The following is a 56,428-nucleotide window of genomic DNA, read 5'->3' as shown; positions in this document are numbered from 1 at the left end:
AGGCAAAAACCAGAAAGCCTGCAAACGGAACAGCCGTCCCCGCAGGCATCAGCCCAAACAGCGCACTGGCAACTGCTCCGAACAGGTACTGCATTGTTCCTGCCAGTGCAGAGGCCGAACCTGCACGTTCGGACTGTTCGGACAGAATGCCAACCATGGAATTGGGTCCAATGATGCCTGTTGGCGCCATTGTGATGATCAGGGCAATGATGAGCGGCCATAGAAAGAACGATCGAAGCTGACCACCAGATGTCAGATCCACCGCGGAAATCACGGCCAACGCCAGAAACAGGACACTTCCTGTCAAGCTGATCCCCAAGGCGCTGAACAGCATGTGAGAAGTACTGACCTTCCCCACGACCAGACCGTTGATAGCAGAGGCACCGATCATGCAGACGGCAAACAGCCCGAACAGCATGCCGTAATGAAACGGTGACATACCAAATCGCTCTTCAAACAGAGCGGGCGCCCCAGTCAGATACGTGAAGGTCACGAAACCCAGAAAGCTCCAGACAAGCCCGTTCGTAATGAAACTGCGAGTCCGCAGAATGTAGATATACCGCTCGATGATAGAGAGCGGCATCATGTCGCGCCGGTCCTGCTTGGCGAGCGTCTCCGGGAAGACGGTCAGCAGCATGACGGTACAGACGGCACCATAAAGCGCAGTCGCCCAGAAAATGGATCGCCAGTCCACGAACTTCAGCGCGAATCCCCCCAGCATCGGGGCCAGAATCGGTACAACACCCTGCACCACGATCAGGCGGGACATCAGCTTTGATGCCGTATCGCCTTCCGTCAGATCCCGAAGGCACGCATTGGGTACCACCAGCCCGGCAGACGCCATCAGCGCCGAGAAGACGCGCCAGATGCACATCACCGTCATGTTCGGAGCCAGCGCACAGCCAACCTCGCCGATCGTATATCCGATCATGCCAATCAGAAGCGGCATCCGACGACCAAAGCGGTCCGAAATCGGGCCAATGCTGATCTGACCGATGGCCAGACCGATGACCCAGGCCGCCATCGTGATACTGCCCGACCCTGGCGCGGCGTGAAGCTGGCGTTCCATCTCGGGAAGGGCAGGCAGGTAAATATCCGTCGAGACCGGGCCGACCGCCGTAAAGATGCCCAGCATAAGCGGCAGCCATCCTGGGATGGTGTCTCCACGCCGGAACGCCATGCTCTGTTCTGTCATTCGTTTCTGCCTGTGAAAAAGCAATGGTCAGAAGAAAGGAGAGAGTGTCCGTTCCTCGCGAACGGAATGAACTGTTGATCGTTCAGAATTCTTTGGGTTCTGAACGTTTATTCATCTGCCTGACGCAGGAGCATGGCTCCCAGAACGCCAGAAACCACAAACAGTCCGCCCGCAAGGCCAAGCTGGACCACATGACCAATCCGGGTTCCCGCCCCGATTAGAACGAACACGAGGTTCTGGGGCAGCCCCCCGAGAAGGGTCGCAAATGCGAAGGCCGTGACTGGAAGTTCAAAAAGTCCCGCCGCCATAGACACCAACAATGCAGAGCCAACAGGCATGAGCCGCAACGTCAGGACTGCGCGGAACGGTTTGTGATGAAGAATTCTGGCCAGCGCTGCATAATTCTTTTGCAGTCGGTCATGCAACCTCTGCCGGAATTTTATGGGAGCCAAAGCCCGCGCCCAGCCATAAGCCGCGATAGCCCCCAGCATATAGGCCAGAGAGCAAAGCCCCAGACCGCCCCAAACGCCGAACGCCAGACCTGCCGCAATGCAAAGAGCCTGCCTCGGCAGACCAAAAGCGGAATAGGGTACGGCCAGCAGCAGGAACCAGAACGACGCATACGGCGTCTCGTGCCAGTGGGGCGCGTTCTCCAGAAGGTGATGGATAACTGGCAGACGCTGCAACAGGGCCACGAATACCAGCATGGCGCCGATTGTCAGGGCAGCGCGCCAGGGCACGAGATCACGGAACGTCCGGCGCAGTTCTGGATCGGGAGGGGAAGAAATCGGGCTACCCATTTCAGCCGGATACCAGCGGAAACAGCTCACGGCTATGGCGATGCCGGATTTTGAAAACGAATCTCTTGTAGATATATCTTAAGATACTATATCGTACGACATATCGAATGAAGGAAAACAGAATGTTTAGATATGATACCCATCGCGCAGAGCGCGGTTTCTCCAGGTTCTCCCGGGGCTTTGGCTTCGGTGGACACAAGCATCGCAGGGACGGAAAAGTCCGTGGCGAAACAACAGGACATGACGAAGAAAAAATGCGCGATCACCCGGAGTCCGGTGAAGAACGCTTCCGCTGGGGACACGAAGGCCGACGCTTCGGCGGCCGGGGTGGTGAAAGTCGGGGCGGCCGTGGCTTTTTCGGCGGCCGCGGCCCCCGTGGCGGTGCGGGCCGTTTTGGCGGCGGCTTTGGTGACGACGCTTTCGGTCGCGGTCGCAAGCTAACTGCGGAAGAACTCCAGATTGTCATTGAAGCCCTGCTGCATGACCAGCCTGCCCATGGTTACGAGCTGATCCGGCGCCTCGAAGAGCACTCAGGCGGCTTTTACAAGCCAAGCCCTGGCGTCATTTACCCCTCCCTCACCTATCTTGAGGAAGCTGGCCTGACAGCCGTTACGCAGGAGGGCAATCGCAAGCTCTACAGTCTGACGGATGAAGGCCGCGCGCATTACGAAGCCAATCGGGAACAGGCGACTCGCATTCTCGAAATTCTGGCGCGGATCGGTGCGCGAATGTCAGAAGTGCGCGACGCATTCAGTGGTGTGAATGACCTCGATCCGAGTCTGGGTCAGGATTTCCATGAAGCGCGTCTGGCTCTGAAAATGGCTCTGAAGTCCCGCCGTGGGGCGAATGCGGACGAACTGCGCCGCGTCGTGGGGATCCTGCGTCGGGCTGCAGACGAAATCAGCGGCAAAGCCAACGAAGAAAAGCCTTCAGAAGACTGAAGCCCTTCGTCTGCCCGGTGACATGTCTTAAAGGAGTGGTCATGATTGTTCAGGACCACCCCTACTTCTGCAACATGCCGGACGACATGCAGTACTACCGGCCGGATGTCTTTCCACCTGGCTTTATTGAAAAATCCATGGTGTTCGCGTTGCCGGACCGGCTGAAGAAATTCCGGCGCAATCTCTGGCACGTCCGCCGCAACCCCGGAGAGGATGCGGTCTACATGCCGCTTTTCCGGGTGGACTGCATTCTCAAAACAGATCCGCCGCCTTTGGGCTTGCAGGGTCCGTTGGATGTGTATCCGTTCTACACACGCACCACGAAAACCCGCAGCCGTGAACTGGATTATTATGTCCTGTTCATTTTCCGCGAAAAACTCTCATTTATGCGGTGTCAGGAACTGGTCGAAAAAGGTTGAACTTTTCCACTCTTGAAGGATGTGGGCGGGCGGCTCATTGATGACGCGCGCCCACCGGCGCTTCATTCTTTTGGAAACGGATCCAGACTCATGCCCAAATCCCTGTACGCCACGATGAAAGCCCTTCCCGGCTGCCGTGAGAAAGTCCGTGACCTTCTCGTCGGTCTGGCCGCGGACGTCCGGGCAGAGCCGGGATGCGAGCGATTTGTCGTTCACACACTGGCAGACGATCCCGACTTCTTTCACGTCGAGGAAACCTACCGCGACGAAGACGCTTTCAAGGCCCATATGGGGACCGAGCACGGCCGCGTCTTCAATCAGGTCATCAAGACGCTGGTTGAAGGCGGCGGCTCGACGGTCGTGTTCCTTGATACCGTGATCTGAAAGCAGTTTTCAGATCAGGCCCTTCGCGCGGATCAGCGCGAAGGCTGCCAGAGACACCATGCATTTCAGTTCGCCACGGGCGATCAGGGCTTCGAACTCCGCCAGTGTCATATCCTGCGTCGTGATGTCCTGCTCGGTCTCTTCAAGCTCGGTCTCCCCACGGGTAAGATTGCGCGCCAGAAAGACGTGCCCTTTCTGGTTGGAATAGCCTGCGCCCTGATACATCGTGCCCGCGTGGATCATCTCGCCAGCACGCAGGCCGGTTTCTTCCCGGAGCTCACCCAGAGCCAGTTCCACAGGATCGACGTTCTCTTTCGTCTCCCACATGCCCATGGGGAGTTCGAGCAAACGCTCCCCGACCGGATAGCGGAACTGCTGGATCAGCGTGATGCGGCCATCAGCGTGCATGGGCAGAATCACGACGAACTCTCCCCGCTCAACAATGCCGTACAAGCCTTTTTTGCCGTTGGGGTGAATGATGATGTCTTCACGCACAGCCGTCCATGGATTGCTGTAGGCAAGACGGGTCGAAACGGTCTGGAATCCGGCTGCGGTACGGGCGTCTTCAATGCTCATGAGGCTGATCCGATCTTGTTTCGTTCCTGGTGATCGGCGACACTGTAGGGATGGAGTCCCGCCGGATCGTGCATATCGACATGGACGCTTTTTACGCGTCTGTCGAACAGCGAGATAACCCGTCCTTACGAGGTCGCCCCCTTGCGGTAGGCCGCGGAGAGGCACGCGGTGTTGTCGCGGCCGCCAGCTACGAGGCGCGCCCTTTTGGCGTGCGCTCAGCCATGCCGTCTCTGAAAGCCAAGCGACTCTGCCCCGACCTTGTCTTCGTGCCCGGCCGTTTTGATGTGTACCGCGCTGTCTCTGCGCAGATTCATGACATCTTCGCGCGCTATACGCCCCTGATCCAGCCACTGTCCCTGGATGAAGCCTATCTGGATTTGACAGATTATCTTGGCGCCTATGGTTCAGCCACGCTGGTGGCCGAAAGAATCCGGGCAGACATCCGCAAGGAAACCGGACTGACGGCTTCGGCGGGCGTGTCCTATAACCGATTTTTGGCCAAACTGGCCTCCGACTACCGAAAACCTGATGGGCTCTTTGTTATTACGCCGGGCATGGGGCCGAACTTTGTAGCGGGGCTGACGGTCGACCAGTTTCATGGAATCGGGCCGGCCACAGCGCAAAAAATGCGAGCATTGGGGATTGAAACCGGTGCTGACCTTCGGAAGTTAGATCTTCCGACCCTGATGCGGCACTTCGGCAAATCTGCACCATTCTATCATGGTATTTCCCGGGGCATTGATGAGCGACCCGTCGTCGTAAACCGCGAGCGCAAATCGCTTGGAACAGAACAGACCTATCTGAGTGATCTGCAAAAGAAAGACGAGGCCAAAGCAGCTCTGGGTCTGATCGCTACAAAACTCTGGCTTCAGGTTCAGCGAAAGCAACTCACAGGTCGGACCGTCACCCTTAAGGTCAAATACGCCAATTTTCGGCAGATTACCCGTGCACGAACCCTTCCCTCTCCCATAACGTCCGAAGCATGTCTGAGCGAAACCGGGCACTCCCTGTTTGCACCCCTTTTCCCTCTTCAGACAGGTGTCCGGCTATTGGGGCTCACTCTTTCGGGCCTTTCTGGCTCGGCGGCCACGGAGAGCACACCTGCTCCACAAATGCAGCTTCTGTTTGACCATCCCTCAGAGGAACCTCCTAAAAATCCTGAGACTTTTCGCTCACTTTCCCTGTTTTGAACGTTGTTACGCCGAGGTCAGGGGCAAAATGCGCCTGCTGGCTGTTCTGACAGGAGTTGAAAATTCATGGTTCCGTTCCGTTTGCCTGCTCTCCTCTCCGCTGGCGCTCTGGCCACCGTTGCGGCTTTGTCTTTAGGGGGATGTGCCTCTGGCACTTCGGCAGCTCAAAACCCGGAAACCCAGGCCGCCGCAACTGCTGCTGCTACGGCGGCGGCCCAGACCACCGCATCGCGACTGACAGACGGCCTCACAGGTGCGCTGGGTCTACCTAACCTGTCTTCAACCTCGTCCAGCAATCTTGCCGGTGTTCTGAATTACTGCGTCACAAACAACCTGACATCTGGCAGTGCTGCCTCGGGCCTTTTGTCCACGGTCAGCCAGCAGCAGGGCATAACGAACAGTTCTGCCTATAGTGCAGGCCAACAGGGTATCCTTCAGGCGATCAGCAACCAGACCAATACCTCACAGCAGTACTCTCTGTCGTCTCTTGCCGAACCCCTTCGTCAGAAAGTCTGTTCTGCGGTTTCCAGCCGTCTGCAAAGCATGCTTTAAGGCGCGCATCCTGCGGGCAAAGAGGCTCGCAGGATCACATAATGTTGTTTTTTGGACCTGAGGGGTCCATTCACCGTGACGAATGGTCCAGACTGTCTTATGTCTGAAGTGACGTAACCATTTGGTTACTTAATAGAATAGGAGATTGAAGACATGACTGCGGAAGAAACGCCGGTGAGTTCACCGACGAAGCGAGTTCTTACCGTCGTCCTCTTCAACCTTCTGGTCTACATCGTCATCGGGCTTCCCAATGCCGTTCTGACGATCTTCGTCCATCATACCCTTGGCTACAGTACAGCAATCGCGGGTATGGCGTTTTCCCTGCAATATCTGGCGACATTCGCTGCCCGACCCTCGGCCGGACGGCTGGTGGATAATATAGGCCCCAAACCGGTTGTTCTTGGCGGTCTGATCACCTGTTTCGTTTCCGGTTTGCTCATGTTTGGAGCGGGATGGGCAAGGGAGATTCCAGCCCTGTCTCTCGGTATCCTCCTCCTCAGCCGCCTGTTTCTCGGCTGGGCCGAAAGCTGGGCCGCGACTGGCGTGATTGTCTGGAATATTCGCCGCGCCGGGGCCGAAAATACAGCCATTGCCATCTCCTGGAACGGTATTTGTTCCTATGGTGGCATTGCCCTTGGAGCCCCGATTGGTGCCAAGTTGTCGCTGCTACCAGCTCCATATGGCGGGATTGTCTCGGTTGGCATTTTGTCTGCCATTCTGCCGCTCATCGGTCTGGCATTGATTGGCTTTTATAAAGGCGTGAAGCCAGTTGCCACGAATGACAAGCCTCTTCCCTTCAGTCACGCACTTCGACTGGTTCTGCCACATGGTATGGCTCTCGCAGCGGGATCTATCGGATTCGGGGCCATTTCCTCCTTCCTCGCGCTTTATTATGCAGTCCTTCACTGGGAGGGGGCAGCAACGGCCCTGTCCGTCTTCGGCATCGTCTTTGTCGTCATCCGATTCTTCTTTGCCTCGCAGATTGCCCGGCGCGGTGGTGTGTTTGTCGCGATTGTCTCACTATTGATTGAGGCGGCGGGGCTGGCCTGTCTGGCCATTTTCCCGTCTCAGGGAGCAGCGCTTATCGGCGCTGCACTGACGGGCGCCGGCTTCTCGCTGCTCTTTCCGGCGCTAGGTGTTCTGGCCGTTAACAGCGCAGGACCGCAGAACCGGGGTGCCGCTCTGGGGGCCTATTCGATCTTCATTGATCTGGCGATTGCGTGTTCAGGTCTTGTGCTCGGGCAGGTCATCGAGTTTGCTGGCTACAAGACCATGTTCGGCACGACTGCGGTGTGCTGTCTGGTCGGTGTGCTCATCAGCCGTTCGCTCGGGCGGAAGCCTGCCGTCTGAGCGTTCTGCCCGCTTGTCTACAGGATCTGCCTTTCATGACCATCCGTTCCTGCGCTGTTTTCTGCGGCTCCCGCTTTGGCAACTCCCCTGTTTATGCCGAAGGTGCATCCGAACTCGGGAAAGCGTTGGCTCAGAATGGGATCAAGCTGATTTACGGCGGCGGTCATGTCGGTCTGATGGGAACGGTTGCTGATGCTGCGCTGACTGCGGGCGGCGAAGTCATCGGTGTTATTCCCGGCTTCCTGCATGACCGGGAAGTGATGCATAAGGGCGTCACAGCGCTTGAAGTGACCCCAAACATGCACAGCCGCAAAGCCCGCATGTTCGAGTTGTCTGACGCGTATGCCATCATTCCAGGCGGATTCGGCACGTTCGATGAACTGATGGAAATCCTGACCTGGAAGCAGCTCGGCCTGCATCAGGACCCGATCTACATCGTCAATATCGGTGGCTGGGCCAAGTCTCTCGTCCGCACCCTGACTGATGCTGTCGAACAGGGTTTTGCCTCCGCGAACACGCTTTCCCTTTTCACCGTTGTGGAAGACGTTTCTGAACTGATGAGCCATCTGCGCGAAAACGTCCCCGCTTGAAAGATCAGACTGTCAGCGTCTTTTCGAGGGCGCTGACAATCTTTTCCAGCAGCATACGGTCTGCGTCATGAAAGCGGTTCTTGATCGGACTATCGATATCCAGAACCCCAATAAGTGCACCATCCTTCAAAACCGGAATGACGATTTCGGATTCTGAAGCCGCGTCGCAGGCGATATGGCCGGGAAACGCATGAACGTCTGGGACGACAAGCGTGGTCTTCTGTGCGGCGACCGTCCCGCAGACGCCTTTTCCCAACGGGATACGCGTGCAGGCCAGCCGTCCCTGAAAAGGACCGAGCACAAGCTGGTCTTCCTTCCACAGATAGAAGCCGGACCAGTTGATGTCCGGCAGCGCTTCGAACAACAAAGCCGCGATATTGGCCATGTTGGCAATCATGTCCGGTTCCGAAGATACGACAGATTCCACTGTTGGCAGAAGATCCTCCGTGGTCAGACGATGGATGGGCGCACTCACACTAATCTCTCCTGAAAAAGGGGATTGGACCATAGAGCCGTTGCGCTGATCCGTCATGATGGTCACACTCGGAAAAGCGCATCAGAATTCAGGAGAAGACCATGACCAGACGCCTCTATGGAATTTCGCTCTCCGGTCATGTGCATCGTGTCAGACTCTTTCTGTCGATCCTGAAGCTGGACTACACGTTCGTTGAAGCAAGCATGCACTCTCCGGAAGTTCTCCGCCTCAACCCGCTTGGACAAATTCCTGTTTTTGAAGATGGAGAGATCATCCTTACGGATAGCAACGCTATTCTTGTCTATCTGGCGAAGACCTATGCGCCTGGCAGTCACTGGCTTCCGGAAGACCCGCTGGGTGCCGCTCATGTCCAGAAATGGTTCTCGATCGCCGCTGGAGAACTGCGCTACGGCCCGGCAATGGCAAGAGCAGCAACGATCTGGAAACGCCCTGAAGAGATTGGTCCGGCTCAGACCAAGGCTGAGAAGCTCCTTCCTTTCATGGAAGGAGAACTCACCAGGCATTCTTATCTGGCAGGGAATCAACCAACACTCGCCGATCTGGCCTGTTATGCTTACACGGCCCGCGCACCCGAGGGAGGGATTTCTCTCCGGCCTTATCCAAATATCCGCAAATGGCTTGACGGTGTGGAAGCGCTTCCGGGATTCGTTTCGATGCCGCATGTATCAGAGGCACCATTTGAGTAGTATTGGTTTTCAGATTGCTCTCTCGACATGGAGAGAATTATTAGAAAAAATTCATATTCAATAAAAAGAGTTTCCTCATCACTTCATCTTCTTAAAAGGGATGGGCCTTTCGTTCGGAAGAACCATCATGAAACTGACTTCGGAAACTCTGGCTCATCTTCCAGAGACCATTCTTACCTCCCCTTATGATCGCCAGAAGGTGACTGCGGGGATTGCGCACCTCAGTGTCGGCAATTTCCATCGCGCGCATCAGGCCGTCTATACAGATCGCGCATTGGCTCTTCCCGGTCAGGAGAACTGGGGCATCGTCGGCATTGGCCTGATGGACGTGCCCTCCGAGGTGCAGAAAGCCGAAGCTCTACAAGCTCAAAGCGGACTTTACACGCTCCGTGAATGTCCGGCAGGCCGACCGGATGTGGTGCGGGTCGTGAAGTCACTTGTGGAATATATTCACGCCCCCGCAGATCGTGCCGCAGCACTGAAGCGCCTGACCGATCCCGCCATCCGCATTGTCACCATGACGATCACGGAAGGCGGTTACTACATGGATGAGGCCGGTCACTTCATGACCGATCATCCCGCCATTGCCGCTGATCTCAAGCGCGATGTGCCGGAAAGTGTCTTCGGTCTTCTGACAGAGGCTCTACGCCTCCGCCGCGAAGCGGGTGTGAATGCGTTCACGATCCTGTCCTGTGACAATGTTCCGTCCAACGGTGAAATCGCCCGCCGCGCCGTTCTGTCCTTTGCCCGGCTGAAAGACGACGAACTGGCAGACTGGATTTCCCGGAATGTCGCGTTCCCGTCCTGCATGGTGGACCGCATCACACCGGCTGTCGGCCCGGCAGACATCGAGCGCCTTAATCGGGAAAGCGGTATTGAAGACCGTGCCCCTCTCTTCTGCGAAGACTTCATCCAGTGGGTCGTGGAAGACAAGTTCCCCGAGGGCCGGCCAGCATGGGAAAATGTTGGCGTCCTTTTCACGGATAACGTCGAGCCTTACGAGCAGGTTAAGCTCCGAATGCTCAACGCCTCCCATTCCATGCTGGCCCTCCCGGCCGTACTGATGGGATATCGCTTCGTCAGTGAAGCCATGGAGGACGAGAATCTCTTCCGCCTGTTACAGCAGTTCCTCGGTTTTGATTCTGAACCACAACTCAACGCACCTCCGGGAATGAGCCTGCCGGAATATGGCGCTCTGCTGCTCCAGCGTTTCCGCAACAAGGCCGTTAGCGACCAGCTTCTGCGGATTGCCTCGGACAGCACATCCAAATTACCGGTCTTTGTACGCCCGACAGCAGAAACAGTCGTGCAGGACAATGGCGATATGCGCCGCATTGCCTTCCTGCTGGCCTGCTACTGCACTTACCTCGGTGGCTTTGATGACAAGGGGACGGAATTCCCGGTTACGGAGCCTCGTCTCAGCAAGGAAGACCGTGCGCTGGCGGGCTCTTCGGACCCTGCCAAGGCACTTGATATGAGTGTCTTCGCGGGCTGGGGTCTGACTGACAATCCAGAGTTCGTGCGCCTTTTTGTTGAAATGCGCATCAGCCTTCAGGATCGTCGAACCGCAGAGACGCTGGTAGACGTTATTTCTCCACGCTGAGCAGACCATGACCTGCTGTCTGACCACGGGGCCGCAGGTCATGATTTTCCAAGTTATTTTCCGAGCCAGGATTGCCGCATGATTATCAAAACTGACGAAACAGTCGATCTTCAGACGCCAACTGGTTCCATGCGGGTTCATGTGTTCCGCCCCGTTCAGGACGGGCGCTTCCCGGCTGTCATCCTGTATTCGGAAATTTATCAGGTCACCGCACCCATTGAACGGCTGGGCGCAATAATCGCGGGTCAGGGCTATATCGTTGCCATTCCTGAAGTTTATCATGAGTATGAACCCGCTGGGACGGCCCTTGCCTATGACAAGGAAGGGACAGACCGGGGCAATGACCTGAAATATACCAAGCCGGTTTCTGCTTTCGATAGCGATACGGCAGCAATCATTGCATGGTTACAGACAAACCCTCTTTGCACCGGGTCAATCGGGGCTTTCGGAGTATGCCTTGGAGGCCACTTGGCCTACCGTGCCGCGCTGCATCCTGACGTACGCGCTACGGCCTGCTTCTACGCAACAGACCTGCACTCTGCGACGCTTGGCGCCGGAAAGTCCGATGATTCTCTGGCTCGCGCCGCGGACATCAAGGGCGAACTGATGATGGTCTGGGGGCAATCTGACCCTCATGTTCCTTATGCAGGCCGACGCATAATCCGAGACCGGCTGGAAGAAGTTGGGGCAGACCTAGAATGGCATGAAGTCAACGGACAGCATGCCTTCCTGCGGGACGGCGCTCCCCGCTTTGACGCTGCCTTGTTTTTACAGGCCATGAACTGGACAAATGCCCTGTTCCAGCGGGCTCTGACACGCGGATAAAACGGAAAAAGGGGCGTCCGCTTTCGGAAGCCCCCTTTTCTTAGAACTCTTCGTAAACTGCCGGGTCCTGATTCTTCAGACGTCCGTCCGGACGGGCGAGTGTGGCAATGATTGCCATATCCTCGTCCGTTAAAGTGAAGTCAAAAATCGACATGTTTTCGATCTGCCGCTCAGGCGTTGCAGACTTTGGGATCGGCACCGACCCAAGCTGATGATGCCAGCGCAGGATGACCTGACCGACACCCTTTCCAACCCTCTTCGCAATCTTTTCCAAAAATGGATTGGTCAGCAGATCACTGGCTCGTCCCAAAGGACTCCAGGCCTGCGTCAGGATCCCATGATCCTGGTTCCATTTCCGCATTTCATCCTGCGGGAAATACGGATGAAGTTCGATCTGGTTGATGGAAGGCAGCACGCCCGTTTCGGCTTCAAGCCGTTCCAGATGCTCCGGCAGGAAGTTGCACACGGCAATAGAGCGGATCTGACCACGCTTTTTGGCCTCAATCAGGGCTTTCCACGCTTCCACATATTTGCCCTGCTTCGGGTTTGGCCAGTGGATGTAATACAGGTCGTAATAGTCGAGTTGCGCGCGATACAGGGACTCTTCGATGGTCGCCAGGGCCTCGTCATATGCATGGTGTCGGCCAGGTAGCTTTGAGGCGATCCGCAGATCCTTGCGATCCCGCCCACTATCCCGTGCAGCACGACCGACAGCCCCTTCGTTTTCATAGTTGAACGCACTGTCAAGCGCGTCATAGCCAACGCTCAGGGCACTTTTCATCGCCTCAACACCGGCTGCACCATTCAGCTTGTATGTTCCAAACGTGATGGCCGGAAACGTCGTGCCGTCGTTCAGGGTAAGCGTCGGGATTGTCACGTTTCATTCCTTTTGAGACGCCACATTCCGAGCCGGGACACTTTCCACCAGGGGTGCCTTTACCTTTGGCCGTCGTCGAATGTGGGATGAATAACGATCTGGTTACAGATACTACGCATGACCAGCGGAAGGCGTTTCATCATGAAAGGTGTTTGCTGCGCTACGAAACCACGTCGAACACAAAAAAAGGCCGCTCCCAACCAGGAACGGCCTTCTTTCAAAACCATGCAGACAAAGTGTTAGTCCGAAACACGCTCGATATCGGCGCCACAGGCGGCAAGCTTTCGATCCACACCTTCATAGCCGCGATCCAGATGATAGATACGGCTGAGCTGGGTCTCCCCTTCTGCCGCCAGACCTGCGAGGATCAGAGAGAAAGACGCCCGCAGATCGGTTGCCATGACCGGCGCACCTGACAGCTTTTCCACACCACGGATAATGGCTGAACGGCCATGCGGATTGATCCGCGCACCCATACGGTTCAATTCAGGAACGTGCATGAAGCGGTTTTCAAAAATCGTTTCCGTAATCATGGACGCGCCTTCAGCCACAGACAGCATGGCCATGAACTGGGCCTGCATATCCGTCGGGAAGCCAGGATACGGCTCGGTCATGATATCCACGCCCTGAAGACGGCCCGTGCGACGTACCCGCAGACCGCGCTCCTCTTCCGTCACGTCCACACCGGTTTCTTCCAGCGTGCGGATAACAGCACCAAGATCATCGGCGCGGCCACCAACGAGCAGCAGATCGCCTCCCGTGATGCCTGCAGCACAGGCATAGGTGCCGCACTCAATACGGTCTGGCATGACGGCATAGTTTGCACCGTGAAGCGCTTCAACACCTTCAATGATCAGCGTACCCGAACCGGAGCCCGTGATCTTTGCACCCATCGCGTTCAGGCAGTTCACCAGATCGGTAATTTCCGGTTCCCGCGCAGCATTCACGATCTCTGTGCGGCCCTTGGCCAGCGTGGAGGCCATGAGCAGGTTTTCGGTCGCACCCACACTGGCAAACGGCAGAACGATCCGGTCGCCTTTGAGACCGTTCGGAGCACTGGCATTGATATAGCCGTTCTCCAGACGAATCTCGGCACCCAGCGTCTCAAGCCCCTTGAGATGCATGTCCACAGGGCGCGTTCCGATGGCGCAACCGCCCGGCAGGGAGACCTTGGCTTCACGCGCACGGGCCAGCAGCGGACCAAGCACGAGAATGGAGGCCCGCATCTTGGAGACAACGTCATAAGGCGCTTCGACAGACGCGATTTCGCCGCCGATGGAGAGCGTACGTGGCCCGGCGTCGTCAACGGCAATGCCCAGACGCGTCAGCAGGTCGCGCATCGTCTTGATGTCGGCAATCTGCGGCACGTTGGACAGCACGAGACGCTCGGCCGTCAGCAGGCCAGCAACCATGAGTTTCAGGCCGGAGTTCTTTGCACCGCCGATCTCGATTTCGCCGACAAGGCGACGACCGCCGCGAATGATGAAACGATCCATGACTATGCGCTCCTTACAGGCGAGGCGTCGTTACGCCGGACTGGCGCATGTATTTACCGGCACGATCCGCGTAGCTGACTTCACAGGGGCTTGCGCCCTGAAAGAACAGAAACTGGCAGATGCCTTCATTGGCGTAGATGCGGGCCGGCAGCGGCGTGGTGTTGCTGATCTCGATGGTGACTTGCCCCTCCCACTCCGGCTCCAGCGGCGTGACGTTCACGATGATGCCACAGCGGGCATAGGTGGACTTGCCGAGGCAGACAACCAGCGTGTCCCGCGGGATACGGAAGTATTCCACCGTATGCGCCAGCGCGAAACTGTTCGGGGGAATCGTGATGTCTCCCGTCCGCGTTACGAAACTGTTCGCTGCAAAATTCTTCGGGTCCACGATGGCGCTGTCGACATCGGTGAAGATTTTAAAGTCTTCAGCAACGCGCGCATCATACCCATAGGAGGACAAACCATAGGAAATAACGCCTTCCCGTTTCTGGTTCTCCACAAACGGTTCGATCATGCCGTGCTCTTTGGCCATCTGGCGGATCCAGGTATCAGGCATGATCGGCATGGACGCATTAACTCCTACGCGTGGGGACCGGTCTGCTCTAGCGATAGCAGCCCGATCACGCAATGTGTCGGTTCAGCCATTTTCCGTGAGGTGCTGTTGCTTTCTGACAAGCCAGCGCGGCCTCATTTCACTGGCGAGAACACCACACACGATGAGAGCCGCACCCAGAAGTGTAGTACCGGGCAGATGATCCCCTGCAATCCAGCCAACAAGACCGCCCCAGACAGGCTCACCAGCATAGATGATTGCTGCTTTTGAAGCCGGAACAGATTTCTGCGCCCAGTTCATGACAAGCTGCACCAGAGCACTCAGACTCCCCAGAACTGCGGCACACACAACCCAGATCCACGAGAAAGCGGGAACATGCTCTCCCATGACCGGCATGAGCAGCAGAGCAAACAGCCCTCCCCCCACAAGCTGGCAGACCGTGATTCGCCGACTGTCCACGCCTTGGGCAAACAGACTGATCAGGACAATTTCCAGGGCGATGGCACAGGCAGCCAGTACGGTCAGGAGATCACCATGTGTAAAAGTCAGACTCAGAGCCGCAGGGCCAGCCAAGGCAACAAGCCCTCCGAAAGCAAGAATGATGCCCAGCCAGCTCATGATGTGAGGCGGTTTACGCAGAAGCGCCCACTGAAAGAGTGGCACCAGAGGCACATACAACGCCGTAATAAAGGCAGAACGGCTGCTGCTGAGATGTTGAAGACCAGCACTCTGGAGCACATAACCGATTGAAAGTGCGATCCCGATGACAAGCCCCGAACGGACCTCCTTTCGGGTCAGACCAGCCATCTTCTTTCCTGCCAGACACGCCACCATCGCAGCAGCCATCAGGAAGCGCACCCCCACAAAAAACAGCGGTCCGCTATGCTGCATCGCCAGATGAAGCACAAGGAACGTTCCACCCCAAAGGGCTGTGACACCCGTCAGAGCCAGTTCCTGCGGGGTTGGGGTCGGCAAACGGCGTGTCACTCTGGTTTCAGCTTTCTGAAGGCGTCGGTGGCGTTTCCGGGCGGAGACGCTGTTGCTGTTTGCGACGCAGCAGGTTGGCGCGCAGGGCTTTTGCCTCTCGTTCCGCACGAGCATCCCGGGCGGCCTTGGCTTTGTCTGTCAGGTGAACAGGTTGTTTGTCGGTTTCAGGGCTGTCAGGTGTCATGTGTTCTGTCCATCGAAAGACGCTCGAAGGTGCGTTCCAAGCAACTCGTCATATACACCGAGCGTCGCAGACTGCATCTGCTGGATCGTATAATTCTGCAAAGCATGCTGTCGGGCATTCTCTGCAAGGTAAGCCCGTGTCTCATCGTCCATCGACAACGTGGCAGCGAGTGCTTCTGCAAGGGCTTGAGGGATGTTCGGCGGTACCACAAGACCGGTCTGACCGGGAAGAACCGTTTCCATCATAGCCCCCTGCGCCGTTCCGATCACAGGCTTTCCCATCATCTGTGCTTCGACCAAAGTGCGCCCAAAGGGTTCTGGCCGCAAGGAAGGCGCGACCACAACCGTTGCCAGCGCACAGGCTGCGGGCATGTCCTGACAGGTTCCGACAAACCGGACATGCTCTTCCAGTCCGAGTGCCTTCACACGGTTTCCAAGCGAGTGTGCAAATTTTCGATCCGTCTCCGGTCCGGCCAGAACACAGATCCAGGGTTCAGGCACCATCTGCTTTAGAAGCGCCAGTGCCTCGACCAGAACACGCTGCCCCTTCCACGCCGTCAGACGGGCAGGCATCAGAATGACATGTGCGCCATAGGGGATGGTCCAGGCTTCAGCGAGTTTCTGAATTCGCTCTCCTGAAATGGCAGCCGGGTCAAAAAGAAGTGGATCGGCGCCGCGCGGAATGGTCCGAAGACGATCTGCTTCAACGCCGTACTGCCCAGACAGACGCCCCGCAATATACTGCGAGATTGCAATCACTCTTGTGCCGCGTGCCAATACTGAATTGTAGAGTTTTTTGCCCCACCATCCAGCCTCGTGAACGCCATGCCATGTTGTCACGAAAGGGATCTTCTCCCGACGACAGGCAAGCCATGCCGACCATGCCGGAATACGGGACCGGGCATGCACCAGATCGACCTTCTGCTCCCGGATCAGTTTCTGAAGATCACGGGCTCGCCGGCGAACCGAGAATGGCGACTTCGATTTGAGATCCAGCGGTACATGCATGGCGCCTGCATGGCGAAGCTGCACCAGGAGAGGGCCTGTTTTTGAAGCAACGATGGCTTTTCCGCCTGCCTGCGTAATCGCTGCGGCAATTTCAATCGCACCCCGTTCCAAGCCACCCGTGGTAAGAGCTGGCAAAACTTGCAGAATAACGGGAGAGCGGATCGTCATGATGGGGCGGAAAACCATTCTGAACGTGAGACGCAGACGAAGCCCTCATGTCAGACCGCCACTCAGGGAAAACAGCCAGAAACGACAAAAGGAGACTTCCCTGCATGGCTAGCACGAAAGTCTCCTTCTGACGATGGAGTGTGGCGGATGTGCACAACACATCTGCCACAGGGTCATGTTACTGTTTTACGGCATCCGGCAGCGCGTAAACCACGAGCTGGTCAGAAACCGGTGTCATCATGAAGTGGTGTCCACCAGCCATGATGGCAACATACTGATGCCCGTTGGCTTCATACGTCATCGGGTTGGCCTGACCACCACCTGGCAGAACTGCACTCCACACGACCTTGCCAGTGTGTTCGTCGATCGCACGGATCTGATTATCCGTTGCCGCAGCGATGAACACCAGGCCGCCAGCCGTCACGACCGAACCACCATTGTTCGGTGTCCCGATTTCCCATGGCAGACCCGTCGGCAGACCCCAAGGACCGTTAGCACGAGCCGTACCAAGCGGATGCTGCCAGAGCACCTTCTGACCGTGCTTCATGTCGATAGCTGTGATCATGCCGTAGGGCGGACGGTTGCACATCATGCCCGTATACTGATCCCAGAACGGCGTCACGACGATACCGTAAGGCGTTCCGTCCATGGCACCGTTACCTTCGGCACCGCCGCCACCCGGCTTGAAGTTGGGGTCGTCGATCGGCATCAGGCCGAGTTTGTCAGCCTTCTTGCGGTCCACGAGCTGGTCATACATCGGGGTGATGTTCCAGTTCGCGATCAGAATGCCCGACTGCGGATCATAGGACATGGAGCCCCAGTCACTGCCACCGTTGTAACCCGGATATTCGATCCATGGCTTGTCGATGCTTGGCGGCGTGAACTCACCCACATAATTCGCACGACGGAACTTGATGCGGCAGTAGAGCTGGTCGATGGGGGACATACCCCACATGTCCGTCTCTTTCAGGTCCGGTACGCGAAGTGCTGGCATCCCAACGGACCAGGGCTGCGTTGGTGTGCGCGGATCACCCGGAATAACGCCGGGAGACGGAGCCGGACGTTCTTCAACGGGCAGGATCGGCTTGCCGGTCCGGCGATCAAGAACGAAGGTCTGGCCACGCTTCGTCGGCATGATGAGAGCAGGAACCTGCTGACCATCCGGGCCGGGCATATCCATCAGGGTTGCCTGAGAACCAATATCGTAGTCCCAGACGTCCTTATGGGCTGTCTGGAAGACCCACTTCTCTTCACCCGTCTTGACGTCGATCGCCACGACTGCGGAAGAAACGCGGTTCTCGTTGTCACTCCGCAGGGCGCTATAATAGTCAGCCGCAGAGTTACCCGTTGGAACGTAAACGAGACCCAAGGCATTGTCGCCTGTGAGAGCAGCCCAGGAGTTTGGCGTTCCACGGCTATAGTGGCGGTTACCAGTCGGCTGGCTATGATCGGTCGGGTTATTGACGTCCCAAGCCCAGACGAATTTTCCGCTTTCAGCATCGTAACCACGGATCACACCAGACGGCGCCCAGCGACGCTGACCATCCAGCACTTCGTGGTTCACAACAGCAACGCCGTTGATGATCGGAGGAGGAGCCGTCATGGAGACGAAACCCGGTACGGATTCGCCCAGCCCCTGCATCAGGTTGACCTGACCGTTATGCCCGAAGTTGGGGCAGAAATCGCCGGTCTCCGCATCCACCGCAATCAGACGCATATCCAGCGTGCCTTCGATGAGGCGATTGTGACAGGGCTGCCCTTCTGGCACGACGGAAGACGTGAAGTACGTCACCCCCTTACAGGCGGCCGTATAGGGAATGGAGTGGTATTTGACATCCACGTTCCGACGCCAGATCTGCTTTCCCGTGACCGGATCAAGCTTCATGATGTCATTCATGGCTGAACACATGTAGAGGCCGTCACCAACCTTGATCGGTGTGGTTTCAGCTGCCCATTTGTTCACCTGTCCAGGACGCGGATAGCTTCCGGTGTGGTAGGTGAAGGCAACCTTCAGCTTGCCTGCATTTTCAGGTGTGATTTCTGAAAGCGGGGAATAACGCGTCTGGTTATCATCACGCCCATAGGCCACCCAGTCTTCACGTGCCGGATTGGCGCTCTGCTGCGGAGCCATGGCCGGAATCTGAGACGGATCAATCGACTCAATGTCCGGCAGGTTGGCAGCGTTTACGCCCGGAGCCTGCGGTGCATAGGGCGACGGCCCAGAGAAGTAGCCCTGTTCCTTGGGGGAGGCTTCAGTCGGTTCATTTGCATTACCCGGCCCAGGAACGGACGGGGATGGTTCTCCGCCTGACCCTGCGGGAGCGAACTGAGCGTGAGCAGCGAGTGGTGCACAGGCGAGAGCGAGGCCAGCGGCTGTTGCGAGAAGGTGAGACCGGCGCATCAGACGGCTCCTCTGAGAGTACGACGGCTTTCCATGCGACGCAGGACCGGAATGGTCAGCGCGACGAGAATACCGAGGATGGTCGGGCCGAAAGCGCGGGGCAGAAGGTCAACGGGGCTGAACCCGACTTCCCACAGAGACCAGACCCATGTGTAAGCCAGCGCTCCCAGATACAGGAAAGCGCCAAGCGTGCGGCCCATGAGCATGAAGACGCCGCTGGCAATCAGAATGATGCCACAGAGGACGTAGTAGGTTGAGCCGCCCAGCATTGCGAGGTCAGCGCCTGCAATGAGGAAGAACAGACCCACGAGAAGAATGACGACCCCCAGAAGCAGCGTCAGCCACTCCGTCAGAGTCCTGTTACCTTGAATATTTGGCATAACCAAATGCCTCCCAGACTGAATACTGGGGACGGTAAATCCATAATCAGTTCAGGTCCACCGAACTTCTTTTTGAATGATCCTAACAAAGCCGTGTTTTTGATAACAAAAAAGTGTTGGAACCATTATGATAAGAGAATGACCATTCCACTTACCCAGCCGGAATAGTCACTACTGCGCCGCCGGTATGATTTGTTGCAGCCAATGCACTCAAAACCTGTACCATTGTAAACGCCAGCTTGCTCTGGAAGTCCTTCTCATCAATCCAGAACCACATATTATTATACTCAACTGCTGCATAACGCCGTTCAGGGGCTTTATGACTTGAGTGAATGACCACTTCTGGACGATTTTCAATACCAACCTGACCAATTGTCGGTGGGGTACGACCCACCTTGATATCTTCTTCAGGAACTTCGACTTCGTAAGCCAACTGAGTGAGCATCGCGAGCATGGAACGCGTCAGAATAGCGATCTGCCCTGGATGCTTCGGATATGGTCCATAAACGATCTCCGCTTCCTCCGCGTGAGGATCGAGATGCAGAAGCCTTCGAACTTCAGCCTGAATGGCCAGCAGATTGCTGTCAGACGTTGAAGACAGCACCAGATAGGAGTGCTCCTGCCCATTGGGAGTATCCGGCTTGGACCCGTTTTTCTTTGTCGAATCATCCGAGGAAGAAGGTGGTGGCGCGTCCGTCGTGATGCGGATGGTCATAGCCCCGGCAATCTGGAGCTGCCGAAGATCATGCAACAACAGATAGAAACGGACAGAGCCTCCTCCGGCTCCAATTCCGCGGACATTGGATAATCCATCAATCGACTGCGCTGTCAGCCGTAGCAACGTATCAATCGGGAGACCACCCAAACTGAGCGGCATGATTACAAGCGGCGAAATCGGACGGACAATATTTTCCGCGTATTGCTGGCCCGTCACAGGCTGATAGGTGAAAGTCGGGCTTTCGCCCGCCGTCATTGTGCCTGTGCCAAAAAGGTAATTGCCAACCGCTGTGGCAGGATAGGCGTAGAACCCACCGCTCACACTTTTAGAGACGCTGTAACCGGCAATAACCTGCGTCGTATCAAGGAATGTTGGTGGATCAGCATAGCGAAGCCGAACAATGTTCAGAAGCATCTCGTGCTTCTGTGATTCCCCGAGCGCACGCGAGTATTCAAGCTCGTCCCGCTGAAGCCGCGATGGTCCGATCGGTCCGCAGGCAGAAAGACAGGTCAGTGCGGCCAGGATCATGGCGCGAGATGTCAGATGAATGTGCATGTCTCCGAGCAAACTGAACCATTCCGACCGCAAGCGGAAGCCACATCCGACAAGGGAAAGCGCTCAACGCATATTTTTCACAAAAGATGTTGCTCCCAAGGCCTTGAAACACTTTGCTGCCCTGCCTAGATTTGACCGTGGAAACACGGACCTGTGAAGGTTCGGATTTGACGTCACAAGGGTTCGCCCCGGTGCCTGACTAGGGCCGAGGCAAACCGCTGAAAGGACAAAAAGTACATGAGCAAAGTCATCGGTATTGACCTCGGCACGACCAACTCCTGCGTTGCAGTGCGTGAAGGTGACGAAACCCGCGTTATCGAAAACAGCGAAGGCGCACGCACGACGCCGTCCATGGTCGCTTTCACCGAAAATGGTGAGCGTCTTGTCGGACAGGCCGCGAAGCGTCAGGCTGTTACAAACCCAACCAACACCCTCTATGCCGTCAAGCGTCTGATCGGTCGCCGTTACGACGACCCAACCGTGACGAAGGACAAGGGCATGGTCCCTTATGAGATCGTCAAGGGTGACAACGGCGACGCATGGGTTCGTGCCCGCGGCGAAGATTACGCACCTTCCCAGATCGCTGCTTTCGTTCTCGGCAAGATGAAGGAAACGGCTGAGGCTTACCTCGGCGAGACCGTCACACAGGCTGTCATTACGGTCCCAGCCTACTTCAACGATGCACAGCGCCAGGCAACACGTGATGCTGGCAAGATTGCTGGCCTCGAAGTCCTGCGTATCATCAACGAGCCGACCGCCGCCGCTCTGGCCTATGGCCTTGGCAAGCGCGATTCCGGCACGGTGGCTGTGTATGACCTTGGTGGTGGTACGTTCGACGTTTCCATCCTCGAAATTTCTGACGGCGTGATCGAAGTGAAGTCCACGAACGGTGATACGTTCCTGGGTGGTGAAGACTTCGATAACCGCGTCATCGACTTCCTGGCTGATGAGTTCAAGAAGGATCAGGGCATTGATCTGCGTGGCGACAAGCTTGCCCTGCAGCGCCTGAAGGAAGCTGCTGAAAAGGCCAAGATCGAGCTTTCCTCCTCCAAGGAAACCGAAATCAACCTGCCGTTCATCACGGCTGATGCGTCCGGTCCGAAGCACCTCGTCGTCAAGCTGTCCCGCGCCAAGCTGGAAAGCCTGGTTGACGATCTGGTTCAGCGTACGCTTGGCCCGTGCCGTTCCGCCATCAAAGACGCTGGCGTTTCCACGAGCGAGATTGACGAAGTCATTCTCGTTGGCGGCATGACCCGTATGCCGAAGGTCATTGAGACGGTTAAGGAGTTCTTCGGCAAGGATCCGGCTCGCAACGTCAACCCTGACGAAGTGGTCGCTATCGGCGCAGCCGTTCAGGGCGCTGTCCTGAAGGGTGATGTGAAGGACGTTCTGCTTCTCGACGTGACGCCGCTGTCGCTGGGTATCGAAACCCTGGGTGGTGTATTCACCCGTCTGATCGACCGCAACACGACGATCCCGACCAAGAAGAGCCAGACCTTCTCCACAGCCGAAGACAACCAGAACGCTGTGACCATCAAGGTCTATCAGGGCGAGCGTGAGATGGCGGCTGATAACAAGCTGCTTGGCAACTTCGACCTGCAGGGCATTGCTCCAGCACCGCGTGGCGTTCCGCAGATTGAAGTCACGTTCGACATCGATGCCAACGGTATCGTCAACGTGTCCGCCAAGGACAAGGCGACGAACAAGGAACAGCAGATCAAGATCCAGGCTTCTGGTGGTCTGTCCGACGGTGACATCGACCGTATGGTCAAGGAAGCTGAAGCCAACGCTTCTGCCGACAAGGCCAAGCGTGAACTGGTCGAGCTGCGCAACAGCACCGAGAGCATGATCCACCAGACCGAGAAGTCCCTCACGGAAGGTGGCGACAAGGTTCCGGCGGCTGACAAGGCTGAAGCTGAAGCAGCCATCGCAGCAGCCCGTGAAGCTCTGGGTGGCGACAATGCCGAGACGCTGAAGAGCGCCAGCGAGCGTCTGACGCAGGTGGCCATGAAGGTTGGTCAGGCCATGTATCAGGCAGAGCAGGCCCAGCAGGGCGGCGAAGCTGCCGGTGCAGAAGCCAAGGACGACAATGTTGTTGACGCCGACTTCGAAGACGTCGACGACAGCAAGAAGCACTGATCGGGTGACTTCCCCAGGTGGGGCTTCCCGCCCCGCCTGACCTGTTTTCCGAAGGGCGCCCGTTCCCGCAAGGGGGTGGGCGCCATTCTTGTTTCCGGCCCTCAGACAAGGACCGATCATGGCCACGAAGATCGACTACTACGAAAGTCTTGAAGTTTCGCGCACGGCGTCTGGGGAAGAGCTGAAGAAAGCCTTCCGCAAGCAGGCCATGCGCTACCACCCGGACCGCAACCCGGGCGATGAGACCGCTGAACTGAAGTTCAAGGAAATCAACGAAGCTTACGAAGTCCTGAAAGACGATCAGAAGCGCGCAGCCTATGACCAGTACGGTCATGCCGCTTTTGATGGCGGTATGGGCGGAATGGGTGGTGGCGGTTTCGGCGGCTTTGGTGCCGGCGGTCTGGGCGACATCTTCGACCAGATGTTCGGCGACATGATGGGCGGTCGTCGTGGCGGTGGACGTCGCACAGGCGCTGACGTTCAGGTTGAAGTCGACATCACCCTGACCGAAGCCTTCTCAGGTGTAACCAAAGAGGTTGAAGTCCGCACGCGCGTCGCCTGTGAGTCCTGCCATGGGTCAGGCTCGGCAGATGCGAGCGGTGGCAGCACAACCTGCGCAACCTGTCATGGTGCAGGCAAGGTCCGGGCCCAGCAGGGCTTCTTCCTCGTTGAACGCCCCTGCCCGACCTGTAACGGCTCTGGCCGCACGGTTCGCAACCCCTGCAAGTCCTGTCAGGGTTCTGGCACACAGGCCAAGACCGAAACACTCAAGATCGAGATTCCGGCAGGCGTTGAAGACGGAACCCGCATCCGTATGGCGGGTCGCGGCGAGGCTGGAGGCGAAGGCGTACAGCCGGGTGACCTGTATGTGCACGTCGCAGTTCTGTCACATGAAATCTTCCAACGCGATGGTGCCAATATCTATTGCCGCGTTCCGCTACGCATGACGCAGGCAGCACTGGGCACAGAAGTGGAAGTCCCGGTTATTGATGGCAGCCGCAGCCGTGTCCGCATTCCGGCCGGAACGCAGACAGGCGAGACCTTCCGCCTTCGCGGCAAAGGCTTCTCGGTGCTGCGTTCCTCAGCGCGTGGTGACATGTATATTCAGGTCTCGGTAGAAACACCGCACCATCTGACCAAACGCCAACGTGAACTTCTTGAAGAATTCGAGAAGGAAGCCGGCGATGACCACACCAAGGCAAGCCCTGAAAACAGCGGGTTCTTCGCCAAGGTTCGTGACTTCTTCGAAGGTCGCTAATTACAGGAAAAACCCCTCCCGAAACGGAGGGGTTTTTTTATGGTCGTCCGCGATAGTTGTCTTCCATTAAAAAACTAACGGTCGCTCTGAAGGGTTAAAGTAATACTGGACCAGTTTCAGACTAAACGCAGCGTCAAATTTAATCCGAAAGTGACGTCAACTGGTCCAGAATATCCTGATCACGAATACGATTATCTTTTAGAAGCATCGTGATTCTATTAATAATTAAAGCCAACTGATCGTCATCATGCAGGGGTATATATTCAGAACTTTCATCATATGAAAATTTCCCAATATCGGACCGTAGGACAAGATGACGATTATAAGGAATAACCATTACATCACCGGTTCCAATATTAATTTTATAATTATGCCGAACGCCGTTTATAAATATATAATTTCCGTCAACACTAATCGCGTCCCCAGCTTTAAACGACGGCAATAAAGAGACAATTGCCTCACGGCGACTTTGAGCGAGACCGCCGAAGTGTGACTCATTTGATATGGAGATGTTCGCCAGACCCGACTGGCGGCGCCATACCCCGAGATCCGGAATGGACGAGATCGTTTCCGGGTCAAAGGAAATATTGCTCGCCGCCGCGCTGACCATCAGATCAACATCACGCATGATCTCGGAAAACACGACTTGAGAGATATCGCCAAGACGAACCGGCGTTTTCATCTCAGTCAGTTTACGGCCTCCGTCATAGAGCCAGTTTCCTTGATCTTTCAGGACGCAAAACCTGACCCTGTCAGTGATGACGTGAGTAAAAGTCCCGGCACCATGTTCAAGATCGTTTATCCCTACACCTCCGGTTCTTATTTCAGCATAAATACCATGTGCAGGGAGCCCGAACGTCCAGGGAGCACTTTCGGACGATGGTATATGAGGAGAGAGGTTGCGGATACGCCATCCTCTTTTGCGCCCAATTTCAACCACCTGAGCCTGATTTAAAATTCGTCCAGCATAGCGATAGGATGCTGGAGAGCTTTCACGCTCTGCCTGAGTAAGTGTGTATGTTTCCCGCCAGGCTTGCCGAATTGGCTGGCTGATTTTCAATCGTTCCAGAGTTGCTCTCCAACGTGCAGCAATGGATTTTCCGTCAGCATCTTTTCCTTCACCGTGAAGAGGATGCCACAGACTCAGGATTACTCCGGCTTTAAGGGGAAGATGCTTATTTCCGTCGGGGTCATACACTTCCCCATTTCTCCCAAACAGGCAGGTGAAAACCGTCCCATCTGGTTCAGCAACAAGCCATATCTGGCGCCGTGCAAGCCACCCGAGAACAGGATGAGAAAGCCAGCGCTCCTGAAACACGGAGTAAAGCCAGGTTTGCCCCGTCAGCCACGACCGCTCCAACCTCAGGCGATGAATGGACATATCAGCTGTCAGCATTTTTGCGTCTGCTCTTGCCGCGCGAAGAATCGCTTCAACTCCCGGGGCTTTACGCACCATAACGGGAAGCCTGCTTAAATGTTTATTCTCTGCATCTTCGTAGTGGACCACCCCTTGACCTGAACCCGTTAGGTTCAAAACCACTTTGACACCAGCAGATAACTCATCCACGCGGCTATGGGATTCATTTAACCCATATTGCAGTGCAACAAGTTCCTCTGCTTCAACTGTCGTCAATCCGGATGCCGACGCTGCATATGCAAGGGCCGCGTTCAACTGACCTAACATTGTCGAATGCCGAACTTTGGATCGAAGTCGTGCAAGTCCACGAATAGCATCAATCGTAGCAAGTTCTCCAACGGTCGCTACAAGGCGATTAAACTTCGCAACATCCTCTTTTTTCAAAGCTTGCGTACACAGAGACAATAACCATGAGACATCAGATGACTCTTTCGCTGCAGCAACCATACAAAGACAGCCAGGGAAGATGGATATTGTAATATCCGGCTTATCAGAAAAACTCCCACAGCATGACGACTTTGCCGGGAGGCGCTTTCTGGCAGGAAATTTTGTTCGCAGACGATGGAATTGTCCAAACGACATGACACCCGTATTTTCCGGATGTCCAGGACGAAAAATATAAAGATCGGGATTTTGGATGAGTGCTTCAGCCGCCTTAATGACTGAACCGGTTTTCGAAAAAACCAGATTAATCAGTTGTACAAAGCGTGGGAAAATAGCGGCACGATACAGGGGCGGTACACTAAGTACATTATAATGCCTTCGATAAATTTCAGAAATCTTTCCATATTCCTGCAAAAAAAATCTTGCAAAATCGAGATCTTGATGTCCGCCTGAATCACTCAATCGAGTAGAAAACCGTGCCAGTGTTTTTTCGGAAGGCTTTGGTGAATCGGGAACCTGAAAAAGCTCAAGCCGACTATTCATATCATTGACTGACGAAGCCGGATCTTCTCGAATTACCCCCTCACGCGCAACCCACAGAAGATGTGGAAAGTCCCGACTCATATCTTCAATATCAAGAAGAGCCTGATCGAACTATCGTTCATTAGGAAGGCTATGCCCCGAACTCCTGAACAAACGCATATAACTGGCCATTCCACGCTTCGCAGCATGAAGCGGAGCAGCTTCGGATAATCTATACTTTGAGGGAAACAATCGTGACGTTTCTATTCCAAGCGCATGGCTAGTTTCCTGTTTCGCGTATCGCCGGAACCAGTTTGGAGGACGAGGAAGACTTCCAATTCCCAGGAGTTCTCCCATCATACACGTTGTTAGGGGAACATGATGAATGGTTATATTATCGAGAAGTGGCTGCTTAATAATTCCGTAATACGATGCGATTTTTGATTTATGGCGTTCGACCCATGCATTATTGAGTTTCCAAAAAATTTGCCTATCAATTTTTTCCATCTCCGCCATCCAGCGGATCAATTGTTTTTCGAGAATCCCGACCTCGGTCAGAACCATCCTTGCAAGTGCAACATCTGTGTCGAGAAGGTTAGTTTGGGGCATTGTCTTTCCCGGGCGTAGGTCTCAAATAGTATAAATTTTTGAAAAAATTGAGATCTATTTCGATCCAACTCTTTAATTATCCCGCAATGCATATTTATGCATCGCACCGACGACGCCACAATTTATGCGGCGCCTGCCAGAAAACGTTCAACCAAATTCCGGAGCCAAACGCGCCAGACTCTCTGATGTCAGATCCGAAATAGAACTCGCACCTGTAAGGGTCATGGCAACGCGAAGTTCTTTTTCCATGATGTCGAGCAGGTTCTCCACCCCCTTCTGCCCGCCCGCAGCGAGGGCATAGACAAAAGCACGGCCCAGCAGCACGGCATCTGCTCCCATTGCCACCATTCGAGCGATATCAAGGCCGGACCGGACACCGGAATCTGCCAGAATTTTCAGCTCGCCCCTGACGGCCTCTGCAATAGGCGGAAGGGCACGGGCACTAGACAGAACACCGTCAAGCTGACGGCCACCATGATTGGAGACAACGATCCCATCAGCCCCGAACCGTACAGCATCCTTTGCATCTTCCGGGTCGAGAATCCCCTTAATGATCATGGGTCCGTCCCAGTAGTCGCGGATCCATTCCAGATCTTTCCAGCTGATGGACGGATCGAAATTATTAGCGAGCCAGCCGATATAATCTTCCAGCTTGGTCGGGTTGCCCCGATAGCGGGAAATATTACCCAGATCATGCGGTCTGCCTCGCAGGCCAACATCCCAGGCCCAGATGGGATGCGTCATGGCCTGCAGGTAACGCCGGATCGCGGCGTTAGGCCCGGACATTCCTGAGTGCGCGTCGCGGTAACGGGCGCCCGGCGTCGGCATATCGACCGTAAAGACCAGCGTGGTAATACCAGCGGCCTTGGCGCGTTCCAGCGCGTTCTTCATGAAGCCCCGGTCTTTCAGCACGTAGAGCTGGAACCAGATGGGAACAGGACTGCGTCCCTGCACTTCTTCAATCGGACAGACCGAGACGGTCGATAGTGTAAATGGAATGCCTTTCCGGGCGGCCGCGCGGGCTGCCTGAACCTCTCCACGACGGGCATACATGCCTGTCAGACCAACAGGAGCCAGAGCCGCAGGAATATTGAGTTTGCGCCCGAACAGTTCTGTCCCTGTGTTAAGCGCAGAGACGTTTTTCAGAATGCGCTGACGCAAAGCAATATCAGCCAGATCAGAAACATTCCGACGCATCGTCTGTTCAGCGTAAGAACCGCCATCAATGTACTGGAACAGAAAAGGAGGCAGGCGACGGCGGGCTGCTTCTCTATAATCTGTTGCGGAAGAAATAATCATTACCGGCTCCACCATCATTGACTGCTCTTGATGACGGGGAGACTGCCAGTCTGTCCGATGCCACCCAAGAGGCGATCCTGCGTTCAGACACTAAGCCGCAAAATGCCATTCGCACAGAGGTGCCATAAAATTTCCACGGCGCTTTCAGGTGTTCAGTTTACGCAACACCCTTGCGTTACGCTGGAACCCCAGAACAGAGATAGATGCTGTATCAAGAAGAATATTCTCGCCCAAACGAACGTCATTGCTCACCCACATACTGATGAGGCTGCGCAGAATGTGACCATGCGCAAACAACGCAATCGTACCCTGCTGTGCAAGAAGGCGATCAAGCAGGCGACCAACTCTTATTCGGACCTGTTCCGCAGTCTCTCCGTTCTGGACATCGGATGTCCATAAAGACCAGCCTGGTTCGTCCTTGAGAATGTCAGCAGAGGTTCGCCCTTCATAGACGCCGTAGTCCCATTCCATGAGATCAGGCTCTATCTGGACCTGAGAACCAAACCCGGCCAGTTCGCAGGTTTCGTAGGCCCGTTGAAGAGGACTACAGAACACCTGATCGAATGTCTGATCTGCAAGACGCGATTTCAGGGCGCGTGCCTGTTCCCGACCATTTTCTGTGAGAGGAATATCCGTGCGGCCTGTGTGCTGGCCGCTGATGGTCCAGTCCGTTTCACCGTGCCGGATGAGCCAGAGCCTGGGCGTGTTCATATCCCTTTATCCTTCAGTCTTTTCGGAAAACGAAAAGAGGCCTGTGCTAAGACAGACCTCTCGACTGCTTCAGGTTTTGTTGACCGAGGCGTCGTAAATCCGGTCCACCACTTTGCTCAGGATCGCATTGAATTCCTGATCGGACTGGGACACGCGCAGATCGTCCACGAGCGCACGGGAGAAACTAGCGATCATGCCGTGATTGGCCTTAAGCTTCTGGCAGGCCTGATCCAGCGGATAACCACCTGACAATGCGACGACACGCTGCATCCGGGGATGCTTCATAAGATCTGCATACAGATTCGGAGTTTCAGGGATCGTGACCTTCAGCATGATCGGATAATCACCGGGCAGCGCGTCCAGACCGAGGGCCAGTTCCTTGGCAAGAATGGCCTCAGCGTCTGCTTTCTCAGGACTTTTGACCAGAACTTCAGGCTCCATGATGGGAACCAGACCGTGAGAGGCAACCTGAGCCGCAATGTCGAACTGCTGCTGGACAATCGCCTTGATAGCCTCGGGGTTGGCCAATCGGATTACTGAGCGCTCCTTGGTTCCGTACCCCCCCAGTTTGGCCGCACGCTCCAGAAGAGCATCCAGACCGGGAATGGGCTTCATCAACTGAGCGCCATCCTTTTCTTCTTCCAGCCCCTTGTCGATCTTGAGGAACGGGACAATGCCACAGTTTTTCCAGAGATAGGTGGGAACAGGGACGTCCCCGACCGTACCATCCATGGTTTTCTCAAACAGGATTGCGGCCAGAACTTCATGACTCTGAAACGCAGGAGACGTGATGATCCGGACCCGCATTTCGTGCATCAGCCGGAACATGTCTGCATCATTGGAATAGGCATCGGATTCGATGCCATATTGGGCAAGGGCTTTGGGGGTTGATCCGCCACTTTGATCAAGGGCGGCAATAAAACCAGGCTTTTTCGAGACCTGCTCAGCCATTGTTGCATCAGGCATGAACGTCACATCCTTTTCTTCAGTCTGATGACCAGAAGTAACGGCTAACTTTCGCCCGGGATGTCGAACTCTTCCAATCACATTGCACGGATTAGGAGCACGCCATGCACCCATTCAGATGCACAAAAAGTGAAGTCAGCCTTTTTCAGAATTACCCGACAAAGGCTGCGTCAGTTCTGGAAACAACCGCGCCAGATCGGCAGGTCGCAAGAGATCTGCGAGCGTATAGCGATCCAGAACTGCCAGGAATGCACCGAGCGCCTCACCCAGTACGCCGCGCAAATGACAAGATGGAGACAGGATGCAGGCCCGGTTTCCGGCGGCACGCCCTTCGCAATCCACCAGCATCATGTCGTCTTCCGTGAAACGAACAACCTCTCCTATCCCGATTTCCTGTGCCGGACGCCCCAGTGTCAGACCACCGCCCCGCCCTCTTGTGGTTGTGATGAACTGCCCCTGTCCCAGACGATGCACGACCTTCACGAGATGGTTTTCTGAAATCCCGTAAGCCTGCGCGATGTCGCGGATGGAGACACGCACGGAAGGTCGTCCACCCAGATAAAGCAGGGTCCGCAGAGCATAGTCAGTGTGAAGGGTGAGGCGCATACGACTCCTCTGGCAGATTGACGAGGCGAAGTCACGCGCCTAAAGATGTATTTGTTATACACCTTTAAGAAGACCTATCATGTCCTCTTCAGACCGCAGCCTTACTCCAGATGTTATCGCCGTCATCAAGGCGACCATTCCTGCGCTGGAAGCGCACGGCCTCGACATCACAACCGAGATGTATCGTCGTCTGCTGGCCGACCCTGCCATTGCTGAAATGTTTGATCCGACCCATCAGTCCAAGGGAACGCAGCCACGTGCTCTGGCCATGGCTGTTCTGGCTTATGCGAAGAACATCGATAATCTTGGCGTTCTGGGTGGCGCGGTAGAACGCATTGCCCAGAAGCATGTCAGTCTGGAAATCCTGCCCGAACATTATCCACATGTCGCAACGGCGCTTCTTGGAGCGATCCAGCATGTTTTGGGAGAGGCCGCGACACCAGCAATCCTGGATGCCTGGGGCCGGGCATACTGGGCTCTGGCCGATATTCTGATCGGTCGCGAACATCAGCTTTACGATACGAGCGCTCAAGCTGAAGGGGGTTGGACAGGCTGGCGTGCTTTCACGATCGCTCAGGCCCATAGGGAATGTGAGAACGTGACAACGCTCGAACTCAAGCCAGTGGATGGCAAGAGCGTCATTCAGGCTGTTCCTGGCCAGTATCTTGGCGTGGATCTGAATATCCCAGGCCATGGTCAGACACGTCGCAATTACAGCATCACGTCAAAGCCAAGTCACGACGGATACACCATCAGTGTCCGGCATGTGCCAAACGGTATCGTCTCAACATGGCTCAACAGCGCAGACAGTGTGGGGCATGAGGTTCGCCTGTCACCACCGGCAGGTGAATTCGTTCTCCCGGAGAAGATTGAAACGCCCGTTGCATTCATCTGCGCTGGAATCGGGATCACGCCCATGATCGGCATGATCGAATCTTTGGCAGAAAAATCAGACACCGTTCCGGTCAGCGTTATTCAGATCGCACATTCTGCGGAAGCCGCTCCTTTTTCCAGTAAACTGCGCGAGCTTGCAGACGCCTCAGGAAACATCAGCCTTTATACTCGTCTGACGTCTGTAGACGGTCGGCCCGATGCGGACTGGATTGCGTCACATCTTCCAGAAAACGCAGCCTGCTACCTGTGTGGCCCGACCGGTTTCATGCGCGAGATGGTGCAATCTCTCCCGAAAGCCGGCATTCCAGCCGAACGTCTGCGCTACGAGACATTCGGGCCGGATACCGGCGTAACGGACTAAACTTTAAAGAGCAGCAATGGCGCTCTCTGCTTCCGCAAGGATACGAGGGCGGTCATTGCCACCATTTGTAGCAAGGCCTTCAGCCTCGATGACCTTAATATCCGTAACACCAAGGAAACCAAGAACGGCCTTGATGTAGGTCACCTGATGCTCAAAAACAGCCTGTGGCGTTCCTTCTGAGTAGATGCCGCCACGGGCGCCAGCGATCACGACCGTCTTGCCACCGGCAAGGCCTTCGACGCCATTTGCCCCATAACGGAACGTCTGACCAGCGATTGCAATACGATCGATCCAGGCCTTGAGCTGGCTGGGAATTCCGAAATTGTACATCGGCACACCAAGCACAAGGATGTCGGCTGCCTTGAAATCGGCCAGAGCCTTTGCACCCGCCACGAGCACAGGATTGGACGCGGCATCGGCTGTCAGCTCTTTCCCCAGAAATGACAGTGATTCGCCATCCAGGTGCGGAAGCGGTTCTGCGGCCAGATCAAGGGATGTGACCTCCAGATCCGAATGTTTCTGGCGATAACGCTCAACAATCGCAATGCTGAGCTGACGGGAAGCGGAAAAACCGCCGAGAATGCTGGAGTCGATATGAAGCAGTTTCATCTTTTCTTTCTCGGTTCCTGATCGTAACCAGCACAAGATAAGAAACCTTTCTCACACCTTCGCAAGACGGCACATTCAGGGATCATAGGCACATGGATGTTAGTACCCTTCCTCCTCCCATAACGCATGAGAGCGACACATGCGCCGTTGTCCGCGCCATTCTGGCTCGCGTTGGAGACAAGTGGAGCATCCTGATCGTTCGGATTCTGGGGGACGGCTCCATGCGTTTTAGTGAACTTCGCCGCTCCATTGAGGGAATTTCACAGCGTATGTTGACTCTGACGCTGCGAAATCTGGAACGGGACGGGCTGGTCAGACGCACAGTGACACCAACAACCCCGCCCCGCGTCGACTACGCCCTGACGGATCTGGGCCGCTCTCTACAGAGTATTACAGAAGCCTTTGGCCGATGGGCCGTGACCCATCGGGATGAAATCGAGAATGCCCGCCAGCGTTTTGACGCGCGCCAATAATCCCCTAGGTTGCAGCCAACAGTTTTTGACGGTCAGGCACGGATTATGACGTTTTCTCCCCGCATCGGTATTGCTGGCATTACAGGCCGGCTAGGCTCACTTTGCGCTGAGGAGGCCGGAACGTCATTGGTCGGGGGACTATCACGTCACGCCGATGAAAGTCGGAACATTACATCCAGTCCCACGCGTCTTGCCGAAGGCTGCGACGTTGTAATCGATGTCAGTCATGGCTCCACGGTTCAGGCCCATGCCAAAGCGTTTACAGACGCAAAATGTCCGTGGGTTCTTGGCACAACAGGGCTTGGCGCTGACGATCAGGCCGCTGTCATGGAGGCTTCAAAACATATTCCAGTCCTTCAGGCCGCCAATTTCTCCCCTGCCCTGACGCTTTTTCTGGAGCTCGCCAAACAGCTTGGCGCGGGTTTGCCGGGATACGACGCAGAAATTGTCGAAGTTCACCATCGCCAGAAAGTGGATGCCCCATCCGGCACAGCTCTTGCGATTGGACGAGCCGTTGCGGAAGGGCGAAACGTGGCCCTTGAGGACGTCATGCGTCTCGATCAGAACGGCACCCGCCCAGACGGAGCCATCGGTTTTGCATCCCTGCGCGGGGGTCAGATCGTGGGGGAACACGACCTGATGTTCATGGCGGCAGACGAACAGATTACACTGTCTCACCGCGCCCTCGACCGCAGGGTCTTTGCCCGCGGAGCCATCATGGCAGCCCGATGGCTCGCACAGCAGCCACCGGGCCTTTACGGCATGGCGGACGTGCTTCGTCGGGCAGTTTAACCGCCCGGCGAAAAGCAGCGCTGTCAGCCTCCGGAAATTTCCAGATTCACACCCGTCATAAAGCTGGAATCGTCTCCGAGAAGGAACGCGACCACGCCGGGGATTTCATTGATATCGCCATACCGACGCATCGGAACGCTCCCGATCATCTGCTTGGCGACTTCCTCGGGATTGGTTGAGAAATACTGCGTGTTGGCCTTCGCCTGCAATTCAACCTGCCGGTCCCACATAAAGCCCGGCCCCATGTATCCCGGGCTGATTGCATTCACCCGGATATTGTATGGTGCGAGGTCATAAGCAGCGGTTTCGGTCAGGGCAATAATCGCCCCCTTGGAAGCACCATAAGCTGCCATGTTCGGCGGTCCCTTGACGCCCGCCATGCTGGCTGTGTTCACAATACGTCCGTAGCCATTTTCAATCATGTGTTGCGAGACCGCTTTCAGAACATGGAAAGCGCCCGTGACGTTGATATTCAGAACCTTCGGGAAATCTTCTGCTGGATAGTCCTGAACCGGAGCAAAAGCGCCCTGATATCCCGCATTGTTAAACAGAAAGTCGATTTTCCCGAAATCGGAGATCACACGGCTGACCACGTCATTGACGGAAGACTCAGACGTCACGTCACAGACATAAGACTGTACTTTCACACCCTTTTCGCGAACAGCGGCTTCAGCTTTCGCAAGAGCATCCGCATTCATATCCAGCAGGGCAATGTCCGTTCCCATCTCCGCAAGACGCAAAGCGGTTGCAAGGCCGATATTACCTCCGGCTCCCGTTACCAGACATGATTTACCGCTAAAGAAACTTACAACGTATGCCATGTGCCCCTCGTTGAGATACGGCGTTTTTTTGACCTGGCTATACATATCTTGAGAAGAAGCGTTCGTCTGCCCCTGTTTCTTCACCATACATGATCGTAGATAACGATCTATATTCTTCTTTATTCTACAATACCTTACACAAACCGTTGAGAGAAAATTCCCTTCACCTTCCCCAAGGCACTTGACCCCTGCGTGCAATTCCGCCAAGCCGTGCCTTCCTGAATGCTGCAGTCCGTCCGTCATGGCGTCTGCGGCCCTTTTCACCACTCATTCCCTGCGAGGTCCCTGAGTGCGCAATCACGGCGATTTCCTGTTCACCTCTGAATCTGTTTCCGAGGGCCATCCCGACAAGGTGGCAGACCGTATCTCCGACACCGTCCTGGACGCTTATCTTGAAGCCGATCCGGAAGCCCGCGTTGCCTGTGAAACGCTGGTCACGACGAACCGTGTCATCCTGGCCGGTGAAGTCCGTGGCCCGAAGGCTGTCGAAGACACGCTGATCGACCGCGCACGCGAGGCCATCAAGGACATTGGCTACGACCAGGAAGGCTTCTCCTGGAAGAACGCCGAGATCACGTCTTACCTGCACGCGCAGTCCGCTGATATCGCCCAGGGCGTGGACAGCGGCAGCGACAAGGACGAAGGCGCTGGCGATCAGGGCATCATGTTCGGCTTCGCAACACGCGAAACCGAAAACCTGATGCCGGCTCCGCTGTTCTACGCCCAGACGATCCTTGAGCGTATCCGCGACTACCGCAAGAACGGCGACGCCCGCGGCGCCGGCCTTCTTCCGGACGCGAAAAGCCAGGTCACCCTGCGTTATGTCGATGGCAAGCCGGTTGGCGTGACGTCTGTCGTGATTTCCACGCAGCACGCTGAAGGCATGAGCCAGAACACGATCCGCGAAACGCTTCGCGGCGTGGTCAATGACGTTCTGCCAAATGGCTGGAGCTGCCCGGAAGACGAGTTCTATGTGAACCCGACCGGCAACTTCGTCATTGGTGGCCCGGATGGTGATGCTGGTCTGACAGGTCGTAAGATCATCGTGGACACATACGGTGGTGCAGCCCCTCATGGTGGTGGCGCATTCTCAGGCAAGGACCCCACGAAGGTTGATCGTTCGGCTGCTTATGCTGCGCGTTACCTTGCCAAGAACGTTGTTGCTGCTGGCTTGGCAGATCGCTGCACGATCCAGCTCAGCTACGCGATCGGCGTTTCCAAGCCGCTTTCGGTCTATGTGGACCTCGACGGTACAGGCAAGGACATCGACGAAGCACGCCTCGGCCTGCTCCTCAATGAAGTTGTGGATCTGTCCCCGCGCGGCATCCGCAAGCATCTGCGCCTGAACCGCCCGATCTATGTTCCGACGTCCGCCTATGGTCACTTCGGCCGCGTGCCGAATGCTGCTCTGGACAACTTCACCTGGGAACAGACGGATCTGGTTGATACCCTCCGTAACGCACTGAACAGGTAAGACCCTGACACAGTCTCTCAAACCCCAGCCGGAGCGGCTTTACGGCCGCCAGCGCGGCCATCCGCTCCGGGCAAGACAGCAGCATCTTCTTGAAAAGACGCTGCCGCGCTTCACTTTTGCGTCCGCAGGGAACCCAACCGCCGGGTTTTCCTCGCCGGTCTCGCGCGTCTTTCTTGAAATCGGATTTGGCGGCGGCGAACACGCTGCTGCCCAGTCTGAAATGAACCCGGATGTCGGGTACATTGCCTCCGAGGTTTTCGAGAACGGCCTGTGCTCCCTGATGTCGCGCCTCGTGCCAGACGGTGAGGAAGATACAGCACCACCACCCGAGCATTTCCGGATCTGGCCAGAAGACGCCCGTCTTCTGCTCAAGGATATGCCCGACGCCTGCCTGGATCGTGCCTATCTGATGTTCCCGGACCCATGGCCCAAGTCACGCCATGCAAAGCGTCGCTTCGTGCATCCGGAGAACCTTCGGGAGCTCCATCGGGTTCTCAAGCCGGGTGCCATCTGGCGCGTGGCGAGCGATCACCCCGTCTATCAGGACTGGGTGATCGAAGTGATGGGCAAGCAGGATCTGTTTGATGCCCCCCCTCCGGAGACGGAACGTCCCGAAGGATGGTCCCCAACCCGATATGAGGCAAAAGCCTTCCGGGAAGGCAGACAGCCCTTCTACTGGACCTTTACCCGGCGCCCTTGAGGCGCCGTCCCTTTATCTGACTACAGTGAGTTCCTGACATCATGACCCAGATCGAACGCGAAGAAATGGAATTCGATGTCGTGGTGGTCGGTGGTGGCCCCGCCGGTCTGTCCGCGGCGATCCGCCTCCGACAGATTGCGCCGGACGCGTCGGTCTGCCTGATCGAAAAAGGGAGCGAGATCGGTGCACACATCGTCTCTGGTGCCGTTATCGAGCCGCGTTCGCTTGAGGAACTCCTGCCCGACTGGCGCTCTCTTGGAGCGCCGCTGAACACGGAAGTCACGGAAGAACGTATGCTGTTCCTGACGGAAAAGCGCGCCATTCAGATTCCGTATCTGGACCGCGTCATGCCGCATATGGCGAACCACGGAAATTATGTGGTGTCCCTCGGGGAAGTCTGTCGCTGGCTGGGTGAACAGGCCGAAGCCCTCGGTGTTGAGATCTATCCCGGCTTTGCAGGCGCTGAACTGTTCATTGAAAACAACCGCGTTGCTGGCATCATTACGGGCGACATGGGCATCGAGCGCGATGGCACGCACGGTCCCAACTTCACACCCGGTATGATCCTCCGTGCCAAACAGACTATTCTGACAGAAGGCGCCCGTGGCTCCCTGAGCGCCCACGCCATGAAGCATTTTGGCCTACGCAAAGGTATAGATACCCAGACTTACGGCCTTGGCATCAAGGAAGTCTGGGAAATTCCGCAGGAGAAGCATCGCCCCGGCCTCGTCCAGCACAGCTTTGGCTGGCCGCTGGACGACCATACTTACGGTGGCGCATGGCTCTATCATTTCGGGGACAATCTGGTCAGCTATGGTTTCGTAACCGGCCTAGACTACAGCAACACCTACCTTTCACCCTTCGAGGAAATGCAGCGCACAAAGCTGCACCCGGCATTCCGGGAACATTTTGAAGGTGGAAAGCGCCTGATCTACGGCGCCCGCGCGCTCTCTGAAGGCGGCCTTCAGTCCATTCCTCGCCTGACATTCCCCGGCGGCGTTCTGGCGGGTGACTCAGCAGGCTTCCTGAACGTTCCCAAGATCAAGGGAACACATACCGCCATGAAATCCGGCATGTTAGCCGCCGAGGCTGTGGCCGAAGCGCTCCAGACCGAGCGCACGGAAGCCTCCAGCCTGACAGAACGCGTCCGCAATTCCTGGCTCTGGTCCGAACTGCGCGATGTCCGCAATATCCGTCCGGCTTTTGCCAAATGGGGCATGAAGGCTGGTGCGCTTTACGCGGGCATCGACAGCATGATCTTGCGTGGCCGCGCCCCTTGGACACTGCATCATCCGCATGCCGACAATGAGACGCTACGTCCATCAGCACTTTGCGAGCAGATCGATTATCCAAAGCCAGACAACGTCCTGACCTTCGATCGCGTCAGCTCGGTTTTCCTCAGCGCCACCAATCACGAGGAAAACCAGCCTGTCCATCTGAAGCTGCGTAACGAAGCCATTTGGCGCACCGTCAATCATGATGTGTTTGACGCACCAGAGAGCCGTTACTGCCCGGCAGGTGTCTACGAGCAGGAAAAAAGCGGGGAAAATGAGTGGTCCCTGCGCATCAATGCGCAGAACTGTGTCCATTGCAAAACCTGCGATATCAAAGACCCGACGCAGAATATCGAATGGTGTACACCTGAAGGTAGCGGCGGCCCAAACTACCCCGTCGGGATGTAACTCTTTCAAGCACACGGGCCGCTTTCTGACCGGAATGTGACTTTCTGATCCATTTCCGCTACGGTGGCGCCCGTTTTTCCAGCGGCGTCAGCAGCGAAAGATCACGATGAAAATTCTGGTCCCAGTCAAAAGGGTGGTCGATTACAACGTCAAGGTGCGTGTAGCGGCCGATGGTAGTGGTGTCGAAACGCAGGGCCTAAAAATGTCCCTGAATCCGTTCGATGAAATTGCGGTGGAAGAAGCCATCCGCCTGCGCGAAAAAGGCGTGGCAACTGAAGTGGTCGTCGTTACCATTGGTGTCCAGGCGGCGCAGGACATTCTGCGTACCTCAATGGCCATGGGTGCAGACCGGGCCATTTTGGTCAAAACAGACGATACGCTTGAGCCGCGCGCCGTCGCCAATGCGCTGAAAGCCATTGTCGAACGTGAGCAGCCGGGTCTTGTCTGCATGGGCAAGCAGGCCATCGATGACGACATGAACGCAACCGGCCAGATCCTGGCAGCCAAACTTGGCTGGCCACAAGGCACGTTCGCCAGTGCGGTGACCGTTGCGGACGGCCGCATTGAAGTTTCTCGCGAAATCGACGGTGGTACGGAAGTTGTTTCTCTGGCACTTCCCGCCGTGGTGACAGCCGATCTGCGCCTCAACGAGCCGCGCTATGCGTCCCTCCCAAACATCATGAAGGCTCGTAAGAAGCCGCTTGAAACGCTTGAGGCTGCCGATCTCGGCGTTGATCTTGCCTCCCGCCTTACTGTCGTTTCTGTCGCAGAGCCGGCAGAACGCAAGGAAGGTATCAAGCTAGACAATGCGGCCGAACTGGTCGAAAAGCTCAAGACAGAAGCGAAGGTGATCTGATGACCGCTCTTGTTCTGCTCGAAGTCGAGAATGGCGAAGTCCGTCAGGCATCACGTTCAGCCCTGACAGCCGCCGCACGCTTTGGCGATGTAGACGCCATCGTTTTTGGTGAGGGCGCCAGCGCTGCCGCAGCCCTGCCTGGTGTCAAGCGGGTTCTGTCGGTGCCCGGTCTGGTCACGGATCTGGCCGAACCTGCCGCCGATCTACTGGCATCCATCGCAAAAGACTACAGCCATATCGTGGCCTCTGCCTCTGCCAGTGGAAAGAACATTCTGCCGCGTCTGGCAGGCCTGCTTGACGTTCAACCCATCCCGGATGTGGTCGAAATCAAGGATGTCGAAACGTTCGTTCGTCCGATCTACGCAGGCAATGCACTGGCAACCGTCCGGTCTTCAGATGCCATCAAGATTCTGACGGTTCGGGGTTCCAGCTTTGATCCCGCTCCAAAAGACGGCGGCTCCGCTCCGGTTGAAACACTGGGCGCACCCGCCAGCGAAAAATCCGTTTTCGTGAAGGTGGAACTTTCTGCCTCCGATCGCCCGGAACTTGAGGCAGCCCGCGTGGTCATCTCGGGCGGCAAGGGCATGAAGGATGCAGCGAACTTCAAGCTGCTCGAACCTATTGCCGACAAGCTGAACGCCGCCATTGGTGCATCCCGTTCCGCTGTGGACTCCGGCTTTGCCCCGAACGAAATGCAGGTCGGCCAGACCGGCAAGATCGTGGCTCCGGAACTCTACATTGCTGTTGGCCTGTCTGGCGCAATCCAGCATCTGGCCGGCATGAAGGACAGCCGCGTCATTGTAGCCATCAACACGGACCCGGAAGCCCCCATCTTCCGTGTCGCCGATTACGGTATCGTGGGTGACCTGTTCGAGGTCCTTCCCGCACTTGAAAAGGCTCTCTGAGCATTCTCAGCAGGCGATCCATGACGGATTGCCTGCTTTTTTCCTGACACAACGTGTCCAGAACTTAAGTTGCAGACGCCCTTCCGTGTGACATTCTATTGCACGACGGAGACACCTAATGACCCTGCGACGTACATTCCAAAAAATTTTTCCCGCGCTTCCTCTGCTGCTTGGCGCGTTTTTCATTCACAGCGCATTAGGTGCTGGTTATGTCGTGCCTTCGGCCTCAATGGAGCCAACACTCGAAATCGGCGACGAAATCATCGCTGTCGTACCATCTTATGGATGGGGAACAGTCAATCTTCCTTTCGCAGCGCGACTTTCGGTTCTTCCGCATTTCCGTCTTTTTACCCGCTTGCCGCATCGCGGAGATGTGGTCGTTTTCCGAGCCCCTGCCAACCTGAATGAAACCTGGGTCAAACGTGTCATTGGACTGCCGGGGGACACGATTGCTCTATCCAACGGTCGTGTCGTTCTAAATGGAAAAACCCTTCCCTGGCACGACAAAGGACAGGGCCAGGCAGAATTCCACCCAGGAATATCTACCCCTGCAAGACGATATGAGGAAACATTCCCCGACGGGTCTCACCACGACATTCTCAAATTAACAACCATAGGAACACTCGACACCGTTCCTATGTTTACGGTTCCAGCAGGCAAGCTCTTCGTGATGGGCGATAACCGTGATGACTCTGCAGACTCAAGAGTCCCCGTCGAAGACGGCGGCGTCGGTCTTTTACCAGTCTGGAACCTTCAAGGAGAAGTAACCACGGTGCTATTTTCATGGCGACACCTCAAAAGATTGCTGCTCCCCGTCTGATTTTCAGACGCGCCCTCTTGCGCATTCTGTAAATCCCCGTTAGGAGAAGCGCCATCGGCACGGAGTGTAGCTCAGCCTGGTAGAGCACTGTGTTCGGGACGCAGGGGCCGGAGGTTCGAATCCTCTCACTCCGACCAGCCGATTTAATGGAAATCAGAAAATCTGATGCGAGCAAAGAAGAAAATGCTCTTCCGTACGCATTCCATATACAACTTTGACCTTACGCTTTCTGCTTCTCAGTGCTCATGCAGTCCTACGAATGGACGAACAGGCTGATCGGCTTTGCATAGTTTCAAAACATCCAGCTTTTGAAGCTCCAGAATATGCGCCGCCAACGTCTGCCGAGACATCAGAATTTTCTCCCCTTCGCTTTCACGAATAGTGTCGGACTGGCTCATCAAAGCCCCTGCATATTCAACCTCACGCTGCATTTCTGCATCCGGCAACGCAGAGAGAGGCACAAACTGCACGGGCAAACTCAATTGCTGTGTTTTTGAACGGCTGGCCTCTGCCGTAATGCCCAGAACAGGAATGCTCGTCAGGGCCGAAACAGAAAAAGAACCAGACTGGGTCAGAGTACCATTCAATTGCATGGCTACAGGTCCGGAAACAAGCGCAACAACAGGGTCCACGTTTCGCTGCGCACATTGCAACGCACGAACATTGGCATCAAAATGGGCTGTCTGCGCTTCAGACCAGTTCTGCACATCCGAAGCGCTTACAACACCCGCTTTCGTCAGGTCTTTTTGAACACCAGCCAGTGCAGCGCTAATTGAAGTCTGCGCACCGCTGGTAAAGACACAACCCGACAGCAAAAACCATACGGGCAAGACATAGATCAGCCTCATGCAGCACTCATTTCCGCAACAAGAGCCTGAATATCTTCTGCTTTCGGGGAAATACCACACACTGTCAGCCAATTCTGCCGACTGACAAGCCCGTAAGCCTCATCGCAGATCCGCAGCAATGTATCCCAGGGCATAAATGTCCGATTGCCCCATGTATTAAAAAATACACCCTGAGCCGTGTAACCCGTTAGCGCAATCGCATGGCCACCTACATAGGCATGATCCTGAATAGCATTCCAATCCCAGATCGCACCCAATGGAAGATCAAGGAACCCACGAGGCACCTGCACCCCCGCCAGAACGCCCCCAAGATAGGAAATGCCCCGCTTGATCCCATTAACGGAATGGGAATCAATAACCCCATAGGCCGTCAGATAATCCTTGGTCTGGCCAGGCCGAACAAACCCGTTTCTTTTCCAGTATCCCAACTGTTCAAGCAGAACAGTGCCATTATCGTTCTGGCCGGTTACCGGATCAAATCCCGTAACTGCGCCATAATTCTGTAGAACCTGCTCGCTGGACAGAAGAACCAGCCCCTGAGCCGCCTTGGTCCAGGTAGCCGTAAGAGCCGCGTGCGCAGCAAACGCACAGCACCCGAACCGATCATTGCCCCACATCTGATAAGGCACACCTTCAGACCAGTCCTGACTTTCCGGAACCTCTGGAACACGCGCTGCCAGAACAGGCGAAAACCGATAGGTTCGGGCATCATAACGGGGTGGCAGCTTCCCGAGCCTGCGTTCCATCATCAACCAACGCTCCAGAAAAATGAAAAGCCACCCCCACGCAGGGGATGGCTTCCACAATGTCTCATTCCCAATTTTCAGGCAGAACGAACCCTGCCTTTATAAAAATCAGGCACGAACGTCATAGGCCAGAGAAGCCGGCCAGGCGGCCTGCGCAAAAACCTGCGCATAGTCATGAACTTCCGTCAGGAACGTCCGATCACCATCCAGAACCAGCCGCACCGTCGGAGCAAGCGTGCCGCCAATACGATAGGTATCAGGGCTTTCAGCGTTCTGACCAGCCGCCGGAATCGTATCGATAAACGACTGGACGTAGCCCTGCGCATCCACAAAATGCGAATACGTCGAATACGGCTGTGAAGACGGGTTACCAAGTACCAGACCCGAGCTGTTTAGAGGCTTGTAGGGACCAAAAATCCCCTTCTCGGAAACGAAACCATACACACCATCAGGGCCCGTACTTTTGCCCGTATAGGTGGAATGATGGCTGATGGTGAACAGATAGGTCAGACCGTCCTTGAAGACGAAATGCGGACGCTCCGTCTGATCGTTCACGCCCAGAGCCGTCACCAGAGCAGGCATCAGCTCCCAACGGGAATAATCACCCTTGCGCCAGTTAGACACACACCGGGAGAGACCGATTGCCGCAGCACCATATTGCGCACCCGGATCCACCGCATAACCTGGCGGAACATGGCCCATCTCGTCAGAACCGACAACAAACTGCCCCCGCATGCCAGGAACATTGCCTTCGAACAGCGTGTAAAGCTCGCCATCACCCGGATTGATGAACGGCTGCGGATCGCGGAAATCGAAATACGCATCTTCAGAAGCGTTGGCATAATGAACGCCATCAGCCTTGAACATTTCCGTGCTGGCCGAGAAGCCCTCAAACCAGACACCCTTGTCATCAGCATGAATGGTGCCAGAGCAAACAGCCGGAACAGAATTACCATCCGGCGCACCAACGGACGTGTAGAACATGTCGACCTTGTTCTCGCTGCCTTCACGCATCACCAGAGAACCGGACCACTCCCAGGGACGCAGATCAGCAGACGTCTGAAACAGGCGGCCACCCCATGTCCACTCAACACCGTCGGCGCTGTACCAGTAGCCGATATAGGCGCGATCATTGCGGGAGTGCCATTCGTCATAAATCTTGGCATTGGTCTTGTCGATTTTGTCCACAGCCAGGGACCAGAGAACAAACCAGCCCTTATACGTCACAGTGCGCATATGCATGTCACGAAGGGCGCCACTGTCCCAGATCATCACATCGTTGGACATGACTGGGAAACTGTAGTCGATTACCGGCATTGTCGTCGTCGGATCGTCCGTACGAACCTTCAGCGCATCAGCAATCGTCCACCGGGACGAGCGATAGTTCGGAAGCACGCGACGAACAGCCGTGTGCTGATCCAGAATTCGGCTGGAAATAGCATTCATATTTTCATGATCCGTATTGAATAGTGTTTGAAAAATAACCCTGTCAGGCGCCTTGTTGCGGAGCCTTGCCAGGAGAAGGATCAGTTGCTCCCGGAGCAGCGTCTGTTTTCACGCTCTCTCCGTCTTTCGGGACAACGACCTTCTTGCTGACTTGCCGTTCCAGACGGTTGGCAGCCCAGCCAATATTCAGCCCCAGAAGGGCCACCAGACGGTAAATTCCGTTGAATCGTGATGTATTCTGTGGGGGAGGCAAAAAGACCGTAACCAGTTTGCATCCAATAATCAGTAAAGCCACCCACAGCTCATATCGAGCCGGGATGTCGGCGAGCAGACCAGAAAGGTCGAAACCGGAAATATCCACACTCTGAAATCCTGCTTGGCGCACAAAAAAAGAGGCTGCATCCAGCGGGATGAGCCTCTCATAAAATCTTATTTTCAATATGAATTATCGAACCATCAGCTAAGCGACTTATGGCTCAATGCCACAGTTATATGAAAAACCCGGATGCAGTTCAAGCGTAAAATGTCAGATACACCCAAGATGAGTTGAAACCTCTCCTTCACAACCCTAATTTCGACATTTGGAAAGTCTCTTTTTCCCAAAGAGACATCGACGAGAGACCACATCAATCATGACGATCCGTTTAACGCGATCCGCACTGGCTCTTGCAGCCCTGCTAACCGCTACTCCAGCCCTTGCCGAACCAGGCGGCTGCATCAAATACGGCGCAGCCGGTGCTGTCGGCGGCCACCTTGCCAATCACCATGCCGTTGTCGGTGCCATGGGAGGATGCGCTGCCGGCATGTACCGCCGTCATCTGTATCGCAAGGACCTGCGCGAGAAAGCAGCTCTTTGGGACAAGGAACATCCGGCAGACCCGAATGCCAGCTGGTGGCAGCGTCATCATGATGCAGCATCCACCAAGCAGAAAGCAGAATGGTATGACGCCGAACATCCTGAACCAGGCCCTAACACACCGGCGCCTGCACCTCAGGCTCAGCCCAACCAACACTTCTGAAAACAGAAACGCCCGGCTTAAAGCCGGGCGTTTTCTTGTCCGAATGCTCTCAACACCGTCTCAGGAAAACTGAAAGCCCTTGAGAGCAGAACGAGATAGACCTTCCAGAAGGTCGATGGCTTCATCCGTATCGTTCAGACAGGGAATCATGGCAAACTCTTCACCGCCAGCATGAATGAATTCCTCACGAAGCTCATTGCCAATTTCGTCGAGCGTCTCAATACAATCCGACATAAAGCCAGGCATAATTACCGCAATCTTGGTAACTCCCTGCTTGGGCAGTCCGGTAACATAAGGTGCCGTATAAGGCTGGATCCATTCCAGCGGCCCAAAGCGAGACTGGAATGTGAGCGGCATCTGCTCATCACTAAATCCCAACGCTTTCCGTAAGGCCACAATCGTGCGCTGACACTCTTCCTGATAGGAATCGCCTTTTTCAACGCAGGTTTTCGGCAATCCATGGAAGGACGCAACAATAGCCTGAGGCTTGAAAGACAAACCCTCCAAAGTCTTACGAACAGACTGTTCCAACGCCCGAACAAACAGCGGGTGATCCGGAAAAGACGGCATCGTCAGCACAGAAGGCTGACGGCGTAACTTCATGAGTGCACGGAAAAGATGATCGTTCGCTGTCGCAGTCGTCGTCGCTGAATACTGCGGATAAAGCGGAATGCTGATGATCCGGTCACACCCTTGATCCATCAGGCTTTCCACACCCTGTGCAACAGACGGCTGCCCGTATCTCATGCCCCATTCAACAGGCACGCCATCACCCTTGAGACGCAAAGCCAGCTTCTCAGCCTGTCGCTGGGTATAAACTCGCAATGGCGAAGCATTCTCTTCGCGATCCCAGATGCGTGCATAATTCGCACCACTGGCGAATGGACGTTTTGTAAGGATGATGCCCTGCAAAATGGGCTGCCAGATCAACGGCGGACTTTCAATCACGCGCCGATCAGAAAGAAACTCACTCAGGTAACGACGTACAGCAAAGTAGCCAGTATCGTCAGGTGTCCCGAGATTGAGGAGAAGAACGCCAGTCCGCCCATGAGGAGGAGAAGCATTGCGTGGTTTTTTGAAAAAAAAGGCCATAGTGCCCTTCAGTGTGAAACAGGGCTAACAACGGCGAAAGAGGAAAAACGTATCAAGTGTAGGGATACGCGTCCCTTTCGGGACGCTATCGTCGGCGCTTTACACGCGCATAAGAGAAACTTGGTCGCTCAGCCCTTAGGGATGCATTGTAAACAATAACCGCCATGACGGCGCCGATTGATCCGATATACGGCATGAAAGTATTCATCAGAGCCATATTCGCCTCCTTGAACCCTCTGGGAAAGTTTTCCGTGGGCTCAATATTGAGAGTGGTCATATCGCCGCCGGGTTTCAAGAAAAAAATTCATATTCCCCGCGTAAATTTTATCTCCACACGAAATAACTTTTATTTTTCTGGATCTTAGCGCTTCGAGAATCGGTCAGAATCCTCTTGAGAAGGCAACTTCCCGACACCCCACCCGTTAAAACAGAGACACATTTGATTGTTCGGAAGGACCACTCCAATGGCGACTCAAGATCCAGTCATCTACGTCATCGCTGACGGCGAAAAAGGCCGCTTTCTTCGCCTGGAAGGAAGCCAGCTTCGCACCATAGAGAATTTTGACCTGCATAAAGGCTCCGACGCTGCCAAAGACGTAGGGTCCATCAAAGCAGCTCACACAAATCCAAAAGAGCAACTCAAAACCCATTTCACAAAAGATCTGGCGACGCACATCAATAAAGCTGCGCAGGATTCCAATATCGAGGGCATTTTCCTCGTGGCTCCAGCGCAGGCACTGCACGATATCCGCGAGCATCTTGACAAGCCAACAACCAAAAAGCTGTTCAAGACCCTGACAAAGGATCTGACAAACACCAGCGATCATGACCTGCTCAAGCATCTTGACCGTCCAGAAACCGGCTGGCCTGAACTCGCCTCGGTCTAAGTCAAGACGCAGGCTGCGTCACACTACGGCGCGGCCTGCCACGCAGGCCTGACGTGTTCCTGTGGTCTGAGGCCATGAAGAAGGCAACTGTCGAAAATAACGAACAGCCAGAAGCGCAAAACACTGCGCCTCCAACGCATCCCCATCCCACCCCAGAACGTCAACAGACGATACATCTCCAAGACGCGAACGCAATCGGTCCATCAGCACCGGATTATGTCGTCCGCCGCCTGCAACAAACCACCTGTCCGGCGTAACATCCATCGGTGTCCGAGCAATCGCCTCCACCGTAAATGCCACTAATGTTGCAGCCCCATCTTCAGGCGAAAGCGCCTGCACAGCTTCCATAGCAGACCCATGAAAGCTCAACCGGTCCAGAGATTTCGGCATCGGACGCTTGAAATACGGGCTATCCAACAATCGCTCCAATACCCCCCGATTCACTGTCCCCTTACGAGCCAGAGCACCATCGGTATCGCACGCCACACCCGTATGACGCTCCGCCCAATCATCCAGCAAAGCATTGCCTGGCCCCGTATCACAGGCCCAGACCTGACGGGCACCATCCTGAACCGGCCCCAGCAGCGTGACATTCGCCACGCCCCCGATATTCAACACAGCTACAGACTTCTCTTCTCGTTCCAGAAGAGCGGCATGAAGGACAGGAACCAGTGGCGCTCCTTCGCCCCCATAATCCAGATCCCGTGCCCGAAAGTCATAGATAACAGGGATGCCACACTGCTCCTGCAACAAAGCACCATCACCAATCTGCCAGCTTCGCCCAATGTCCGGCTGATGCAGAATGGTTTGCCCATGGAAGCCAATGACGTCCGGTACAATCGTGGGCACCATGTTCCGAAGCGCAGTTACAGCCTCAACATGCCTGAGTGTTACCACCCGTTCGACATCCTTCAGATCAGCCTCACTGCCAGAAAGTTCGGCGGCATGATCCAGAAGCAATCGCAGCCGATCCCGTAACCTCTGATCATACGGAAGCGTCACCGCTGGCCCATACTCTGCAATGCGTTCCCCATCCGTAAGAACAAGAGCCGCATCCACACCATCGAGCGACGTGCCACTCATCAACCCAATGGCCCAGTACAGATCGCCCGATCCCGTTTCAGGCATTACAGAGCAGCCAAAACAGCATGCAGATCACCCTGATGGCGCTGAAGAAGGTCTTCAACCTGATCGGCCTCCACTCCATGCCGGATCAGAACAGCCCGCTTCACATTCCCCCCAACCAAGGCAAGCGCTTCGCGGACGTCTTCGTCAGTCCCTCCGGCAAGCTCAGACACCATGCGCTCGGCACGTTTCTGAAGCTTGTCATTGCTGATGCGCATATCCACCATACGCCCACGATACACATGCCCAAGCCGGGTCATCAGGGCCGTAGAGAACAGATTCAGCACGACCTTTTGTGCGGTTCCCGCCGCCATACGGGTTGATCCAGCCAGAACCTCCGCTCCAGTCGGAATAGAAATCCCAATTTCAGCGTCCCGAAGCAGACGCCCATCCGCATTCCCACTAACCCCGATCGTCAGCGCCCCTGCAGCACGGCCAGCTCTTACCATCGCGCAGGTGTAGGGCGTGTTTCCGCTAGCAGCGACCCCAATCACCACATCATCCGCAGTCGGAACATGCTCGCTCAGGTCAAGACGTGCCTGATCTTCACGATCCTCCGCCCCCTCAACAGCCTGCGTCCCAGCTCCCGCTCCGCCCGCAAGCAGCAGAACCAGACGCTCCGGCGCAAGCCCGAAAGTCGGCGTCAATTCAACTCCGTCCTGCACCCCAATCCGGCCGGATGTCCCTGCTCCCGCATAAATCAGACGACCACCCCGTTGAAGACGTGGCACAGCAGCTTCAACAGCCCGCTCAATCGAAGGAAGCGCCTCCCCAACCCGATCCAGCGCAGATTTCTGCGACTCCAGCAAACGCCCCAGCAGAGCATCCAGAGGAAGAAGCTCAATGGTCTGGTTTGCTTCCAGAACGGTCTCGGTGCGTGGAACAGTCACAGCTAACCCTCTTTATCCCGACATAAAAAATGCGCCGGAAGGTCTCCCTTCAGGCGCATTCCAATCTGCAAACGATACTCAGCCCTTCGAAGGAAGGAGCGCCCCATCCTTCAGAAGGTCCTGCTCAACCAGGCTCTCCGCAATCTGCACCGCATTCAGGGCAGCACCCTTGCGAAGGTTGTCGGATACACACCAGAGCGCCAGACCATTCTCCACGGTCGGATCAATTCTCAGGCGCGACACATATGTCGCATCTTCCCCAACGCACTCAATCGGCGTCACATAGCCACCGTCCTCGCGTTCATCACGCAGGATCACCCCCGGAGCCTTACGAAGCGCTTCACGGGCCTTCTTCAGGTCGATAGGCTTCTCACACTCAATGCTGATCGCCTCAGAATGCCCGATGAAGACCGGCACCCGCACGCAAGTCGCCAAAACCTGAATATCCGGATCGAGAATCTTGCGGGTCTCAACCGCCATCTTCCACTCTTCCTTGGTCGCCCCATCATCCATGAAGCGATCAATATGTGGAATGACGTTAAAGGCGATCTGCTTGGTAAACTGCGCAACCGTCGGCGGATCGTTCACGAACGTGCCCTTGGTCTGGCCAAACAGCTCGTCCATGCCATCTTTACCCGCACCAGACACCGCCTGATACGTCGAAACCACAATACGCTTGATCTTGAACAGATCATGCAGCGGCTTCAGAGCCACCACCATCTGCGCAGTAGAGCAGTTCGGGTTTGCGATGATGCCACGACGCGCCTTCTTCAGCGCTTTAGCGTTCACTTCTGGCACAACCAGCGGAATACCCGGCTCCATACGGAAATGGGACGTATTATCGATTACGATACAACCCGCTGCCGCAGCCTTCGGCGCATACACGGCCGAAACCTCACCGCCCGGCGAGAAAAGAGCAATATCCCAGCCTTTGAAATCAAACGTCTCAAGATTCTGAACCTTGAGAACCTTCTTGTCTCCAAAGGAAATTTCTTTCCCGACCGAGCGCGGCGACGCTAGCGCCACAACCTCGTCCACAGGGAAATTCCGTTCCGCCAGAATGCGTAGCAGTTCGCGCCCCACCGCTCCCGTGGCACCCGCAACCGCAACCCGATAACCCATGATCTTTTCCGTTCCCTTTAAAATCAGCCTACAAAAGGCAGGCGCTTGATCAGCGCCGAAAGACGATGCCGTCGCAGTTCGTACCGGGCCTTCTGACCCGTCGCCATATAATTGAGCTGGATGGCATATCGCGTCCCAACAAACTGCCGATGTCCGTGCCAGGTCGTCGGACCATTCGGAAACACCAGAAGCGTCCCCTCCGCCGGCGTTACCTCAACATCATAATCCTCAACATCATCCGGACCATTCAGCAGACGCAGACAGCCATCCCGGGAAACCCAGTCTTCCCCCCGTGGATTCAGATACAACAGGATCGTCACCAGTTTGGCGTCGGAATCCCGATGGATGCGTCCATCTTTTTCCCGTGTCCGCCCACGCATCGTCAGCATCGTCGGCGCATCCGCCAGATCCAGACCGAATTTTTCCGCAATCAGAGCCTTGAGCCGAGGCCCCTGCAATTCCTCAATCATGGCCGCCACACGCGGCGTCAGCTTTAAAGCCTCGGGCGGAAAAGACCCACCGGATTTCATTTCCGGCAAGTCCGCCACAACAGCCTTGAGATCATCATTGCTAATGAAATGCGGCACCACGACATGCGGGAAAGGCTTCTCCGCAACCGGTGTCTGCGTCAGGGCATCATAATCGAGAGAAATGTTGGACATAGCCCCTGAGGCTAGCCCCGCCTCACAAACCCGGCAAGGCCTATTCAGCACATGCCAGCCTTCTCCCAGACGAAAGAAATTTACCCTCTAAGCGGCTTGTATGTCTTGGAAACCCTACTCGTCGCAAGATACCGGACATATCCTGCCCCCAACCGGTTTGCCCCTCCCGTACAGACCTGCGGATGCGGAATATCCTTCACTTCTCCGACCCAGGCCGTATGCAACAGCTTTGGGTTAATCCGACAGACAATCAAACGCCGATCCACCCCCGACATTCCCGCATCCTCAACAAGGTGACTCTGAACGCTCTGCGCGTCATGTGACACCGACTGCGCCTGCACACCCGACAAAGGCAACCCGAGAGCAAATCCAAGACAGAAGACAGACAGAGCACGCATGAGCAGAACTCCCCACCCGCCCACGGCGATTTTTGGAAAAGGCCAGCAGGCACTGCTCCTAAGACGACTCTCGAACCAAAAAAGTTGCGGCATTTTTGTGGCAAACTTTACCTGGCCCTGAATCCTGTCTTTCAAACCTCTGTTTTCAACAGACGTTTACGCCTGACGACGCGTCATCATGTATTCCTAGGAACGTCCATGAACACTCTCCCCCTCGTCCTTCCTGAACTCCGCCCCGCCCTCGACATTTTCCCCTCTGCCGATCTCAGCTCAGAAACCCTTCCTGCATTAAGAAGCGCACTGGAAGACAGGGCAGCACAAGCTTTCCAGACCGCCGAAGATTTTCGGGTAACGCTCGAACAACGCCACATTCCAGCAGATGGAGATGAAAGAACCCTCCGCCTTCTCACGATCCGCCCCACGCAAACCGCCTCATCTCCACGCCCGGTTCTGCTTCATCTTCACGGTGGCGGACACTGCGCCGGCCGCCCCGAGCAGAATACCGGTGATCTCTGCCGTTTCGCACAGGAGTTGAACTGTCTGGTCATTTCCCCGGACTATCGCCTGACACCCGAAACGCCATTCCCCGGTGACATCGAAGATGCTTACACCACCCTCTGCTGGATCCATGACAACGCCGAGACCCTCAACATTCGTCGTGACCAAATCGGCGTCACCGGCGAAAGCGCAGGCGGAAATCTTGCCGCTGCACTCTGCCTGCTTGCCAGAGACCGACACGGCCCGGCCATTCTGTTCCAGAACCTGATCTACCCCATGCTGGATGATCGTACCGTCAATGACGCTCCCAACCCCTCCCCCACCGCCGGAGAATTTGTCTGGACGCGCGCAAGCAATACCTACGCATGGGACATTCTTCTGACCCCTTCGCGTCCCGGTGATGAAAACATTTCCCCTTATGCCGCTCCAGCCCGCGCCACAGATCTATCCGGCCTGCCACCAACCATCATGACCGTCGGCGCTCTCGATCTCTTTCTCGAAGAGGACCTGCTCTATGCCCAGCGCCTCATCAGAAGCGGCGTCTTTGTAGAACTGGATGTCGTCCCCGGCGCCTATCACGCCTTTGACGTCACCGATGCCCCCATTGCAAAACAGACGCTTGAACGACGCATCACTTCCATGAGGCGCTTCTTCTCCCCATCTGAAGATTGACACGGAATGCTGCATCCAAATGCGTTCCCCACTTTCCCGTGATGGGCTAAAGTTCGCGCCCCTTGGGACTGGAGACCGATTTTCATGGGCGATCACCGCGACGACCGCGATGCCATCAATGGCGCCAACACCGTCTATCTGGCCGAGCTTCACGCTCGCTGGCAGAACGACCCCGCGTCTATTGATCCAGCGTTTGCCGCCCTGTTCGAAACCCTCGGCGCCGACCGCCCCCCAACAGACACACCAAATGGCAGCGCCGAGGCTCTGAAAAACGCCTACCGTCTGCGCGGCCATTCCCTGGCAAAACTCGATCCTTTAGGACTGGCCGCTACACCAGCGATCCCGGAACTTACTCCTCCCGATGCAGAGCGGGACCTTCTAGCCCGTCTGCGTCGCGCCTATTCTGGCACTCTGACAGCAGAATTCATGCACATTCAGGACCCCACCCAGCGTCAGTGGTGGATTGATCGCCTGGAAAACACCGCTCCCGTCGTCGCTATGGAGCCAGAACGCATCCTCCTCGCCCTGACACGCGCCGAAGGATTCGAAGGCTTTTGCCAGAAGCGCTTCATGGGTATGCGCCGCTTCGGTCTGGAAGGCGGAGAAAGCGTTATCGTCGCCCTCCGCACCCTGATCGACGCCGCTGCCCGCGATGGCGCAAAGTCCGTTTCGCTCGGCATGCCACATCGTGGCCGCCTGAACGTCATGGCCAACATCCTGCGCAAACCCTTCGCGGCCATTTTCAGCGAATTTGCAGGCGCGTCTTTCAAACCTGACGACATCCAGGGCTCCGGGGACGTAAAATACCATCTCGGCACAGCCACCACGATGGAACACGCAGGCCACAAACTGCGCATCTCCCTGCTGCCCAACCCATCCCATCTGGAGGCCGTCGATCCCGTCGTCCTCGGACGCGTCCGTGCTGATCAGGACCGCGAGAAAGACAAAGACCGTGATCGCCACCTAGGCATCCTTGTTCACGGTGACGCCGCCTTCGCTGGGCAAGGTGTCGTGTACGAGACACTGGCCCTTTCCAAGCTCGAAGGTTATCGCACCGGCGGCACGGTTCACGTCATCATCAACAACCAGATCGGATTCACCACCGTCCAGTCAGATGCCCATTCCGGCATCCACAACACCGACGTCGCCAAATCCATTCAGGCTCCGATCCTGCATGTCAATGGTGATGATCCGGATGCTGTGGCCCGAGCTGCTCTTCTGGCTCATGAATGGCGGCGCGATTTCCATTCGGACGTCGTCCTCGACGTTGTCTGCTATCGCCGCCATGGCCACAATGAAACGGATGAACCGGCTTTCACCCAGCCAGCGATGGTGCACGCCATCCAGTCTCGTCCTACAACGCGCCGCCTCTACGCCGAGCATCTGATTCGCCAGGGCATCCTGACGGCCGAACAGGTCGAGGATATGTGGCATCACTTCCAGCGCCGACTGGAAGAACAATACGCCGCGTCCGAGCACTACCGACCTGACTCCACAGACTGGCTGGACGGCCCCCAGGACTCCACACGCCTTCAGGACGAGCCCGAACGCATCCAGCCCATGACCGGCGTCCCACTGGAACGTCTGCGCATGGTTGGTGAAGCCATCGGCACCATCCCGCCGGGACTGAACGTCCATCCACGCCTCGCCCGCCAGATCGTTGCTCGTGGCAAAGCCGTAGCTGATGGTGGACCACTCGACTGGGCGACCGCCGAAGCCCTCGCTTTTGGAACCCTGTCCATAGACGGTCACCCTGTTCGCCTGTCAGGTCAAGACAGCCGCCGCGGCACCTTCAGCCAGCGTCACGCCGTCCTGTTCGATCAGGATACCGGCCGGGAAGAAACCCTTCTGGCCCATATCGCGCCCCATCAGGCCCCTCTGCACCTTTGGAATTCTCCACTCTCCGAATTTGCAGTCCTCGGCTTCGAATACGGCTATTCACTCGGTGATCCAGATGCACTGGTTCTATGGGAGGCTCAATTCGGAGACTTCGCAAACGGCGCACAGGTCATTCTCGACCAGTTCATCGCTTCCGGCGAAACGAAATGGCTCCGAACATCCGGCCTGACGCTCCTACTGCCACACGGCTACGAAGGTGGTGGCCCTGAACATTCATCAGCCAGACCAGAGCGTATTCTCCAGCTCTGCGCGGAAAACAATCTGCGCGTCTGTAACATCACCAGCCCCGCAAACTATTTCCATGCCCTGCGCCGCCAGATTGCACGGCGCTGCCGCAAGCCACTGGTCATCTTCACACCCAAGTCTCTCCTGAGACACAAGGAAGCAACCTCACCGCTCGTGGAAATGGGGCCACACACACGCTTCCAGCCCGTTCTGGCAGATCCACAGCAAATTACAGGCGCCAGAAAGATCATTCTGTGCTCAGGCAAGGTCTTTTACGATCTCACCGCCGAACGGACCCGACAAAACCGCACGGACGTCGCCATCATCCGTCTGGAACAGCTCTATCCCTTCCCGCACCACGCCCTGATCCAGCAGCTGGAATTATACCCGGACGCCGAACAGATCATCTGGTGCCAGGAAGAACCCCAGAACAACGGCGCATGGATTTTCGTAGACCGACGCATCGAACGCGCCCTGCAGGAATGCGGACACAAAGTCCAGCGTCCACAGTACGTGGGCCGCGAAAGCGCCGCGTCACCGGCTACAGGCCTGCCCGGCGCTCACGCCGCCCAGCAGGAAAAACTGGTTCAAGACGCACTGGCCTGATTACCAGCCAGTGCCGTGTCTTCAGGTTGGGCCGCCCTGATACCCGAAACTGCTGCGGCCCGATCCGGTATTTCCATACCCGTCCCCGCGGAACTGCCGTGAGCCCTGACCACCATAATCAGGGCCGCAGGCCGCAAGCGCCATAAGGGCAGCTAGTGCCAAACCTACTTTAAAACGCATCGTTTCATTCCTCTTTCCCGAATGACCATCCAGAAACGTATCTGTCTGTATGCCTTAAGACATTCCGACATTGACCAGAAAAACCATATCCGTCGCCCGTGTCAGCGCCACATAACAAAGCTGCTGTGTTTCAAGAGGATTTCCTCCTGCCCGACGTCGAATATCCCCCAGATCAACAAAGATATTCCTGAACGTGCTACCCTGAGACGTATGCACGGTCATGGCATAAATAGCCTGAAGGTTCAGCAACGCACTCTGGAAGGCAAACCGATGCTGCCACCGCTTGCGCTCCTGCCTGGCTTCCTGAACAAGCCGACGCTCTACAGCCTGAAGCTGGCGCTCATCCTGAACCAGATGAGCCGTAATTTCTTCCCCGGACATCGTCAGCACAGTCAGTTCCCAAGACGGAATATCCGTAGACCAGGCTGCTACAGACCCGCAGGCTTCAAACCGGTATGACAGGCGCGACGCCTGAATATCCATCACCAGAACTTCTTCATTTGTCGCAATCTGCTGACGATTTTTATCTTCATTCTGGCGACTGAATGGCGCTCTCGCGACCGCACGCTCCCCCGGCATGAACGGCATTTCGATCTGCTCTCCATACCGCCATTGCCGAACCATCTGATTAACCTGATGGACGCGACTATTCGTCCAGCAAAGATACCGGAAACTATCGTTATCTGCATCGAAGGCATCGGACGTAAACGCTTTGCGAACCCAGCTTTCCACATCCTTCGGGATGAACAGCCCGGATGAATCATGACGTGCGTCCCGCACCCAACTCCAGTCCACAGAGCCACCCTGGCTCTGGCGAATGACAGTCGCGGCTTCCAGAATGGGATTGCCTGCCGCCTGCCGAACAACCGTTTCAAGATGCGA

At 55.9% G+C, this 56,428-nt stretch carries 58 protein-coding genes and 1 tRNA gene (2 of these 59 running past the window's edge); 26 read left to right on the top strand and 33 right to left on the bottom strand.

What is annotated here, in order from left to right:
- Together HKD32_RS04995 and HKD32_RS04990 are read right to left on the bottom strand one after the other, a co-directional pair.
- Positions 1-1,195 carry the 5' portion of a multidrug effflux MFS transporter gene (locus HKD32_RS04995; RefSeq protein ID WP_010503454.1) on the bottom strand. 59 nt of this gene lie to the left of the window's left edge, so only the first 1,195 of its 1,254 coding nucleotides appear in the window; its start codon is at positions 1,193-1,195; its stop codon lies off the left edge, out of view.
- A 107-nt stretch (positions 1,196-1,302) separates the two neighbouring features.
- Complete coding sequence (locus HKD32_RS04990; protein WP_234781740.1) at positions 1,303-2,025, bottom strand: TVP38/TMEM64 family protein; 723 nt, start codon at positions 2,023-2,025, stop codon at positions 1,303-1,305.
- Positions 2,026-2,117: 92 nt separating this feature from the next.
- On the opposite strand from HKD32_RS04990, the gene HKD32_RS04985 reads away from it, so the two are divergent.
- The 3 genes from HKD32_RS04985 (at position 2,118) to HKD32_RS04975 (ending at position 3,739) form a co-directional block, all read left to right on the top strand.
- Positions 2,118-2,936 carry a PadR family transcriptional regulator gene (locus HKD32_RS04985; protein WP_156471974.1) on the top strand — a complete coding sequence of 273 codons (819 nt, stop codon included), beginning with the start codon at positions 2,118-2,120 and terminating at the stop codon, positions 2,934-2,936.
- Between the two features lie 41 nt (positions 2,937-2,977).
- A complete protein-coding gene (locus HKD32_RS04980; protein ID WP_194257616.1) occupies positions 2,978-3,355 on the top strand; it encodes a hypothetical protein in 378 nt (125 codons plus the stop codon).
- A gap of 90 nt (positions 3,356-3,445) precedes the next feature.
- The gene (locus HKD32_RS04975) at positions 3,446-3,739 is read left to right on the top strand and encodes a putative quinol monooxygenase (RefSeq protein ID WP_061929904.1); all 294 of its coding nucleotides are present in this window, start codon (positions 3,446-3,448) and stop codon (positions 3,737-3,739) included.
- A gap of 9 nt (positions 3,740-3,748) precedes the next feature.
- Here the strand turns inward: HKD32_RS04975 and HKD32_RS04970 are convergent, their stop codons facing one another.
- Complete coding sequence (locus HKD32_RS04970) at positions 3,749-4,315, bottom strand: NUDIX domain-containing protein (protein ID WP_061929735.1); 567 nt, start codon at positions 4,313-4,315, stop codon at positions 3,749-3,751.
- Positions 4,316-4,365: 50 nt separating this feature from the next.
- Between HKD32_RS04970 and dinB the strand changes: the two genes are divergently transcribed.
- From dinB to HKD32_RS04950, 4 genes are all read left to right on the top strand, one after another.
- On the top strand, positions 4,366-5,505 hold the full coding sequence (dinB, locus tag HKD32_RS04965; RefSeq protein ID WP_194257615.1) for a DNA polymerase IV: 1,140 nt from the start codon (positions 4,366-4,368) through the stop codon (positions 5,503-5,505).
- 66 nt (positions 5,506-5,571) lie between these two features.
- Positions 5,572-6,057 (top strand): DUF2501 domain-containing protein, encoded by a 486-nt coding sequence (locus HKD32_RS04960; protein WP_010503440.1) that lies wholly within the window; start codon positions 5,572-5,574, stop codon positions 6,055-6,057.
- 153 nt (positions 6,058-6,210) lie between these two features.
- Complete coding sequence (locus HKD32_RS04955; RefSeq protein ID WP_061929738.1) at positions 6,211-7,407, top strand: MFS transporter; 1,197 nt, start codon at positions 6,211-6,213, stop codon at positions 7,405-7,407.
- 35 nt (positions 7,408-7,442) lie between these two features.
- A complete protein-coding gene (locus HKD32_RS04950; RefSeq protein WP_010503436.1) occupies positions 7,443-7,997 on the top strand; it encodes an LOG family protein in 555 nt (184 codons plus the stop codon).
- A gap of 4 nt (positions 7,998-8,001) precedes the next feature.
- On the opposite strand, the gene HKD32_RS04945 is transcribed toward HKD32_RS04950, so the two are convergent.
- Positions 8,002-8,529, bottom strand: coding sequence for a GAF domain-containing protein (locus HKD32_RS04945; protein WP_061929910.1), 528 nt, complete (start codon positions 8,527-8,529; stop codon positions 8,002-8,004).
- Positions 8,530-8,573: 44 nt separating this feature from the next.
- Here HKD32_RS04945 and HKD32_RS04940 point away from each other — a divergent pair, with 44 nt between their 5' ends.
- The 3 genes from HKD32_RS04940 to HKD32_RS04930 all read left to right on the top strand — a co-directional run bounded on the left by HKD32_RS04940 (position 8,574) and on the right by HKD32_RS04930 (position 11,607).
- Positions 8,574-9,179 (top strand): glutathione S-transferase family protein, encoded by a 606-nt coding sequence (locus tag HKD32_RS04940; RefSeq protein ID WP_061929741.1) that lies wholly within the window; start codon positions 8,574-8,576, stop codon positions 9,177-9,179.
- 127 nt (positions 9,180-9,306) lie between these two features.
- Positions 9,307-10,782, top strand: coding sequence for a mannitol dehydrogenase family protein (locus HKD32_RS04935; protein ID WP_172794481.1), 1,476 nt, complete (start codon positions 9,307-9,309; stop codon positions 10,780-10,782).
- 78 nt (positions 10,783-10,860) lie between these two features.
- Entirely contained in the window at positions 10,861-11,607 is a 747-nt protein-coding gene (locus HKD32_RS04930; RefSeq protein WP_061929747.1) for a dienelactone hydrolase family protein, read from the top strand.
- A 40-nt stretch (positions 11,608-11,647) separates the two neighbouring features.
- On the opposite strand, the gene HKD32_RS04925 is transcribed toward HKD32_RS04930, so the two are convergent.
- The 9 genes from HKD32_RS04925 to HKD32_RS04885 form a co-directional block, all read right to left on the bottom strand.
- Positions 11,648-12,484 (bottom strand): aldo/keto reductase, encoded by an 837-nt coding sequence (locus tag HKD32_RS04925; protein WP_061929750.1) that lies wholly within the window; start codon positions 12,482-12,484, stop codon positions 11,648-11,650.
- A 239-nt stretch (positions 12,485-12,723) separates the two neighbouring features.
- Positions 12,724-13,980 carry a UDP-N-acetylglucosamine 1-carboxyvinyltransferase gene (gene murA, locus HKD32_RS04920; RefSeq protein WP_061929753.1) on the bottom strand — a complete coding sequence of 419 codons (1,257 nt, stop codon included), beginning with the start codon at positions 13,978-13,980 and terminating at the stop codon, positions 12,724-12,726.
- A gap of 13 nt (positions 13,981-13,993) precedes the next feature.
- The gene (dcd, locus tag HKD32_RS04915) at positions 13,994-14,545 is read right to left on the bottom strand and encodes a dCTP deaminase (protein WP_007281748.1); all 552 of its coding nucleotides are present in this window, start codon (positions 14,543-14,545) and stop codon (positions 13,994-13,996) included.
- A gap of 72 nt (positions 14,546-14,617) precedes the next feature.
- The gene (locus HKD32_RS04910) at positions 14,618-15,520 is read right to left on the bottom strand and encodes a DMT family transporter (RefSeq protein ID WP_061929756.1); all 903 of its coding nucleotides are present in this window, start codon (positions 15,518-15,520) and stop codon (positions 14,618-14,620) included.
- A 7-nt stretch (positions 15,521-15,527) separates the two neighbouring features.
- Positions 15,528-15,704 (bottom strand): hypothetical protein, encoded by a 177-nt coding sequence (locus tag HKD32_RS04905; RefSeq protein WP_167347208.1) that lies wholly within the window; start codon positions 15,702-15,704, stop codon positions 15,528-15,530.
- Positions 15,701-16,897 carry a glycosyltransferase family 4 protein gene (locus tag HKD32_RS04900; RefSeq protein WP_061929759.1) on the bottom strand — a complete coding sequence of 399 codons (1,197 nt, stop codon included), beginning with the start codon at positions 16,895-16,897 and terminating at the stop codon, positions 15,701-15,703. The genes HKD32_RS04905 and HKD32_RS04900 overlap by 4 nt, the downstream gene beginning before the upstream one ends.
- A 160-nt stretch (positions 16,898-17,057) precedes the next feature.
- Entirely contained in the window at positions 17,058-19,280 is a 2,223-nt protein-coding gene (locus HKD32_RS04895) for a pyrroloquinoline quinone-dependent dehydrogenase (protein ID WP_010503425.1), read from the bottom strand.
- Positions 19,280-19,660, bottom strand: a complete 381-nt coding sequence (locus HKD32_RS04890; RefSeq protein WP_061929762.1) for a hypothetical protein — start codon at positions 19,658-19,660, stop codon at positions 19,280-19,282. Before HKD32_RS04890 ends, HKD32_RS04895 begins: the two co-directional genes overlap by 1 nt.
- A 151-nt stretch (positions 19,661-19,811) precedes the next feature.
- Positions 19,812-20,933: a hypothetical protein gene (locus tag HKD32_RS04885; protein WP_175266178.1), complete on the bottom strand. Its 1,122-nt coding sequence runs from the start codon at positions 20,931-20,933 to the stop codon at positions 19,812-19,814.
- Positions 20,934-21,170: 237 nt separating this feature from the next.
- Here HKD32_RS04885 and dnaK point away from each other — a divergent pair, with 237 nt between their 5' ends.
- Positions 21,171-23,072, top strand: a complete 1,902-nt coding sequence (gene dnaK, locus HKD32_RS04880) for a molecular chaperone DnaK (RefSeq protein WP_010503421.1) — start codon at positions 21,171-21,173, stop codon at positions 23,070-23,072.
- A 118-nt stretch (positions 23,073-23,190) separates the two neighbouring features.
- Entirely contained in the window at positions 23,191-24,330 is a 1,140-nt protein-coding gene (gene dnaJ, locus HKD32_RS04875; protein ID WP_010503420.1) for a molecular chaperone DnaJ, read from the top strand.
- Between the two features lie 139 nt (positions 24,331-24,469).
- On the opposite strand, the gene HKD32_RS04870 is transcribed toward dnaJ, so the two are convergent.
- From HKD32_RS04870 to HKD32_RS04850, 6 genes are all read right to left on the bottom strand, one after another.
- Positions 24,470-26,755 (bottom strand): DUF4132 domain-containing protein, encoded by a 2,286-nt coding sequence (locus HKD32_RS04870; protein WP_228118779.1) that lies wholly within the window; start codon positions 26,753-26,755, stop codon positions 24,470-24,472.
- 30 nt (positions 26,756-26,785) lie between these two features.
- Positions 26,786-27,262, bottom strand: a complete 477-nt coding sequence (locus tag HKD32_RS15160; RefSeq protein ID WP_228118778.1) for a hypothetical protein — start codon at positions 27,260-27,262, stop codon at positions 26,786-26,788.
- A 147-nt stretch (positions 27,263-27,409) separates the two neighbouring features.
- Entirely contained in the window at positions 27,410-28,561 is a 1,152-nt protein-coding gene (gene lldD, locus HKD32_RS04865) for an FMN-dependent L-lactate dehydrogenase LldD (RefSeq protein ID WP_061929913.1), read from the bottom strand.
- A 144-nt stretch (positions 28,562-28,705) separates the two neighbouring features.
- Positions 28,706-29,272, bottom strand: coding sequence for a histidine phosphatase family protein (locus HKD32_RS04860; RefSeq protein WP_061929774.1), 567 nt, complete (start codon positions 29,270-29,272; stop codon positions 28,706-28,708).
- Positions 29,273-29,341: 69 nt separating this feature from the next.
- Positions 29,342-30,238 carry a fructose bisphosphate aldolase gene (locus HKD32_RS04855; RefSeq protein ID WP_194257613.1) on the bottom strand — a complete coding sequence of 299 codons (897 nt, stop codon included), beginning with the start codon at positions 30,236-30,238 and terminating at the stop codon, positions 29,342-29,344.
- 135 nt (positions 30,239-30,373) lie between these two features.
- Entirely contained in the window at positions 30,374-30,844 is a 471-nt protein-coding gene (locus HKD32_RS04850; RefSeq protein ID WP_010503415.1) for an Rrf2 family transcriptional regulator, read from the bottom strand.
- 79 nt (positions 30,845-30,923) lie between these two features.
- Here HKD32_RS04850 and hmpA point away from each other — a divergent pair, with 79 nt between their 5' ends.
- A complete protein-coding gene (gene hmpA, locus HKD32_RS04845) occupies positions 30,924-32,099 on the top strand; it encodes an NO-inducible flavohemoprotein (RefSeq protein ID WP_061929780.1) in 1,176 nt (391 codons plus the stop codon).
- A 3-nt stretch (positions 32,100-32,102) separates the two neighbouring features.
- Here hmpA and HKD32_RS04840 read toward each other — a convergent pair whose 3' ends face one another.
- Positions 32,103-32,708 carry an FMN-dependent NADH-azoreductase gene (locus tag HKD32_RS04840; protein WP_061929784.1) on the bottom strand — a complete coding sequence of 202 codons (606 nt, stop codon included), beginning with the start codon at positions 32,706-32,708 and terminating at the stop codon, positions 32,103-32,105.
- Positions 32,709-32,800: 92 nt separating this feature from the next.
- Here HKD32_RS04840 and HKD32_RS04835 point away from each other — a divergent pair, with 92 nt between their 5' ends.
- On the top strand, positions 32,801-33,181 hold the full coding sequence (locus tag HKD32_RS04835) for a winged helix-turn-helix transcriptional regulator (RefSeq protein WP_061929787.1): 381 nt from the start codon (positions 32,801-32,803) through the stop codon (positions 33,179-33,181).
- 45 nt (positions 33,182-33,226) lie between these two features.
- Positions 33,227-33,973, top strand: a complete 747-nt coding sequence (dapB, locus tag HKD32_RS04830) for a 4-hydroxy-tetrahydrodipicolinate reductase (RefSeq protein ID WP_194257612.1) — start codon at positions 33,227-33,229, stop codon at positions 33,971-33,973.
- A 23-nt stretch (positions 33,974-33,996) separates the two neighbouring features.
- On the opposite strand, the gene HKD32_RS04825 is transcribed toward dapB, so the two are convergent.
- Positions 33,997-34,794: an SDR family NAD(P)-dependent oxidoreductase gene (locus HKD32_RS04825; RefSeq protein ID WP_061929915.1), complete on the bottom strand. Its 798-nt coding sequence runs from the start codon at positions 34,792-34,794 to the stop codon at positions 33,997-33,999.
- A 289-nt stretch (positions 34,795-35,083) separates the two neighbouring features.
- On the opposite strand from HKD32_RS04825, the gene metK reads away from it, so the two are divergent.
- The 7 genes from metK (at position 35,084) to HKD32_RS04790 (ending at position 41,368) form a co-directional block, all read left to right on the top strand.
- Complete coding sequence (gene metK, locus HKD32_RS04820) at positions 35,084-36,268, top strand: methionine adenosyltransferase (protein WP_007281766.1); 1,185 nt, start codon at positions 35,084-35,086, stop codon at positions 36,266-36,268.
- A 4-nt stretch (positions 36,269-36,272) separates the two neighbouring features.
- The gene (gene trmB, locus HKD32_RS04815) at positions 36,273-36,968 is read left to right on the top strand and encodes a tRNA (guanine(46)-N(7))-methyltransferase TrmB (RefSeq protein WP_061929793.1); all 696 of its coding nucleotides are present in this window, start codon (positions 36,273-36,275) and stop codon (positions 36,966-36,968) included.
- A gap of 41 nt (positions 36,969-37,009) precedes the next feature.
- Positions 37,010-38,650: an electron transfer flavoprotein-ubiquinone oxidoreductase gene (locus HKD32_RS04810; protein ID WP_194257611.1), complete on the top strand. Its 1,641-nt coding sequence runs from the start codon at positions 37,010-37,012 to the stop codon at positions 38,648-38,650.
- A gap of 106 nt (positions 38,651-38,756) precedes the next feature.
- Positions 38,757-39,506 (top strand): electron transfer flavoprotein subunit beta/FixA family protein, encoded by a 750-nt coding sequence (locus HKD32_RS04805; RefSeq protein ID WP_061929800.1) that lies wholly within the window; start codon positions 38,757-38,759, stop codon positions 39,504-39,506.
- A complete protein-coding gene (locus HKD32_RS04800) occupies positions 39,506-40,411 on the top strand; it encodes an electron transfer flavoprotein subunit alpha/FixB family protein (RefSeq protein WP_010503401.1) in 906 nt (301 codons plus the stop codon). The genes HKD32_RS04805 and HKD32_RS04800 overlap by 1 nt, the downstream gene beginning before the upstream one ends.
- 118 nt (positions 40,412-40,529) lie before the next feature.
- On the top strand, positions 40,530-41,231 hold the full coding sequence (lepB, locus tag HKD32_RS04795; RefSeq protein WP_061929803.1) for a signal peptidase I: 702 nt from the start codon (positions 40,530-40,532) through the stop codon (positions 41,229-41,231).
- Between the two features lie 60 nt (positions 41,232-41,291).
- A tRNA-Pro gene (locus HKD32_RS04790) sits at positions 41,292-41,368 on the top strand.
- Positions 41,369-41,467: 99 nt separating this feature from the next.
- Here HKD32_RS04790 and HKD32_RS04785 read toward each other — a convergent pair.
- From HKD32_RS04785 to HKD32_RS04770, 4 genes are all read right to left on the bottom strand, one after another.
- Positions 41,468-42,079, bottom strand: coding sequence for a hypothetical protein (locus HKD32_RS04785; protein WP_061929806.1), 612 nt, complete (start codon positions 42,077-42,079; stop codon positions 41,468-41,470).
- A complete protein-coding gene (locus HKD32_RS04780; protein WP_010503397.1) occupies positions 42,076-42,828 on the bottom strand; it encodes a C1 family peptidase in 753 nt (250 codons plus the stop codon). Before HKD32_RS04780 ends, HKD32_RS04785 begins: the two co-directional genes overlap by 4 nt.
- 105 nt (positions 42,829-42,933) lie before the next feature.
- Positions 42,934-44,271 carry a glycoside hydrolase family 68 protein gene (locus tag HKD32_RS04775; protein ID WP_194257610.1) on the bottom strand — a complete coding sequence of 446 codons (1,338 nt, stop codon included), beginning with the start codon at positions 44,269-44,271 and terminating at the stop codon, positions 42,934-42,936.
- A 43-nt stretch (positions 44,272-44,314) separates the two neighbouring features.
- The gene (locus HKD32_RS04770) at positions 44,315-44,632 is read right to left on the bottom strand and encodes a hypothetical protein (protein WP_264787055.1); all 318 of its coding nucleotides are present in this window, start codon (positions 44,630-44,632) and stop codon (positions 44,315-44,317) included.
- Positions 44,633-44,903: 271 nt separating this feature from the next.
- On the opposite strand from HKD32_RS04770, the gene HKD32_RS04765 reads away from it, so the two are divergent.
- Complete coding sequence (locus HKD32_RS04765) at positions 44,904-45,290, top strand: hypothetical protein (RefSeq protein WP_061929819.1); 387 nt, start codon at positions 44,904-44,906, stop codon at positions 45,288-45,290.
- Positions 45,291-45,350: 60 nt separating this feature from the next.
- Here HKD32_RS04765 and hemH read toward each other — a convergent pair whose 3' ends face one another.
- On the bottom strand, positions 45,351-46,382 hold the full coding sequence (hemH, locus tag HKD32_RS04760; protein WP_061929822.1) for a ferrochelatase: 1,032 nt from the start codon (positions 46,380-46,382) through the stop codon (positions 45,351-45,353).
- A 464-nt stretch (positions 46,383-46,846) separates the two neighbouring features.
- Here hemH and HKD32_RS04755 point away from each other — a divergent pair, with 464 nt between their 5' ends.
- Positions 46,847-47,269, top strand: a complete 423-nt coding sequence (locus HKD32_RS04755) for a host attachment protein (RefSeq protein ID WP_061929825.1) — start codon at positions 46,847-46,849, stop codon at positions 47,267-47,269.
- An 18-nt stretch (positions 47,270-47,287) separates the two neighbouring features.
- Here HKD32_RS04755 and HKD32_RS04750 read toward each other — a convergent pair whose 3' ends face one another.
- The 5 genes from HKD32_RS04750 to HKD32_RS04730 all read right to left on the bottom strand — a co-directional run bounded on the left by HKD32_RS04750 (position 47,288) and on the right by HKD32_RS04730 (position 51,466).
- The gene (locus tag HKD32_RS04750) at positions 47,288-48,397 is read right to left on the bottom strand and encodes an anhydro-N-acetylmuramic acid kinase (RefSeq protein ID WP_194257608.1); all 1,110 of its coding nucleotides are present in this window, start codon (positions 48,395-48,397) and stop codon (positions 47,288-47,290) included.
- Positions 48,397-49,284 carry an N-acetylmuramic acid 6-phosphate etherase gene (locus HKD32_RS04745; protein ID WP_061929831.1) on the bottom strand — a complete coding sequence of 296 codons (888 nt, stop codon included), beginning with the start codon at positions 49,282-49,284 and terminating at the stop codon, positions 48,397-48,399. The genes HKD32_RS04750 and HKD32_RS04745 overlap by 1 nt, the downstream gene beginning before the upstream one ends.
- A gap of 78 nt (positions 49,285-49,362) precedes the next feature.
- Positions 49,363-50,406 (bottom strand): aspartate-semialdehyde dehydrogenase, encoded by a 1,044-nt coding sequence (locus tag HKD32_RS04740; protein ID WP_194257607.1) that lies wholly within the window; start codon positions 50,404-50,406, stop codon positions 49,363-49,365.
- 23 nt (positions 50,407-50,429) lie between these two features.
- Positions 50,430-51,068: a 2OG-Fe(II) oxygenase family protein gene (locus tag HKD32_RS04735; RefSeq protein ID WP_061929837.1), complete on the bottom strand. Its 639-nt coding sequence runs from the start codon at positions 51,066-51,068 to the stop codon at positions 50,430-50,432.
- 80 nt (positions 51,069-51,148) lie between these two features.
- A complete protein-coding gene (locus HKD32_RS04730) occupies positions 51,149-51,466 on the bottom strand; it encodes a hypothetical protein (RefSeq protein ID WP_010503379.1) in 318 nt (105 codons plus the stop codon).
- Positions 51,467-51,664: 198 nt separating this feature from the next.
- Between HKD32_RS04730 and HKD32_RS04725 the strand changes: the two genes are divergently transcribed.
- Together HKD32_RS04725 and HKD32_RS04720 are read left to right on the top strand one after the other, a co-directional pair.
- Complete coding sequence (locus tag HKD32_RS04725) at positions 51,665-52,636, top strand: alpha/beta hydrolase (protein WP_194257606.1); 972 nt, start codon at positions 51,665-51,667, stop codon at positions 52,634-52,636.
- 84 nt (positions 52,637-52,720) lie between these two features.
- On the top strand, positions 52,721-55,366 hold the full coding sequence (locus HKD32_RS04720; RefSeq protein WP_061929843.1) for a 2-oxoglutarate dehydrogenase E1 component: 2,646 nt from the start codon (positions 52,721-52,723) through the stop codon (positions 55,364-55,366).
- Between the two features lie 21 nt (positions 55,367-55,387).
- Here HKD32_RS04720 and HKD32_RS04715 read toward each other — a convergent pair whose 3' ends face one another.
- The gene (locus HKD32_RS04715) at positions 55,388-55,546 is read right to left on the bottom strand and encodes a hypothetical protein (protein WP_164473959.1); all 159 of its coding nucleotides are present in this window, start codon (positions 55,544-55,546) and stop codon (positions 55,388-55,390) included.
- Positions 55,547-55,600: 54 nt separating this feature from the next.
- Positions 55,601-56,428, bottom strand: the 3' portion of a protein-coding gene (locus HKD32_RS04710) for an ATP-dependent DNA helicase (protein ID WP_194257605.1). The gene runs 483 nt beyond the window's last position; 828 of the gene's 1,311 nt are visible here — the last part of the coding sequence; its start codon lies off the right edge, out of view; the stop codon is at positions 55,601-55,603.

This window comes from Gluconobacter japonicus, assembly GCF_015244665.1.
Taxonomy (GTDB): Bacteria; Pseudomonadota; Alphaproteobacteria; order Acetobacterales; family Acetobacteraceae; genus Gluconobacter; species Gluconobacter japonicus.
This window is presented reverse-complemented; position numbering and strand designations above follow the sequence as displayed.

Bases quoted from the DNA above. Each gene is read 5' to 3' on its own strand.
- HKD32_RS04835 (WP_061929787.1), top strand. From the start codon at position 32,801: ATGGATGTTAGTACCCTTCCTCCTCCCATAACGCATGAGAGCGACACA.
- HKD32_RS04885 (WP_175266178.1), bottom strand. From the start codon at position 20,933: ATGCACATTCATCTGACATCTCGCGCCATGATCCTGGCCGCACTGACC.
- HKD32_RS04900 (WP_061929759.1), bottom strand. From the start codon at position 16,897: ATGGTTTTCCGCCCCATCATGACGATCCGCTCTCCCGTTATTCTGCAA.
- lepB (WP_061929803.1), top strand. From the start codon at position 40,530: ATGACCCTGCGACGTACATTCCAAAAAATTTTTCCCGCGCTTCCTCTG.
- dnaK (WP_010503421.1), top strand. From the start codon at position 21,171: ATGAGCAAAGTCATCGGTATTGACCTCGGCACGACCAACTCCTGCGTT.
- HKD32_RS15160 (WP_228118778.1), bottom strand. From the start codon at position 27,262: ATGCCCCAAACTAACCTTCTCGACACAGATGTTGCACTTGCAAGGATG.
- HKD32_RS04950 (WP_010503436.1), top strand. From the start codon at position 7,443: ATGACCATCCGTTCCTGCGCTGTTTTCTGCGGCTCCCGCTTTGGCAAC.
- HKD32_RS04985 (WP_156471974.1), top strand. From the start codon at position 2,118: ATGTTTAGATATGATACCCATCGCGCAGAGCGCGGTTTCTCCAGGTTC.
- hemH (WP_061929822.1), bottom strand. From the start codon at position 46,382: ATGGCCTTTTTTTTCAAAAAACCACGCAATGCTTCTCCTCCTCATGGG.
- HKD32_RS04735 (WP_061929837.1), bottom strand. From the start codon at position 51,068: ATGTCCAACATTTCTCTCGATTATGATGCCCTGACGCAGACACCGGTT.
- hmpA (WP_061929780.1), top strand. From the start codon at position 30,924: ATGTCCTCTTCAGACCGCAGCCTTACTCCAGATGTTATCGCCGTCATC.
- HKD32_RS04890 (WP_061929762.1), bottom strand. From the start codon at position 19,660: ATGCCAAATATTCAAGGTAACAGGACTCTGACGGAGTGGCTGACGCTG.
- HKD32_RS04855 (WP_194257613.1), bottom strand. From the start codon at position 30,238: ATGCCTGATGCAACAATGGCTGAGCAGGTCTCGAAAAAGCCTGGTTTT.
- dapB (WP_194257612.1), top strand. From the start codon at position 33,227: ATGACGTTTTCTCCCCGCATCGGTATTGCTGGCATTACAGGCCGGCTA.
- HKD32_RS04850 (WP_010503415.1), bottom strand. From the start codon at position 30,844: ATGCGCCTCACCCTTCACACTGACTATGCTCTGCGGACCCTGCTTTAT.
- HKD32_RS04930 (WP_061929747.1), top strand. From the start codon at position 10,861: ATGATTATCAAAACTGACGAAACAGTCGATCTTCAGACGCCAACTGGT.
- HKD32_RS04755 (WP_061929825.1), top strand. From the start codon at position 46,847: ATGGCGACTCAAGATCCAGTCATCTACGTCATCGCTGACGGCGAAAAA.
- HKD32_RS04840 (WP_061929784.1), bottom strand. From the start codon at position 32,708: ATGAAACTGCTTCATATCGACTCCAGCATTCTCGGCGGTTTTTCCGCT.
- HKD32_RS04905 (WP_167347208.1), bottom strand. From the start codon at position 15,704: ATGACACCTGACAGCCCTGAAACCGACAAACAACCTGTTCACCTGACA.
- HKD32_RS04860 (WP_061929774.1), bottom strand. From the start codon at position 29,272: ATGAACACGCCCAGGCTCTGGCTCATCCGGCACGGTGAAACGGACTGG.
- HKD32_RS04785 (WP_061929806.1), bottom strand. From the start codon at position 42,079: ATGAGGCTGATCTATGTCTTGCCCGTATGGTTTTTGCTGTCGGGTTGT.
- dnaJ (WP_010503420.1), top strand. From the start codon at position 23,191: ATGGCCACGAAGATCGACTACTACGAAAGTCTTGAAGTTTCGCGCACG.
- HKD32_RS04870 (WP_228118779.1), bottom strand. From the start codon at position 26,755: ATGAGTCGGGACTTTCCACATCTTCTGTGGGTTGCGCGTGAGGGGGTA.
- HKD32_RS04725 (WP_194257606.1), top strand. From the start codon at position 51,665: ATGAACACTCTCCCCCTCGTCCTTCCTGAACTCCGCCCCGCCCTCGAC.
- HKD32_RS04800 (WP_010503401.1), top strand. From the start codon at position 39,506: ATGACCGCTCTTGTTCTGCTCGAAGTCGAGAATGGCGAAGTCCGTCAG.
- HKD32_RS04805 (WP_061929800.1), top strand. From the start codon at position 38,757: ATGAAAATTCTGGTCCCAGTCAAAAGGGTGGTCGATTACAACGTCAAG.
- HKD32_RS04720 (WP_061929843.1), top strand. From the start codon at position 52,721: ATGGGCGATCACCGCGACGACCGCGATGCCATCAATGGCGCCAACACC.
- HKD32_RS04780 (WP_010503397.1), bottom strand. From the start codon at position 42,828: ATGATGGAACGCAGGCTCGGGAAGCTGCCACCCCGTTATGATGCCCGA.
- HKD32_RS04825 (WP_061929915.1), bottom strand. From the start codon at position 34,794: ATGGCATACGTTGTAAGTTTCTTTAGCGGTAAATCATGTCTGGTAACG.
- HKD32_RS04940 (WP_061929741.1), top strand. From the start codon at position 8,574: ATGACCAGACGCCTCTATGGAATTTCGCTCTCCGGTCATGTGCATCGT.
- HKD32_RS04970 (WP_061929735.1), bottom strand. From the start codon at position 4,315: ATGAGCATTGAAGACGCCCGTACCGCAGCCGGATTCCAGACCGTTTCG.
- HKD32_RS04730 (WP_010503379.1), bottom strand. From the start codon at position 51,466: ATGCGTGCTCTGTCTGTCTTCTGTCTTGGATTTGCTCTCGGGTTGCCT.
- HKD32_RS04740 (WP_194257607.1), bottom strand. From the start codon at position 50,406: ATGGGTTATCGGGTTGCGGTTGCGGGTGCCACGGGAGCGGTGGGGCGC.
- HKD32_RS04715 (WP_164473959.1), bottom strand. From the start codon at position 55,546: ATGCGTTTTAAAGTAGGTTTGGCACTAGCTGCCCTTATGGCGCTTGCG.
- HKD32_RS04935 (WP_172794481.1), top strand. From the start codon at position 9,307: ATGAAACTGACTTCGGAAACTCTGGCTCATCTTCCAGAGACCATTCTT.
- dcd (WP_007281748.1), bottom strand. From the start codon at position 14,545: ATGCCGATCATGCCTGATACCTGGATCCGCCAGATGGCCAAAGAGCAC.
- HKD32_RS04980 (WP_194257616.1), top strand. From the start codon at position 2,978: ATGATTGTTCAGGACCACCCCTACTTCTGCAACATGCCGGACGACATG.
- HKD32_RS04895 (WP_010503425.1), bottom strand. From the start codon at position 19,280: ATGCGCCGGTCTCACCTTCTCGCAACAGCCGCTGGCCTCGCTCTCGCC.
- murA (WP_061929753.1), bottom strand. From the start codon at position 13,980: ATGGATCGTTTCATCATTCGCGGCGGTCGTCGCCTTGTCGGCGAAATC.
- HKD32_RS04960 (WP_010503440.1), top strand. From the start codon at position 5,572: ATGGTTCCGTTCCGTTTGCCTGCTCTCCTCTCCGCTGGCGCTCTGGCC.
- HKD32_RS04810 (WP_194257611.1), top strand. From the start codon at position 37,010: ATGACCCAGATCGAACGCGAAGAAATGGAATTCGATGTCGTGGTGGTC.
- HKD32_RS04945 (WP_061929910.1), bottom strand. From the start codon at position 8,529: ATGACGGATCAGCGCAACGGCTCTATGGTCCAATCCCCTTTTTCAGGA.
- HKD32_RS04955 (WP_061929738.1), top strand. From the start codon at position 6,211: ATGACTGCGGAAGAAACGCCGGTGAGTTCACCGACGAAGCGAGTTCTT.
- HKD32_RS04765 (WP_061929819.1), top strand. From the start codon at position 44,904: ATGACGATCCGTTTAACGCGATCCGCACTGGCTCTTGCAGCCCTGCTA.
- HKD32_RS04750 (WP_194257608.1), bottom strand. From the start codon at position 48,397: ATGCCTGAAACGGGATCGGGCGATCTGTACTGGGCCATTGGGTTGATG.
- dinB (WP_194257615.1), top strand. From the start codon at position 4,366: ATGGAGTCCCGCCGGATCGTGCATATCGACATGGACGCTTTTTACGCG.
- lldD (WP_061929913.1), bottom strand. From the start codon at position 28,561: ATGATTATTTCTTCCGCAACAGATTATAGAGAAGCAGCCCGCCGTCGC.
- HKD32_RS04975 (WP_061929904.1), top strand. From the start codon at position 3,446: ATGCCCAAATCCCTGTACGCCACGATGAAAGCCCTTCCCGGCTGCCGT.
- HKD32_RS04775 (WP_194257610.1), bottom strand. From the start codon at position 44,271: ATGAATGCTATTTCCAGCCGAATTCTGGATCAGCACACGGCTGTTCGT.